This window comes from Serratia sp. CY56464 (assembly GCF_052168435.1).
GTDB classification, from domain to species: Bacteria; Pseudomonadota; Gammaproteobacteria; order Enterobacterales; family Enterobacteriaceae; genus Serratia; species Serratia marcescens.
Window position 1 is genome coordinate 2,303,168 of sequence record NZ_JBJNMV010000001.1, and the last position, 54,802, is coordinate 2,357,969.

59 protein-coding genes (2 of these 59 cut by a window edge) are annotated in these 54,802 nt (G+C 62.0%); 36 read left to right on the forward strand and 23 right to left on the reverse strand.

The window, feature by feature from the left end:
* On the forward strand, positions 1-274 hold the end of the coding sequence (gene amyA, locus ACJ8KE_RS11185) for an alpha-amylase (RefSeq protein WP_016928608.1). The gene continues 1,217 nt to the left of window position 1, outside the view; the window shows 274 of its 1,491 coding nt (coding positions 1,218-1,491); its start codon lies off the left edge, out of view; it ends in the stop codon at positions 272-274.
* A 120-nt stretch (positions 275-394) separates the two neighbouring features.
* Positions 395-1,243, forward strand: coding sequence for a PA4780 family RIO1-like protein kinase (locus ACJ8KE_RS11190; RefSeq protein ID WP_016928609.1), 849 nt, complete (start codon positions 395-397; stop codon positions 1,241-1,243).
* A 9-nt stretch (positions 1,244-1,252) separates the two neighbouring features.
* On the opposite strand, the gene ACJ8KE_RS11195 is transcribed toward ACJ8KE_RS11190, so the two are convergent.
* Positions 1,253-1,471, reverse strand: coding sequence for a DUF7661 family protein (locus tag ACJ8KE_RS11195; protein ID WP_016928610.1), 219 nt, complete (start codon positions 1,469-1,471; stop codon positions 1,253-1,255).
* A gap of 69 nt (positions 1,472-1,540) precedes the next feature.
* Here ACJ8KE_RS11195 and ACJ8KE_RS11200 point away from each other — a divergent pair, with 69 nt between their 5' ends.
* The gene (locus ACJ8KE_RS11200) at positions 1,541-2,368 is read left to right on the forward strand and encodes an AraC family transcriptional regulator (protein WP_033640996.1); all 828 of its coding nucleotides are present in this window, start codon (positions 1,541-1,543) and stop codon (positions 2,366-2,368) included.
* Here the strand turns inward: ACJ8KE_RS11200 and ACJ8KE_RS11205 are convergent.
* The 3 genes from ACJ8KE_RS11205 to lsrG form a co-directional block, all read right to left on the reverse strand.
* Positions 2,344-2,934: a LysE family translocator gene (locus ACJ8KE_RS11205; RefSeq protein ID WP_016928612.1), complete on the reverse strand. Its 591-nt coding sequence runs from the start codon at positions 2,932-2,934 to the stop codon at positions 2,344-2,346. The two genes, ACJ8KE_RS11200 and ACJ8KE_RS11205, sit on opposite strands and share 25 nt — an antisense overlap.
* Before the next feature lie 83 nt (positions 2,935-3,017).
* Positions 3,018-3,923, reverse strand: a complete 906-nt coding sequence (locus ACJ8KE_RS11210) for an O-acetylserine/cysteine exporter (protein WP_004939557.1) — start codon at positions 3,921-3,923, stop codon at positions 3,018-3,020.
* Between the two features lie 87 nt (positions 3,924-4,010).
* A complete protein-coding gene (gene lsrG, locus ACJ8KE_RS11215) occupies positions 4,011-4,304 on the reverse strand; it encodes a (4S)-4-hydroxy-5-phosphonooxypentane-2,3-dione isomerase (protein WP_004939559.1) in 294 nt (97 codons plus the stop codon).
* Between the two features lie 193 nt (positions 4,305-4,497).
* Here lsrG and lsrK point away from each other — a divergent pair, with 193 nt between their 5' ends.
* The 7 genes from lsrK (at position 4,498) to ACJ8KE_RS11250 (ending at position 10,538) form a co-directional block, all read left to right on the forward strand.
* Positions 4,498-6,063, forward strand: a complete 1,566-nt coding sequence (gene lsrK, locus ACJ8KE_RS11220) for an autoinducer-2 kinase (protein ID WP_306376669.1) — start codon at positions 4,498-4,500, stop codon at positions 6,061-6,063.
* A gap of 220 nt (positions 6,064-6,283) precedes the next feature.
* Positions 6,284-7,468, forward strand: coding sequence for an MFS transporter (locus tag ACJ8KE_RS11225; protein ID WP_016928616.1), 1,185 nt, complete (start codon positions 6,284-6,286; stop codon positions 7,466-7,468).
* A gap of 59 nt (positions 7,469-7,527) precedes the next feature.
* Entirely contained in the window at positions 7,528-8,421 is an 894-nt protein-coding gene (locus ACJ8KE_RS11230; RefSeq protein WP_016928617.1) for a LysR family transcriptional regulator, read from the forward strand.
* A 55-nt stretch (positions 8,422-8,476) separates the two neighbouring features.
* Positions 8,477-8,938, forward strand: a complete 462-nt coding sequence (locus ACJ8KE_RS11235; protein WP_033652401.1) for a GNAT family N-acetyltransferase — start codon at positions 8,477-8,479, stop codon at positions 8,936-8,938.
* A 53-nt stretch (positions 8,939-8,991) separates the two neighbouring features.
* The gene (gene yajD / locus ACJ8KE_RS11240; protein WP_016928619.1) at positions 8,992-9,333 is read left to right on the forward strand and encodes an HNH nuclease YajD; all 342 of its coding nucleotides are present in this window, start codon (positions 8,992-8,994) and stop codon (positions 9,331-9,333) included.
* A gap of 270 nt (positions 9,334-9,603) precedes the next feature.
* A complete protein-coding gene (locus ACJ8KE_RS11245; RefSeq protein WP_016928620.1) occupies positions 9,604-10,239 on the forward strand; it encodes an AAA family ATPase in 636 nt (211 codons plus the stop codon).
* Complete coding sequence (locus ACJ8KE_RS11250) at positions 10,236-10,538, forward strand: hypothetical protein (protein WP_033641003.1); 303 nt, start codon at positions 10,236-10,238, stop codon at positions 10,536-10,538. Before ACJ8KE_RS11245 ends, ACJ8KE_RS11250 begins: the two co-directional genes overlap by 4 nt.
* 41 nt (positions 10,539-10,579) lie before the next feature.
* Here the strand turns inward: ACJ8KE_RS11250 and ACJ8KE_RS11255 are convergent, their stop codons facing one another.
* Entirely contained in the window at positions 10,580-11,341 is a 762-nt protein-coding gene (locus ACJ8KE_RS11255) for a CDP-diacylglycerol diphosphatase (RefSeq protein ID WP_442517243.1), read from the reverse strand.
* A 237-nt stretch (positions 11,342-11,578) separates the two neighbouring features.
* Here ACJ8KE_RS11255 and ACJ8KE_RS11260 point away from each other — a divergent pair, with 237 nt between their 5' ends.
* A complete protein-coding gene (locus ACJ8KE_RS11260; RefSeq protein WP_442517280.1) occupies positions 11,579-12,379 on the forward strand; it encodes an alpha/beta fold hydrolase in 801 nt (266 codons plus the stop codon).
* A 71-nt stretch (positions 12,380-12,450) separates the two neighbouring features.
* Here the strand turns inward: ACJ8KE_RS11260 and ACJ8KE_RS11265 are convergent, their stop codons facing one another.
* Positions 12,451-12,843 carry a hypothetical protein gene (locus tag ACJ8KE_RS11265; RefSeq protein WP_016928624.1) on the reverse strand — a complete coding sequence of 131 codons (393 nt, stop codon included), beginning with the start codon at positions 12,841-12,843 and terminating at the stop codon, positions 12,451-12,453.
* Between the two features lie 352 nt (positions 12,844-13,195).
* Here ACJ8KE_RS11265 and ACJ8KE_RS11270 point away from each other — a divergent pair, with 352 nt between their 5' ends.
* On the forward strand, positions 13,196-14,224 hold the full coding sequence (locus ACJ8KE_RS11270; RefSeq protein ID WP_442517244.1) for a methyltransferase: 1,029 nt from the start codon (positions 13,196-13,198) through the stop codon (positions 14,222-14,224).
* Here ACJ8KE_RS11270 and ACJ8KE_RS11275 read toward each other — a convergent pair.
* The 3 genes from ACJ8KE_RS11275 to ACJ8KE_RS11285 all read right to left on the reverse strand — a co-directional run bounded on the left by ACJ8KE_RS11275 (position 14,221) and on the right by ACJ8KE_RS11285 (position 18,548).
* Positions 14,221-15,144 carry a DUF7916 family protein gene (locus tag ACJ8KE_RS11275; protein WP_048795758.1) on the reverse strand — a complete coding sequence of 308 codons (924 nt, stop codon included), beginning with the start codon at positions 15,142-15,144 and terminating at the stop codon, positions 14,221-14,223. The two genes, ACJ8KE_RS11270 and ACJ8KE_RS11275, sit on opposite strands and share 4 nt — an antisense overlap.
* A gap of 73 nt (positions 15,145-15,217) precedes the next feature.
* Positions 15,218-17,515 carry a beta-glucosidase BglX gene (bglX, locus tag ACJ8KE_RS11280; RefSeq protein ID WP_442517245.1) on the reverse strand — a complete coding sequence of 766 codons (2,298 nt, stop codon included), beginning with the start codon at positions 17,513-17,515 and terminating at the stop codon, positions 15,218-15,220.
* Between the two features lie 112 nt (positions 17,516-17,627).
* Positions 17,628-18,548, reverse strand: a complete 921-nt coding sequence (locus tag ACJ8KE_RS11285) for a LysR substrate-binding domain-containing protein (RefSeq protein ID WP_079449532.1) — start codon at positions 18,546-18,548, stop codon at positions 17,628-17,630.
* A 118-nt stretch (positions 18,549-18,666) separates the two neighbouring features.
* On the opposite strand from ACJ8KE_RS11285, the gene ACJ8KE_RS11290 reads away from it, so the two are divergent.
* A complete protein-coding gene (locus ACJ8KE_RS11290; protein WP_021503974.1) occupies positions 18,667-19,821 on the forward strand; it encodes a methionine aminotransferase in 1,155 nt (384 codons plus the stop codon).
* Positions 19,822-19,855: 34 nt separating this feature from the next.
* The gene (locus tag ACJ8KE_RS11295; RefSeq protein ID WP_033641010.1) at positions 19,856-20,635 is read left to right on the forward strand and encodes an ABC transporter substrate-binding protein; all 780 of its coding nucleotides are present in this window, start codon (positions 19,856-19,858) and stop codon (positions 20,633-20,635) included.
* Positions 20,636-20,669: 34 nt separating this feature from the next.
* Here the strand turns inward: ACJ8KE_RS11295 and ddlA are convergent, their stop codons facing one another.
* Positions 20,670-21,773: a D-alanine--D-alanine ligase gene (gene ddlA / locus ACJ8KE_RS11300; RefSeq protein WP_015377061.1), complete on the reverse strand. Its 1,104-nt coding sequence runs from the start codon at positions 21,771-21,773 to the stop codon at positions 20,670-20,672.
* A 168-nt stretch (positions 21,774-21,941) separates the two neighbouring features.
* Between ddlA and ACJ8KE_RS11305 the strand changes: the two genes are divergently transcribed.
* The 3 genes from ACJ8KE_RS11305 (at position 21,942) to dld (ending at position 24,769) form a co-directional block, all read left to right on the forward strand.
* The gene (locus ACJ8KE_RS11305; RefSeq protein ID WP_006324220.1) at positions 21,942-22,145 is read left to right on the forward strand and encodes a ParD-like family protein; all 204 of its coding nucleotides are present in this window, start codon (positions 21,942-21,944) and stop codon (positions 22,143-22,145) included.
* A complete protein-coding gene (map, locus tag ACJ8KE_RS11310) occupies positions 22,142-22,936 on the forward strand; it encodes a type I methionyl aminopeptidase (protein ID WP_016928632.1) in 795 nt (264 codons plus the stop codon). Before ACJ8KE_RS11305 ends, map begins: the two co-directional genes overlap by 4 nt.
* A 126-nt stretch (positions 22,937-23,062) precedes the next feature.
* The gene (gene dld, locus ACJ8KE_RS11315; RefSeq protein WP_016928633.1) at positions 23,063-24,769 is read left to right on the forward strand and encodes a D-lactate dehydrogenase; all 1,707 of its coding nucleotides are present in this window, start codon (positions 23,063-23,065) and stop codon (positions 24,767-24,769) included.
* 63 nt (positions 24,770-24,832) lie between these two features.
* Here dld and ACJ8KE_RS11320 read toward each other — a convergent pair whose 3' ends face one another.
* The 3 genes from ACJ8KE_RS11320 to ACJ8KE_RS11330 are packed head-to-tail and all read right to left on the reverse strand — an operon-like array spanning position 24,833 to position 27,526.
* Complete coding sequence (locus ACJ8KE_RS11320; RefSeq protein WP_162807741.1) at positions 24,833-25,840, reverse strand: FecCD family ABC transporter permease; 1,008 nt, start codon at positions 25,838-25,840, stop codon at positions 24,833-24,835.
* On the reverse strand, positions 25,837-26,793 hold the full coding sequence (locus ACJ8KE_RS11325) for an ABC transporter substrate-binding protein (protein WP_079449533.1): 957 nt from the start codon (positions 26,791-26,793) through the stop codon (positions 25,837-25,839). Before ACJ8KE_RS11325 ends, ACJ8KE_RS11320 begins: the two co-directional genes overlap by 4 nt.
* A 16-nt stretch (positions 26,794-26,809) precedes the next feature.
* Complete coding sequence (locus ACJ8KE_RS11330; RefSeq protein ID WP_239441835.1) at positions 26,810-27,526, reverse strand: ABC transporter ATP-binding protein; 717 nt, start codon at positions 27,524-27,526, stop codon at positions 26,810-26,812.
* A 567-nt stretch (positions 27,527-28,093) separates the two neighbouring features.
* Between ACJ8KE_RS11330 and ACJ8KE_RS11335 the strand changes: the two genes are divergently transcribed.
* Positions 28,094-28,945, forward strand: coding sequence for a DMT family transporter (locus ACJ8KE_RS11335; RefSeq protein ID WP_079450934.1), 852 nt, complete (start codon positions 28,094-28,096; stop codon positions 28,943-28,945).
* Positions 28,946-29,002: 57 nt separating this feature from the next.
* Here ACJ8KE_RS11335 and ACJ8KE_RS11340 read toward each other — a convergent pair whose 3' ends face one another.
* Positions 29,003-29,593, reverse strand: a complete 591-nt coding sequence (locus tag ACJ8KE_RS11340; protein ID WP_033633836.1) for a Yip1 family protein — start codon at positions 29,591-29,593, stop codon at positions 29,003-29,005.
* A 205-nt stretch (positions 29,594-29,798) separates the two neighbouring features.
* On the opposite strand from ACJ8KE_RS11340, the gene ACJ8KE_RS11345 reads away from it, so the two are divergent.
* From ACJ8KE_RS11345 to ACJ8KE_RS11370, 6 genes are all read left to right on the forward strand, one after another.
* Entirely contained in the window at positions 29,799-30,266 is a 468-nt protein-coding gene (locus ACJ8KE_RS11345; RefSeq protein WP_049299467.1) for an acyltransferase, read from the forward strand.
* A complete protein-coding gene (locus tag ACJ8KE_RS11350) occupies positions 30,266-30,808 on the forward strand; it encodes a GNAT family N-acetyltransferase (protein WP_079450932.1) in 543 nt (180 codons plus the stop codon). Before ACJ8KE_RS11345 ends, ACJ8KE_RS11350 begins: the two co-directional genes overlap by 1 nt.
* Positions 30,809-30,912: 104 nt before the next feature.
* Complete coding sequence (locus tag ACJ8KE_RS11355; RefSeq protein WP_079450931.1) at positions 30,913-31,764, forward strand: DUF1460 domain-containing protein; 852 nt, start codon at positions 30,913-30,915, stop codon at positions 31,762-31,764.
* Between the two features lie 130 nt (positions 31,765-31,894).
* On the forward strand, positions 31,895-32,707 hold the full coding sequence (locus tag ACJ8KE_RS11360) for a MetQ/NlpA family lipoprotein (protein WP_079449537.1): 813 nt from the start codon (positions 31,895-31,897) through the stop codon (positions 32,705-32,707).
* Positions 32,708-32,842: 135 nt separating this feature from the next.
* Complete coding sequence (locus ACJ8KE_RS11365) at positions 32,843-33,382, forward strand: GNAT family N-acetyltransferase (protein ID WP_028127650.1); 540 nt, start codon at positions 32,843-32,845, stop codon at positions 33,380-33,382.
* Between the two features lie 103 nt (positions 33,383-33,485).
* Positions 33,486-33,569 carry a membrane protein gene (locus ACJ8KE_RS11370; protein ID WP_016928643.1) on the forward strand — a complete coding sequence of 28 codons (84 nt, stop codon included), beginning with the start codon at positions 33,486-33,488 and terminating at the stop codon, positions 33,567-33,569.
* A gap of 42 nt (positions 33,570-33,611) precedes the next feature.
* Here ACJ8KE_RS11370 and ACJ8KE_RS11375 read toward each other — a convergent pair whose 3' ends face one another.
* The 3 genes from ACJ8KE_RS11375 to ACJ8KE_RS11385 form a co-directional block, all read right to left on the reverse strand.
* A complete protein-coding gene (locus ACJ8KE_RS11375) occupies positions 33,612-34,532 on the reverse strand; it encodes a DUF808 domain-containing protein (protein ID WP_079450930.1) in 921 nt (306 codons plus the stop codon).
* Positions 34,533-34,634: 102 nt separating this feature from the next.
* Positions 34,635-35,564 carry an alpha/beta fold hydrolase gene (locus ACJ8KE_RS11380; protein WP_282676608.1) on the reverse strand — a complete coding sequence of 310 codons (930 nt, stop codon included), beginning with the start codon at positions 35,562-35,564 and terminating at the stop codon, positions 34,635-34,637.
* Positions 35,565-35,684: 120 nt separating this feature from the next.
* Entirely contained in the window at positions 35,685-36,089 is a 405-nt protein-coding gene (locus tag ACJ8KE_RS11385) for a VOC family protein (RefSeq protein WP_060444181.1), read from the reverse strand.
* A 76-nt stretch (positions 36,090-36,165) separates the two neighbouring features.
* Here ACJ8KE_RS11385 and ACJ8KE_RS11390 point away from each other — a divergent pair, with 76 nt between their 5' ends.
* On the forward strand, positions 36,166-36,621 hold the full coding sequence (locus ACJ8KE_RS11390) for a GNAT family N-acetyltransferase (protein WP_016928647.1): 456 nt from the start codon (positions 36,166-36,168) through the stop codon (positions 36,619-36,621).
* 34 nt (positions 36,622-36,655) lie between these two features.
* Here ACJ8KE_RS11390 and pbpG read toward each other — a convergent pair whose 3' ends face one another.
* The 3 genes from pbpG to ACJ8KE_RS11405 all read right to left on the reverse strand — a co-directional run bounded on the left by pbpG (position 36,656) and on the right by ACJ8KE_RS11405 (position 39,829).
* Entirely contained in the window at positions 36,656-37,585 is a 930-nt protein-coding gene (gene pbpG, locus ACJ8KE_RS11395) for a D-alanyl-D-alanine endopeptidase (protein WP_028127653.1), read from the reverse strand.
* Between the two features lie 151 nt (positions 37,586-37,736).
* Entirely contained in the window at positions 37,737-38,840 is a 1,104-nt protein-coding gene (locus tag ACJ8KE_RS11400) for an adenosylhomocysteinase (protein ID WP_016928649.1), read from the reverse strand.
* Between the two features lie 44 nt (positions 38,841-38,884).
* Positions 38,885-39,829, reverse strand: coding sequence for a GlxA family transcriptional regulator (locus tag ACJ8KE_RS11405; protein ID WP_016928650.1), 945 nt, complete (start codon positions 39,827-39,829; stop codon positions 38,885-38,887).
* A gap of 91 nt (positions 39,830-39,920) precedes the next feature.
* Between ACJ8KE_RS11405 and ACJ8KE_RS11410 the strand changes: the two genes are divergently transcribed.
* Complete coding sequence (locus ACJ8KE_RS11410; RefSeq protein WP_305179184.1) at positions 39,921-40,598, forward strand: DJ-1/PfpI family protein; 678 nt, start codon at positions 39,921-39,923, stop codon at positions 40,596-40,598.
* A gap of 50 nt (positions 40,599-40,648) precedes the next feature.
* The gene (locus tag ACJ8KE_RS11415; RefSeq protein ID WP_025301947.1) at positions 40,649-41,212 is read left to right on the forward strand and encodes a DedA family protein; all 564 of its coding nucleotides are present in this window, start codon (positions 40,649-40,651) and stop codon (positions 41,210-41,212) included.
* 16 nt (positions 41,213-41,228) lie between these two features.
* On the opposite strand, the gene ACJ8KE_RS11420 is transcribed toward ACJ8KE_RS11415, so the two are convergent.
* Entirely contained in the window at positions 41,229-42,122 is an 894-nt protein-coding gene (locus ACJ8KE_RS11420) for a LysR family transcriptional regulator (RefSeq protein WP_016928653.1), read from the reverse strand.
* A gap of 112 nt (positions 42,123-42,234) precedes the next feature.
* Here ACJ8KE_RS11420 and ACJ8KE_RS11425 point away from each other — a divergent pair, with 112 nt between their 5' ends.
* On the forward strand, positions 42,235-42,672 hold the full coding sequence (locus ACJ8KE_RS11425; protein WP_016928654.1) for a PACE efflux transporter: 438 nt from the start codon (positions 42,235-42,237) through the stop codon (positions 42,670-42,672).
* Positions 42,673-43,104: 432 nt separating this feature from the next.
* Positions 43,105-44,571 carry an L-asparagine permease gene (ansP, locus tag ACJ8KE_RS11430; RefSeq protein WP_028127655.1) on the forward strand — a complete coding sequence of 489 codons (1,467 nt, stop codon included), beginning with the start codon at positions 43,105-43,107 and terminating at the stop codon, positions 44,569-44,571.
* Between the two features lie 37 nt (positions 44,572-44,608).
* Here ansP and ACJ8KE_RS11435 read toward each other — a convergent pair whose 3' ends face one another.
* Positions 44,609-45,388: a HalD/BesD family halogenase gene (locus ACJ8KE_RS11435; protein ID WP_049299458.1), complete on the reverse strand. Its 780-nt coding sequence runs from the start codon at positions 45,386-45,388 to the stop codon at positions 44,609-44,611.
* 117 nt (positions 45,389-45,505) lie between these two features.
* On the opposite strand from ACJ8KE_RS11435, the gene ACJ8KE_RS11440 reads away from it, so the two are divergent.
* Positions 45,506-46,402 (forward strand): LysR substrate-binding domain-containing protein, encoded by an 897-nt coding sequence (locus ACJ8KE_RS11440; RefSeq protein WP_049299457.1) that lies wholly within the window; start codon positions 45,506-45,508, stop codon positions 46,400-46,402.
* On the opposite strand, the gene ACJ8KE_RS11445 is transcribed toward ACJ8KE_RS11440, so the two are convergent.
* Positions 46,387-47,139, reverse strand: a complete 753-nt coding sequence (locus ACJ8KE_RS11445; protein ID WP_016928658.1) for an SDR family NAD(P)-dependent oxidoreductase — start codon at positions 47,137-47,139, stop codon at positions 46,387-46,389. The two genes, ACJ8KE_RS11440 and ACJ8KE_RS11445, sit on opposite strands and share 16 nt — an antisense overlap.
* A gap of 151 nt (positions 47,140-47,290) precedes the next feature.
* Here ACJ8KE_RS11445 and ACJ8KE_RS11450 point away from each other — a divergent pair, with 151 nt between their 5' ends.
* From ACJ8KE_RS11450 to ACJ8KE_RS11475, 6 genes are all read left to right on the forward strand, one after another.
* Positions 47,291-48,055 carry an arylamine N-acetyltransferase family protein gene (locus tag ACJ8KE_RS11450; RefSeq protein ID WP_197783382.1) on the forward strand — a complete coding sequence of 255 codons (765 nt, stop codon included), beginning with the start codon at positions 47,291-47,293 and terminating at the stop codon, positions 48,053-48,055.
* A 371-nt stretch (positions 48,056-48,426) separates the two neighbouring features.
* Positions 48,427-49,056 (forward strand): response regulator transcription factor, encoded by a 630-nt coding sequence (locus ACJ8KE_RS11455; protein ID WP_049299527.1) that lies wholly within the window; start codon positions 48,427-48,429, stop codon positions 49,054-49,056.
* Positions 49,056-50,597, forward strand: a complete 1,542-nt coding sequence (locus ACJ8KE_RS11460) for an MASE1 domain-containing sensor histidine kinase (RefSeq protein WP_016928665.1) — start codon at positions 49,056-49,058, stop codon at positions 50,595-50,597. The genes ACJ8KE_RS11455 and ACJ8KE_RS11460 overlap by 1 nt, the downstream gene beginning before the upstream one ends.
* Positions 50,598-50,657: 60 nt before the next feature.
* Positions 50,658-51,986: an MFS transporter family glucose-6-phosphate receptor UhpC gene (gene uhpC / locus ACJ8KE_RS11465; RefSeq protein WP_286637366.1), complete on the forward strand. Its 1,329-nt coding sequence runs from the start codon at positions 50,658-50,660 to the stop codon at positions 51,984-51,986.
* Positions 51,983-53,014: an ABC transporter substrate-binding protein gene (locus ACJ8KE_RS11470; protein WP_016928667.1), complete on the forward strand. Its 1,032-nt coding sequence runs from the start codon at positions 51,983-51,985 to the stop codon at positions 53,012-53,014. The genes uhpC and ACJ8KE_RS11470 overlap by 4 nt, the downstream gene beginning before the upstream one ends.
* Positions 53,015-53,081: 67 nt before the next feature.
* Positions 53,082-54,802: the 5' portion of an ABC transporter permease gene (locus tag ACJ8KE_RS11475; RefSeq protein WP_028127657.1), read on the forward strand. Its footprint extends 358 nt past the window's final position; only the first 1,721 of its 2,079 coding nucleotides appear in the window; it begins with the start codon at positions 53,082-53,084; its stop codon lies beyond the right edge, outside the window.

Genomic DNA, 54,802 nt, shown 5'->3' on the forward strand with positions numbered 1-54,802 from the left:
CGCCAACGGCCCGCAAACCGACTACTTCGACGACAGCCACTGCGTGGCCTTCAGCCGCGCCGGCACCGCCGAGGCCCCCGGCTGCGTGGTGGTGCTGACCAACGGCGGCGAGAGCGGCAAGACGGTCGCGCTGGGCGCCGATTTGGCGCACACCGCCTGGCGCGATTTCCTCGGTAACCGCCAGGAGGAAATCACCACCGACGACCAGGGCAGCGCCCATTTCCCGGTTAACGCCGGCAGCGTCAGCGTCTGGGTGCCGACAGGCAGCCTGTGAACGCCCGCCGCCGCGCAATGATGCCGCGGCGGCAAAACTAATGTTTGCCTTTCGGGTCTAACTTACGCTATCAACTGCGCAAGCCATTCACACCGGAGCCTAAATAGGGTACAAGGCTGCATGAAAATTCCAAAACGACTCCAGCCGCTGGTAGATGACGGGTTAATCGACGACGTCATCCGCCGGTTGAAAAGCGGCAAAGAAGCCGACGTGTTTATCGTGCGCTGCGGCGATGAGATCCGCTGCGCCAAAGTGTACAAAGAGGCCGAGAAGCGCAACTTCAAGCAGGCCGTTCACTATCAGGAAGGGCGCAAGGTGCGCAACAGCCGCGACGCGCGCGCCATGAGCAAAGGCTCCAAATTCGGCCGCCAGCAGCAGGAAGAAGCCTGGCAAAACACCGAAGTGGACGCGCTGTATCTGCTGGCCAAGGCCGGGGTGCGGGTGCCGCAGCCGGATATCTGCCTGGACGGCGTGCTGCTGATGGAGCTGATTACCGACGAAGAAGGTCTGGTGGCGCCGCGCCTGAGCGATGTCATCCTGACGCCGGAACAGGCGCGCGCCGATCACGCCCTGATGATGAATTACGCGGTGCGCATGCTGTGCGCCGGGCTGGTGCACGGTGACCTGTCGGAATTCAACGTGCTGATGGATAAAGACGGGCCGGTGATCATCGATCTGCCGCAGGTGGTGGACGCCGCTGCCAACAATCACGCCAAAAGCATGTTCGAGCGCGATATCAACAATTTGGCGGAATATTATGGCCAATTCGCGCCGGAACTGCGCGACAGCCAATACGCCAAAGAGATTTGGGCGCTGTATCAGGAAGGCAATCTGACGCCGGACAGCGCCCTCAGCGGCCGGTTCAGCGAAATCCAGAAGCGCGCCGATGTCGGCTCGGTGCTGGAAGAGATCCAGGCCGCCAGCGAGGAACACCAGCGCCGCCTCATGGCGCGCAACGCGGAAGAGTAACGCGCCGCGCTATTCGACGCGAAACACCTCCGGCCGCTGCGGCGTCGCCGCCTCGTGATAGATATCCCCCAGATAGCCGGCGATCTCCTCTTCGCGCAGATCGGCCGGCAACACGATATCGTGGCTGGGGGCATATTTGCGCTCCGGCAGCGTCACGCGGAACAGCCGCCATTCGTCCCCGATGCGCTTCACGCCCAGCAGGCGGCCGAACACGTTAAAAATCATCATCCGCCATTCCCCCTCTCGTCGCTTTCAGGCTATAACACTGTGATGCCGCCGCAGTGAAAAGGAAAGCGTATGAGTGAAAAAACGCCGCAGTTCTGGCGCGATCCGCAGTTGCCGTTCGTCGAAGCCCGCGCCATCGCGGATGGCCGCCAGGCGTGTTACAGCCTGCACAGCCACGAATTCTTTTCCATCGGCGCCATCACCGGCGGCGTCAGCACCTATGTCAACGGCGAGCGGCGCATGCAGGTTAGCGCCGGCGATCTGGTGATCATCAACCCGCAGCAGGCGCACGCCTGTAATCCGATCGCCGACCGCAATTGGTCGTACATCATGTTCTATCTCGATCTCGCCTGGATCGGCGCGCTGCAGCAGGAGCTGCTCGGCGGCGAAGGCGAGCGTTTTGTTCCGTTCAGCCAGCCGCTCAGTCGCGATCCGGCGCTGTTCCACGGCCTGAATCGCCTTTATGCGCTGCTGACGGATCCGCTGTGCAGCGCGCTGGAAAAACAGATCGCCATGGTGGAGTATTTCAGCGCCCTGCAGCTCGGGCTGGGCGATGTCCGCCAGCCGGAGACGCCGCCGCATAGCCGACTGGAAGCGGCGGCGGCGTTTATCGACGCGCACTGCACCCAGCCGCTGACGCTGGACGACATTTGCCGCGCCGCCGCGCTCTCCCCTTCTTACCTGATCCGCGCCTTCCGCCAGCGTTACGGCATGACGCCGCACGCCTATCTGATCAACCGCCGCGTGCAGCACGGCCATCGGCTATTGAAAAGTGGCCTGCCGATCGCCGCGGCCGCCAGCGAAAGCGGCTTTGCCGATCAGGCGCACTTTCAGCGCACCTTCAAACAGCTGTTGGCCGCCACGCCCGGCCAGTATCAAAAACCCTCCGCCAACAGATAACAAGCGCTGGCCGCCAGCAACGCCGCCATCGCGCGATTAAAGCGTTGTACGTTGCGCGCCTGCCTGAGCAGGCCGCGCAGCATCGCGCCGACATAGGCCCAGCAGGCTACCGAGGCATAGCAAATCACGAAGTAGAGCCCGGCGAACTGCCATAGCAACAGCATGTCGCCATCGCCGACAAAGGCGCCGAGGCTGGCCACCGACGCCAGCCATGCCTTGGGATTCAGCCATTGCATCAGCGCGCCGTACCAGCAGGAAGGCGCCTGCGCCGCGCCGTTGCCCAGCCTGCCGTCGTCAAACGCCAGCCGATAGGCCATAAACAGCAGAAAAGCCACGCCGGCCCACTGGATCAAGCGGGTCAGCCCCGGCCACAGGAGCAGCAGCTGGTGCATGCCCAATCCCAGCAGCACCAGCAACAGGGTAAACCCCAGCGTGGCGCCGAACACATGGCGTTGGGTCGCGCCAAAACCGAATTGCGCCCCGGCGCTTAATGCGACGATGTTGACCGGGCCAGGGGTGATGGAAGCCGCCAGCGCAAACGCGGCCATGGAAAGGTAGATATTCATGATGGACACCTGAGAAAATATTCACAGGCGCCAGAATGCCGACCGCCGCCGACACCGTATTGAACAGAATTACCCTGTTCGGTTCAGCGCACGGCGACGGCCCGGCGGCGCGGCAGCCCGAAGGTGTTGACCGCCATGCCGGCCAGCACCAGCAATGCGCCGCCGAACTGCGCCGGCGACAACGCTTCGTCCAGCAGCAGCCAGGCGGCGAACAGCCCGACCAGCGGCACCAGCAGCGTCAGCGGCGCAACGCGCCAGGTTTCATAGCGCCCCAGCAAGCTGCCCCACACCGAATAACCGAACAGCGTGGCGGCAAACGCCAGATAGGCAACCGCCAGCCAGGTGCCAACCTGCACATGACTCAGGCTGCTCAGCACCACCTCAGGGCCGTCGAACAGCCAGCTGCAGGCCAGGAACGGCACGACCGGGATCGGCGCGCTCCACACCACCAGCGATAAAATATTACGCTGCGGGAAACCGGCCAGGATCTTCTTGTTGGTCAGGTTACCCAGCGCCCAGGAAAACGCCGCCGCCAGCGTCAGCAGCAGGCCCGCCAGGGGGACCGCGCCGCTGCCCGGCTTATGCAGGCTGGCCTGCGCCAGCACCAGCATGCCGCCGCTGGCGATAGCGATGCCGACGAAATGGTTGACCCGCAGCTTTTCTCCCATCAGCACGACGCCCAACAGCAGGGTGAAGAACACCTGCGCCTGCAACACCAGCGAGGCCAGCCCCGCCGGCATGCCCACCTTGATGGCGACGAACAAAAACGCGAACTGCGCGAAGCTCATGGTCATGCCGTACAGCAGCAGCCATTTCCACGGGATCGTCGGGCGCGGGATAAAGAAGATCGCCGGCAACGCCACCAGCAAAAAACGCATCCCGGCCAGCAGAAACGGCGGCATGCCCTGTAAACCGAACTTGATCACGACGAAATTCACGCCCCAGATCACCACCACCAACAGCGCCAACAGCCGATCGCGCAATGTCATCCTCGCCCCGCTTATCCCATTGAAAATTCGCTTTGCCTTGCAGGTTACAACCAAACCGGGCGCATGGACACCGGCACACGCCGGCGATTATTCAGGCATCAGGCCGATAAAGGTGGTCTTCTTGCGCGGGCCGGTCATCAGCGCTTCCAGCTTCTCCACGCACTGCAGGTAGTGCGGAGTCTGCTTGTGCGCCGCCACCGCCTGCTCGTCGCGATAGGCTTCGTAGATGTAAAACCGCGTCGGGATCTGTTCATCCTGCAGCACATCGAAGCGCAGGTTGCCCGGCTCTTCGATCGCGCCCAGGTGATTGGCGCGGAAAACATCGATAAATTCGTCGATTTTGTCTTGTTTAACGTTGATCTCAACCAATGTGACGTGCATGGCAACTCCTTGTTTAAACGGCGCGCCGTAACATGGCGCTTTCCAACCATAGGTTTATTCCCGTCGATTGCCCTGCCGCAACGGCAATTTTGCCGCCTGGCTCACAAATCGCGTCGGCGACGCCCACTCCTCCCCCGGCGGGGTAAGGCGGCGGCATCTATAGTTAACACTCCTCCCCCTGAGAGCATAGGCTATGGATAACTACTTGATGGCGCTGGACGCAGGAACGGGCAGCATTCGCGCGGTGATCTTCGATCTGGCGGGTAACCAGATCGCGCACGGCCAGGCGGAGTGGCAACACCTGGCGGTGCCGGGCGTGCCCGGCTCGATGGAGTTTGACCTCAGCCGCAACTGGCAGCTGGCCTGCCAGTGCATCCGCCAGGCAATGCAACGCGCAGGCTTGAGCGCTCAGGCGATCCGCGCGGTGGCCTGCTGCTCGATGCGTGAAGGCATCGTTCTGTACGACCGCAACGGCGTGCCGATCTGGGCCTGCGCCAACGTCGACGCACGCGCCAGCCACGAAGTCAGCGAGCTGAAAGAGCTGCACAACCACGGCTTCGAACGCGAGGTGTACCAGCACTCCGGCCAGACGCTGGCACTGAGCGCCATGCCGCGCCTGCTGTGGCTGGCGCACCATCGGCCGGACATCTACCGCCAGGCGGCGACGCTGACCATGATCAGCGACTGGCTGGCCAACATGCTGAGCGGCGAACTGGCGGTCGATCCTTCCAACGCCGGCACCACCGGCATGCTGGATCTGACCAGCCGCGACTGGCGGCCGGCGTTGCTCGACTTGGCCGGCCTGCGCGCCGATATTCTGTCGCCGGTGAAAGAGACCGGCAGCGTGCTGGGGCGCGTCACCGAACAGGCGTCGCAGGAGAGCGGGCTGCTGCGCGGCACCCCGGTGGTGATGGGCGGCGGCGACGTGCAGCTCGGCAGCCTGGGGCTCGGCATCGTGCGCGCCGGGCAGACGGCGGTGCTCGGCGGCACCTTCTGGCAGCAAATCGTCAACCTGCCGGAGCCGGCCATCGATCCGGAGATGAACATCCGCATCAACCCCCACGTCATTCCCGGCATGGCGCAGGCGGAATCCATCAGCTTCTTTACCGGCCTGACCATGCGCTGGTTCCGCGACGCCTTCTGCGCGGAAGAAAAATTGCTGGCGGAGCGGCTGGGGATCGACGCCTACAGCCTGCTGGAAGAGATGGCGGCCAGAGTGCCGCCGGGCGCCTACGGCGTGATGCCGATTTTCTCCGACGCCATGCATTTCAAAACCTGGTATCACGCGGCGCCGTCGTTCATCAACATGTCGATCGACCCGGAGCGCTGCAACAAACAGACGCTGTTCCGCGCGCTGGAGGAGAATGCCGCCATCGTCTCCGCCTGCAATCTGGAACAGATCGCCGCCTTCTCCGGCGTGCAGGCCCGTTCGCTGGTGTTCGCCGGCGGCGGCGCCAAGGGCAAGCTGTGGAGCCAGATCCTCAGCGACGTCACCGGGCTGACGGTGCGGGTGCCGGTGGTGAAAGAGGCCACCGCGCTGGGCTGCGCGATCGCCGCCGGCGTCGGCGCCGAGCTGTACGAATCGCTGGCCGAAACCGGCGAGCGCCTGGTGCGCTGGGAGCGCGAGCATCAGCCGGACATGACCCACCACGCGCTGTATCAGGAACAGAAAGAAACCTGGCGGCGGGTCTACGCCGATCAGTTGACGCTGGTGGACAACGGCCTGACCACCTCGCTGTGGAAAGCGCCGGGGCTGTAAGCGCCACGCGGCATTCGGTCATAACCTTATGCCGTTTTATTCCTTTCCTCTCGGCGCGGCGCAAGCCGCGCTTTAACTCACTGCCGCGATTGTTCCTCCTCAGAAACAGTGTAACCACCGCAGATGGATTTATCCGCGACTTGCACCTGCCGTAGATTGTGACTTCGGTCACACCGTGCCCCGCGCACGGCCTGCGCATTCACCTGAGACGAGCGGCATTATGCTGAATAATAAAGATAACCCTGCATCATCCCCGTGGCCGGCGATCTTCTCGCTGACGGTCGCCTGTTTTGTCATGGTCACCACCGAGTTTCTGCCGATCGGCCTGCTGACCAACATCGCCCCCTCGCTCGGCGTCAGCACCGGCACCGCCGGGCTGATGGTCACCATGCCCGGCATCGTGGCGGCGGTGGCCGCCCCCGCATTGAGCCTGATTTCCGGCCGTCTGGATCGGCGTTTACTGATGTTGGGGCTGTCGCTGTTGCTGATGGTGTCCAACCTGGTGGCGGCGCTGGCCGTCAACTTCCCGATGATGCTGCTGGGCCGCGTGCTGCTGGGCATCTGCGTCGGCGGTTTCTGGTCGTTCGCCGCCAACTACGGCCGCCATCTGGTGCCGGAAGCCAGCCAGGGCCGCGCCACCGCGCTGATCCTCAGCGGCATCTCGGTCGGCGCGGTGTGCGGCGTGCCGGCCGGGGCGCTGATCGGCGATCTGTTCGGCTGGCGCGCCGCCTTCTTCGGCGGTGCGGCATTGGCGGTCGGCGTACTGGCGGCGCAGCTGCGTTTGCTGACCTCGGTGCCGCCTTCCCGGCCGGTCACGCCGCGCGATCTGGTGCTGCCGCTGCGCCTGCCGATGGCGCGCATCGGCCTGATCGCCATCGTGCTGCTGTTCATCGGCCACTTCGCCGCCTACACCTACCTGCGGCCGCTGCTGCAACAGGTGTTCGTGCTCAGCCCGTCGGCGATCTCGCTGCAGCTGTTGGCCTATGGCGCCATCGGCCTGCTGGGCACTTTCCTCGGCGAGCGTCTGGGGGAATACAGCCTGCGAGCCACCTTTATTCTGATCGCCGCCATGCTGGCGGGCATTTTGATCGTTTCGCCGCTGCTCAGCGGCCTCGCCGGCGCCACGCTGATGGTGCTGGTGTGGGGGCTGGCCTTTGGCGCCGTCCCGGTGTGCGCCACCAACTGGATGTTCGCCGCCGTGCCGCAGGCGCCGGAAGCCGGCCAGGCGCTGTTGGTGTGCGTCATCCAGATCGCGCTGGCCTCCGGCGCACTGCTGGGCGGTGAAGTGGTGGACTGGCAGGGCGTCAGCAGCGCGATGCTGTTCGGCGGCGCGCTGATCCTCTCCGCCACGCTGGTGTTCGGCCTCAGCTTGCGCTCCGGCGCGATTGGCGCTAAACAGTGTTAATCATTATCTATCTGCAGAAACATGCCCCGGCCACCGCCGGGGCATGGCGTTGAGAACCTATGGACCATCATTTGCTCGCTATCCGGGTATTTAACCGCGTGGTGGAAACCGGCGGCTTTACCCGCGCCGCCGATTCGCTGGGCATGCCGAAAGCGACGGTCACCAAGCTGATCCAAAATCTGGAGGATCACCTGCAGACCAAGCTGTTTCAGCGCACCACTCGCAGCGTGTCGGTCACCCGCGAAGGCGAATGCTATTACCAAAATACGGTGAAATGGCTGGCGGATTTGGAGCAGATGGAGGGCTGCCTGACCGAGTCGCAAAGTTCTCCGCAGGGCGTGCTGCGCATCGACACCGGCAGCGGCACCGCTCGCCAACTGCTGTTGCCGGCGCTGCCCGGCTTTTTAGAACGCTACCCGCAAATCCAAATCGATCTCAGCATCGGCGATCGCGTTATCGATCTGATCAGCGACAGCGCCGACTGCGTGATCCGCAGCGGCCCATTGGCCGACTCCAGCCTGATCGCCCGGCGTCTGTTCGATCTGGACTGGGTCAGCTGCGCCACCCCGGCTTATCTGGCGCGCCACGGCGCCCCGCGCCACCCGTGCGATCTGGAACAGGGTTTTCCGATGGTGCACTACCGCCATCCGGTCAACGACCGCATCCATCCGCAACGCTATGTCGAACGCGGCAAAGAGATCGCCATCCAGCAGCGCTACCCGGTCAGCATCAATGAAGGCAACGCGCTGCTGGCGGCGAGCCTGGCCGGATTAGGCATCATCCAGATTTATCGGTTTATGGCGCAGCCGCACCTCGAGCGCGGCGAACTGGTCAGCCTGCTGCACGACTGGCAGCCGCCGCCGGAGCAGATGTACGTGGTCTACCCGTCCAATCGCCACCTCAGCGGCAAGCTGCGGGCGTTCATCGACTGGGCGGTGGAGACGTTTCATTAACCGGCCGCTTAGGCAGGAGCGGCTTTTTTCCCGACTTTAAAAAAATAGGCACATCATGCATATCGAACCGCTGCTCGCCCATCGCCGGCGCATTGAGGAACTGGCCGCGTTGCTGCACCAGGAATGGGGCGCCTTTGCGCAGTGGAGCAGCCGCGATACCATCAGCCGGCGGCTGGCTGAACGCTGCGCACCCGAGAGCCAAGGCGTCGTGTTGCTGGCGCTGTCGCCGCAGCAACAGATCGTCGGCACCGCCAGTTTGACGCTATATGAATTGACGGATAAACCGGAGCGCCAATACTGGCTGAGTGAAGTCTTTACCCACCCGCAGCACCGCGGCCAAGGCATTGCCCGCAACCTGATCGCGCGCTGCATCGAGCACGGCCGAATCCAGGGCATCAGCGAACTGTATCTGTATACGCCCGACCAGCAGACGCTGTATCAGAAACTCGGCTGGCGCCCTCTGGAGCAACGCCAGGTCGCCGGTGAAACCGTCACGGTGATGAGCCGCACGTTGTAGCCGCACGCAGTGTGGTATTATTGGCGCATATTGATTTCCGACGGACGACCACCATGGCCTATATCCCCAAAAACTATGCGAAGCTGGAAACCGGCTACCGCGAAAAAGCGCTGAAACTGTTCCCCTGGGTGTGTGGGCGCTGCTCACGCGAGTTCGTCTATTCCAACCTGCGCGAACTGACGGTGCACCACATCGATCACGATCACAGCAACAACCCGGAAGACGGCAGCAACTGGGAAATGTTGTGTCTGTATTGCCACGACCACGAGCACTCGAAATACACCGAGGCCGATCAATACGGTTCGACGGTAGTGGCCGGTGAAGACGCGCAGAAAGATGTCGGCGTCGCCACCCACAATCCGTTCGCCAACCTGAAAGCGATGATGAAGAAATAATGCCGCAAACAGCTTAATAGCCAATTAACTTATTAAGCTGTTAAATTAATAAACCCACCTCCGCATCGCCACTTCCCAGAGAATTCCTACTTACCCATCCGGTCCATTCACCGCAAAATAAGCTGCGCAGTTAACAACATACTGGCTTGGCAAGCCGCCGCAGTTGGTGCATATTGTTCGCGAGTTGTTCTTGTTAACCTGTTTGATTATCAACCTAATAAGCACATTAACTTAATAAGTTACCCGCTTAATAACTTGAGAGATGGCAGCATGATTGTTCTGATTGGCTCGCAAAAAGGCGGCGTCGGCAAATCGACGAAAGCAGTGAATATCGCCGGGTATCTGATTCTTAAGCAAGGCAAGACGGCGATCATCGTCGATGCCGACGACCAGAAATCGATCATGACCTGGTACAACGACCGTCAGAACGTCGAGGGGCTGCCGCACATTCCGGTGGTGGCCGCGTCGGGTAAAATCAAGGAAACGCTGCTGGAGCTCGATCGCCATTACGACTACGTGATCGTCGATACCGCCGGCCGCGACAGCGCCGAACTGCGCTCCGGCCTGCTGGCCGCCGATCTGTTCCTCTCGCCGCTGCGCCCTTCGCAGATGGATCTCGACACCATCGGCTATCTGTCGGAGATGTTCTCCACCGCGCAGGAATATAACGAGAAGGTCAAAGGCTACATCGTGCTGAACATGTGCCCGACCAATATCTTCATTAATGAAGCCAACGAAGCGGCGCAGGTGCTGAGTGAATACCCGGAGTTCACCCTGGTGAGCAATCGCCTGTGCGACCGCAAGATTTACCGCGACGCCTGGGGTGAAGCCATCACCGTGCACGAAGCGAACAATGAAAAGGCGCAGACCGAAATTGAATGCCTGGTGAAAGAGGTGATCCTGTGAAGAAACGCACCCCCACCCACCGCATGTCGGAAGACGAATTCATCAACAGCGCCACCTCGCACACGTTGCCGGTCGCGGCGCCCGCGCCGGAAACCAAGCCGGCTGGCCGCAAGCGCACCTATAAGGCGATTTCCGTCAGCCTGACGGACAACCACATCGAAGCCATCGATGAGGTGATCGTGCAGGCGGCGCGCAACGGCATCGTGCGCATCACCCGCTCCGACATCATCAAGCTCGCCATCGACGGGCTGGCGGAGAAAAGCGAAGCGCAGCTGCTGGAACTGCTGAAGAAGCTCTGACCGCACGGCAGCCGCCGGCTGACCCAGCCGGCGGGCCGTTATCATCTTGAGTTCCCCGCCACCTCGCACCGGTAGTCCTGAATTTCGCCGGCCGAGCCCAGGTTCAGATCGGTCAACGTCAAACGGTTCGCCAACAGCAGCATCTCGCCCTGCGGGCTGACCGCCAGCGCCAGACCGTAATTGCCGATGCTGTCGCCCTGCTCGGCCACATAGTTTTGCAACAAGCGGAAAGGATCTTCCTGGGTTAAATCGGTGCCCGCCAATTTTCTGGCCAGGTAGTGGTGGCCGACCAATTTCACCGCCAGCGGTCGCCACTGTTGATCTAATTGCTCCGCCTGTTCCCCCAGCGCGTTATAGACATCCTGGCGCAAGCAGGCAACGTGAATATGCAGCTGATTCTGAGAACGGCCATATTTCGAATTGACCGCCAGAGAAAGCCACGCGTCTTTTAACGGTTTACCCAGCTCGCCGGATATATGTTCGCGGTTGTTCCAGGCCAGGGCGAAATAATGCGGCGTTCGCTCCGCTTGCAATATCGGGCTCTCGATGCCGCTGACCTTTTCGGTTGGCATCACCAGATCGTGATAGGGACCTTTGCTGTCTTTAAACAGGACATATCCCTCGGTTAAATCCACCTTTAAGCAGGGCGCAGGATCGTGGTTCTGCTGCTGATTGGGCACGCACTGCTGGCTAACGATTTGCCATAACGCATTCGGATTGCCGCGCCCGAAGAACCACCACAGCACCGCCGCCAGCAGCAAAATAACAAGCAAAATAATTAATAGTCTGAAAAGTCTTTTCATCGCGACGCCCTGTTTAGCTATTCCATCTTGAAAGGAGCGCCAGCATAAATCAAGGCTCCGGCCTCGACCAGAATATTATCCTTAATGCCACCTTTCATTGACCTCTTGTTAGCAAAGGATAATGACAAATACGTCGCCACCTGAGTAATTTAAGGTAAATTAATACCGCAGGTTGAATATGAGTATGATATAAGCAGCCGGACTCTCTTTATATAAGGAACCGATAAGATGCCAACGATGGGCAAATCCCTGCATTACCTCGACGTGGGTTCGGGCTTTCCGTTGCTGCTGGGCCACAGCTATCTGTTCGATCTGAATATGTGGGCGCCGCAGTTCGAAGCGCTGGCGAAACGCTACCGCCTGATCGTGCCGGATCTCTGGGGCCACGGCGATTCACCGGCGCTGCCGCCCGGGCGAAACAGCCTGTCGGATATCGCCGCCGATCATTTGGCGCTGATGGATCGTTTGGATATTGAAGAGTTCGGCATCGTCGGCCTGTCCGTCGGCGGCATGTGGGGCGCCGAACTGGCGGCGCTGGCGCCGGAGCGGGTGAAAGTGCTGGCGCTGCTGGACAGCTACCTGGGCGACGAAACGCCGGAGGCGCGGCAACGCTATATGGGCATGCTGGCCGCCGTGGAACAGGCCGGCGCCATCGCATCGCCGCTGCTGGAACATGTCGCGTCGCTGTTTTATTCCGATGATGTCCCCGACGCCTTATTGCAATCGCTGCTGTGCCAGCTCCAGAGCCTGCCCGCCGATCGCCTGCGCGAGAGCATCGTACCGCTGGGCCGGATGATCTTTGGCCGCCCCGACAAGCTGGCGCTGCTGGAAAACATCACCGCTGCCAGCATCGTCATCACCGGCGCGCAAGATAAGCCGCGCCCGCCGGCAGAAGGCCAGCGCATGGCGGATATTCTCGGCTGTCGGCATGTACTGATCCCTGACGCCGGGCATATCAGCAACAAGGAAAACCCGACGGCGGTCAACGAAACGCTGCTGGCGTTTCTGGCTGAAAACACTACGCCACTGTTCTGGTAAGATGCTCCGGGCCGCTGGCCCGGAGATTCCCTTCAGACGAAGCCTTAAGGAGGGGGGGCTAAATCCGGCGCTTATTGGCCGATAGACGTCAGCCCCTGGCGGATCCCTTCGTCAGCCTGCTGACACCACGCCTGCAGACCCTGCGGCGCTTCCTTCTCCAACGCAACCACGTTGCCGTCGTCGTTCAGCACATTGCCTTCACGGCCCATCGCTTCGCGCTTGTCGCCGTCGCGGGTGTCGACGCCGCCGGGGATCGCCGCCACGTAGGCCACCATTTTCTTGGCGTTGTCGATGCTGTCCGCTTTCAGGAAACCTTTATCGACACAGTAGGACATCAGCCCGGCGGTATTACGCGTGATGTCATAGACGTTTTTCAACGCGGCAGGATCCATCCCTTCGGCGTTGGCGGTGTTGAACAAGCCCAGAGTCGCGGCAATCATGCCGGTCAGAATGATCTTTTTCATTGTTATCTCGTTTTAATAATGAATTATTTAGCTTTGAATTATTCACAAAAATAATGTGAATATCGGTACGGTATAACGGCGGCCCAGATTAACACAACCCTGACGCGTTAATAACTGTGATTAAGTTAACCTCCCATAAAATAAAAATGCATGATGGAGTTATTATTCCGCCCGGCGTCAGTTTTTTACGCGCGACATTAACCGCACCCAATTCAATTTAAAATAGTCTCACAGGGAATTATTTACAACGGAAGCGTTGGTCTGCGGTCAATCGCGCCCCCGCCCTTTGCTAAAACCACAGGCGTGGCATAGCCTGTTAAGACGCGCCACGCCTTAGGGGAAGGAGAGCCGCATGAACCATTCCGTCCGGCCGCCGCAATGCGACGACAAAACCATTCTCGATATCACGATGAATTTATATCTCTATCCGGCGGCGCTTATTGCGCACCGCCTGGGCATCTTTGAGTTTATTGCTCTGCACCCCCGCAATCTGACCGATATATGCGCTCAGGCCAATGTGGAAAAACGCCCGGCGGAGACGCTGGTCATGGCGCTAGTGGCATTGAAATTGATCGCCAGAGACGGCGAAACATTCTCTCTGACGCCGGAAGCGGAAATCTTTTTGTTAAAAAACAACCCGCATTACTTCGGCTATTTTTGGGATTTGATGATTGAAAACAGCGAGATTTTCACGCTGCAAAACCTGGAAAGCGCCATCAGAAAGAATACTTCGCAGGTGTATGGCGAGCAGGAGCTGTTTGAAACGCATACGCTCGACGCCGACAGAATGCGGCGTTTTACCCACGCCATGCACAGCCTGAGCATGGGATCGGCCAGCGTTTGGCCAACGTTGCTGCCCCTCGGCGCCTGCCGCGCGGCGCTGGATATCGGCGGCGCCTCCGGCGCCCATGCCATCAGCCTGGCGGCCCACTGGCCGGCGCTCACGTGCACCGTGTTCGATCTGCCGGAGGTGTGCCCGCTCGCCGCCGACTACGCGCGCCATTACGGCCTCAGCCACCGCATCGGCACCCACAGCGGCGATATGTGGCGCGATCCCTACCCGGCGGCGGATCTGCACCTGTACTCCAATATTTTCCACGACTGGCCGATGGACAAGAACCGCTTCCTGGCGCAAAAGAGCTATGCGGCCCTCCCGCCCGGAGGCAGGATCGTGATCCACGAAGTGCTGTACAACGATGACGGCGACGGCCCGCCTGCCGCCGCGGGGTACAGCCTGATGATGATGGGATGGACGCAGGGCCGCCAATACTCCGGCAAGGAAATCGGCGGCCTGCTGCGCGACATCGGCTTCGGGCCCGCTCAGGTACTGCCGTCGCTCAGCTATTTCAGCATCGTCACGGCGCAAAAACCCCTGACTTAACGGTTCACCGATCGCGCCATGCGGCTGTAGGTGTGGCGCACGCCGCGAATCGCCACGCTGTAGGCGAAGATGTTTTCCGGCAGCGCCAACCCCAAATAGCCGGTATCGCCGATATGATGCAGATCGGCGCCGGCCATTTTGCTCATCAGCGCAATCTGCCGCACGGTCTGCACGTCGGCCCCCTCTTGCGAGGTGCCGATCGCCGTCATCGCCAGCGCGCCCTGCCGCTGGGCAAAGGCGATCAACGCCGCCACTTTCTCCTGCGACATGCCGGGAATGGTGCCCGGCGCCGGCAACAGCACGATGTCCGCGCCGTTTTCCACGAACAGCGCGATGTCCCGCTCGCCGATCAGCTGGCTGCCGCTTTCGCGCACAATGCCCGCGCCGTGCATTTTGCCGGTCACCAGCACCATCTCGTCGCCCACTTCATCGCGGATCGCTTTCAGCGCGGCGGCGATCGCCTGATTGCTGACGCCGTTGTTCGGGTTGCCGGTCAGCACCAGCATGCGCGCGCCGAGTTGATACAGTTTACGGGCATTTTCGGCGGTGGCGGCGCGGCCCGCCGTCATCTGCCAGAAGTCGTTATGTTCGGTGGCGAAAGCCGGATCGACAGCCTCCAGGTTCACCCCGATCACCCGCCCGGTCAGGCGCTGCAGCGTGCGCAGCGCCTCCTGCGGCGGCACGTCGGCGGGCAGGCCCGCGATATGCGGACGATCGACGTCAAACAGGTTCAACAGCAACAGATCGGCGCCCTGACTGGCCGCCAGTTCGGCATTGGTGACGTTATTGAGCAGCGGCTGAGTGACCGCGATGGTTTCGCTGACCAAAATGCGCCCTTCGCTGGCGCGTATGGCGTAGAGCAGATCGGCTTTGCCGATATCGGCCAGATCGCTGGCGCTGCAGTCCAGATACCGTTTCATGAGGCAAGCTCCGGTGACATTAGCGGAAAGGATGGATCCCCCTCTCCCACCGCAGTGAAAGAGGGGGAAAAGGTTACTTCAGCGTAAAGCTTTGCGCCTGCACGTTGTCGGAATCCAGGCCGACGAACACGTTGAATTTGCCCGGCTCCGCCCCCCATTTCAGGCTGGCGTTGTAGAACTTCAGATCGTCTTCGCTAATCGGCAGTTCGACCTGCTGCGACTGACCGGCCTTCAGCATCACTTTCTTGAAGTTGCGCAGCTCCTTCACCGGCCGGCTGACCGAGGCGGTCACGTCCTGCAGATACAGCTGCACCACCGTGGCGCCGTCGTACTTGCCGGTATTCTTCAGCGTGACGCTGGCGGTTAGCTTGCCGTTGCGCGCCATCGTCGGGCTGGATAATTTCAGATCCGACAGGCTGAAGGTGGTGTAGCTCAGGCCGTAACCGAACGGATACAGCGGGCCGTTCGGCGAATCGAAGTAGCGTGAGGTGTACTTGCCCGGATTCTCCTTGCCGAACGGACGGCCGGTGTTCAGGTGGTTGTAGTACATCGGGATCTGGCCGACCGAGCGCGGGAAGGTCATCGGCAGCTTGCCCGACGGGTTATAGTCGCCGAACAACACGTCCGCCACCGCGTTGCCGCCCTCGGTGCCGCTGTACCAGGTTTCCAGCATCGCGTCCGCCTGCTCGCTCTCCCAGCTCAGCGCCAGCGGCCGGCCGTTCATCAGCACCAGCACCAGCGGCTTGCCGGTGGCTTTCAGTGCGGCGATCAAATCGCGTTGGCTCTGCGGGATCGTGATGTCGGCGCGGCTGGAGGCCTCATGCGCCATGCCCTGCGATTCCCCCACCACCGCCACCACCACGTCGGCCTTGTTCGCCGCCTGTACCGCTTCGTCGATCATCTGCTGCGGCGAGCGGGTATCGTACGCCACCGCCGGCTCATACTCGTTCAGATAGTCGATGATGCCTTTATCCTGCGTGACGTTGGCGCCCTTGGCGTACAGAATGCGCGCCTTGTCGCCCACCGCCCGCTCCAGCCCTTCGCGCAGGGTGACCGACTGTTTAACCACCCCGGCGGCGGACCAACTGCCCATCACATCGCGCTGGCTGTCGGCCATCGGCCCGACCAGCGCGATGGTCGCCTGCTTGCTCAGCGGCAGCGTCTGCTTATCGTTCTTCAGCAACACCATCGTCTTGCGCGCCACCACCCGCGCTTCGGCGCGGTGCAGACGGCTTTCGGCGTTGGTGTCCTGCGGATCGGAACCCGCCGGGCCCAGATGCACGTAAGGATTGGTGAACAGCCCCATGTCGTATTTGGTGTTCAGCACGTCGCGGCAGGCGCGGTCGATATCGCTTTCAGGCACCAGCCCGTCCTTCACCAGACCCGGCAGGTACTTGTCGTAGAACTCGTCGCTCATGCTCATGTCGACGCCGGAGGTGATCGCCAGGCGCACCGCGTCGCGCGCGTCGGCGGCCACGCCGTGTTTAATCAGCTCTTTGATCGCGCCGTGGTCGCTGATGGTGATGCCTTTAAAGCCCCACTGTTCGCGCAGCAGATCTTTCAGCAGCCACGGGTTGGCGGTGGCCGGCACGCCGTTGATCGCGTTGAGCGACACCATCACCCCGCCGCTGCCGGCGTCCACCGCCGCTTTGTAAGGCGGCAGATAGTCCTGATGCATGCGCAGCGGGCTCATGTCGACAGTGTTGTAATCGCGGCCGCCTTCGACGGCGCCGTACAATGCAAAGTGCTTGACGCTGGCCATCACCGAACCGGGTTTGGCCGGATCGCCGTTCTGGAAACCGTCGACCATCACCTTGGCGATTTTCGATACCAGCCAGGTATCTTCGCCGAAGCCTTCGGACACCCGGCCCCAGCGCGGATCGCGGGTAATATCGACCATCGGCGCGAAGGTCATGTTCAGGCCATCGTCGCTGGCCTCCTGCGCCGCCACGCGGGCGCTGAGCGCAATGGCTTCCAGATCGAAGCTGGCCGCCAGCCCCAGGCTGATCGGGAACACGGTGCGCTGGCCATGCACCACGTCATAGGCGAAGAACAACGGGATTTTCAGGCGGCTGAGCTGCATCGCCTGATCCTGCATCACCCGGATATCCGGCCGGGTAACGGTATTGAAGATGGCGCCGATCTGCCCTTTGCGGATCCCCTCGCGGATCGCTTCTTTCGGGTTATCCGGCCCGACGCTGATCAGCCGCAGCTGGCCGATCTTCTCTTCCAGCGTCATCTGCTTCATCAAATTGGACACGAAGGCGTCGCGCTGCTGGGCGTGAATGCCCTGCGTTATCGGCGTTTCCTGCGCAAAAGCCGGACTGAGGGCCAGACCGGACAACATACTCACCACACAAAGCCATTTCATCTTGTTTTATCTCAGGCGTGTTTCCGCCGCCAAAGCCGCGGGGTTTAATCGGAGTGAAGAAACAGTTTGCCACACTCTGTTTCATCGCCAAGGGAATTCGCATCGCTAATGTTTACAAAGCATTACAGGTTATCGGCAGGTAATTCTGCAGCCGGGCGCGGCTGTCGGCGGCCTCCGCCGACAGAAAATCGACCAGCGCGGTTAACGTCGGCGGCGCCACCGTGCGTTCAGGATAGACCAAATAATAGGCCGCGCCGCTGCTGACGCAGAGCGGGAACGGCGTCACGACGCGCCGCGCCTGAATATCCTCCTCCAACAGGCACAGATCGCCGATGGCGATGCCAAACCCTTGCAGCGCCGCGCTCATCGCCAGATCGAGGGTATCGAAATGCTGGGCCTTGCCGGACGGCAACGCATCGGCGCCCGCCGCCTTCAGCCAGCGCAGCCAGTCGCGCCGATCGCGCGTCGGGTGCAGCAGAGTTTTGTCCGTCAAGTCCGTCAGCCGAGGCGCCGGCGGCAGAAACGTCGGCGTGCAGACCGGCGTGAGGATTTCGTCGAACAGCAGGTGCGCGGTCAGCTTTTTGCCCGGCGGCCGGCCGAATAGCACCGCGGCGTCAAACTGCTCGGCGCTGAAATCCAGGCCGTGTGACACCGAGGCGGTCAGTTCGATGTGCATGTCCGGCCGTTCATTCTGCAGGCGAATGATGCGCGGCAGCACCCAGCGCATGGCGCAGGTCGGGCATTTGATGCGCAGCGCCCCCGGCGGGGCTGCGGCCCGCGTCAGGGCTTCATCCAACTGCCCCAGCGCCTGCTGCACCGGCGCCAGCAGCTGCGCGCCCTGCGGCGTCAGCGTCAGACCGCGCGCCTGGCGGCTGAACAGCGGATACCCCAGGCGCTGTTCCAGCCCAAGGATTTGCCGGCTGACCGCCCCCTGCGTCAGGTGCAGCTGCCGGGCGGCATGGGTAAAGTTAAGGCGTTGCGCCACCACCACGAAGGTTTTCAACACGTCGAGCGACGGCAGGGGTATCGGCATAGCGAGCCTCGATTAGGTATGATCGTAGTGCATGGCAAGTATGACAAACTTTCCCTTGTCCGCCTACGCCGGCTGATGCTTAATCGCTCAACACTTCCCTGTTTGCCTGGAGCCCATCATGCAGAGCGCTTGCTCATCCCGCTCGAAGCTGCCGGACGTCGGCACCACTATCTTCACCGTCATTGGCCAACTCAGCGCCGAACATCAGGCCCTCAATCTGTCGCAGGGCGCGCCCAATTTCGCCGGCGATCCGCAGTTGATCGAGGCAACGGCGCAAGCCATGCGTGCAGGTCATAACCAATACGCGCCGATGAGCGGCGTGGCGGCGTTACGTGCTGCTCTGGCGGAAAAAGCTGAACGATTGTATGGCGCGCGCTATGACGCCGACGAAGAAATCACGGTGATCGCCAGCGCCAGCGAAGGGCTGTACTCGGCGATCAGCGCGCTGGTGCATCCCGGCGACGAGGTGATCTATTTCGAACCGGCGTTCGACAGCTATGCGCCGATCGTGCGCCTGCAGGGCGCCACGCCGGTGGCGATCAAACTGTCGCTGCAGGATTTTCGCGTCGACTGGGACGAAGTGGCCGCCGCCATCAACGGCAAAACGCGCATGATTATCGTCAACACGCCGCACAACCCGACCGGCGCGGTGTTCGACGCGCAGGATATCGACCGCCTGACCGCCCTGACCCGCGACACCGACATCGTGATCCTGTCCGACGAGGTCTACGAGCACGTGGTGTTCGACGGCGATATTCACCACAGCATGGCGCGCTATCCGCAGTTGGCGGAACGCAGCGTGATCGTGTCGTCGTTCGGCAAAACCTACCACGTCACCGGCTGGCGCGTCGGCTATTGCCTGGCGCCGGCGGCGTTGATGGACGAAATCCGCAAGGTGCACCAGTTCATGGTGTTCTCCGCCGATACGCCGATGCAGCACGCCTTCGCCGCCGCGCTCGCCAACCCGCAGAGCTACCTGGGGCTGGCGGCGTTTTACCAACAAAAGCGCGATCTGCTGGCCAGCGCCCTGCAGGATTCGCGCTTTGAGCTGCTGCCCAGCCGCGGCAGCTTCTTCATGCTGGCCCGCTTTAGCGGCTTCAGTCACGAAAGCGACAATGATTTCGCCGTGCGCTTGATCCGCGAAGCGAAGGTGGCGACGATCCCGCTGTCGGCGTTCTACAGCGACGGCACCGATACCGGCCTTATTCGGCTGAGTTTTTCCAAAGATAACGAGACCCTGCTGGAAGGCGCGCGTCGCCTGAGCCAGGTGTAATTTTTTGTCCGACCATGGGAAAGGGGCACTGCCTATGAAAGCTTTGAAAACGCTGTTCGCCGCCGGATGCCTGCTGGCCGCCGGCTCTTCTCTGGCGGCGGAAAACAGCCTGCGCTTCGGTCTGGAAGCGCTGTATCCGCCGTTCGAATCCAAATCCGCCAGCGGCAAACTGGAAGGGTTCGACATCGAGTTGGGCGACGCGGTGTGCGCCGCCGCGCAGTTGCAATGCAGCTGGGTGGAAACCTCGTTCGACAGCCTGATCCCAGCGCTGCAGGCGCGCAAGTTCGACGCCATCAACTCGGCGATGAATGTGACCGAACAGCGGCGCCAGGCGATCGCCTTTACCGACGCCATCTATCAGGTGCCGAACCGCCTGATCGCCAAAGCCGGCAGCGGCCTGCTGCCGGACGCCAACGCGCTGGCGGGCAAACACGTGGGCGTGCTGCAAGGCTCGATTCAGGAGATTTACGCCAAAACCCATTGGGCGCCGGCGGGCGTGGATGTGGTGTCTTACCAGGATCAGAATCAGGTGTATCTCGATCTGGCGGCCGGTCGGCTCGACGCCACGCTGGTGATGGCGCCCTCGGGGCAAAGCGGCTTCCTGTCACAGCCGGACGGCAAAGGCTTCGCCTTCGTCGGCGAGGCGGTGCGCGACGACAAAATCCTCGGTGAAGGCATCGCCTTCGGCCTGCGCAAAGGAGATGAGGCGCTGAAGAAGAAACTGGATGCCGCCATCGCCAAAGTGAAGCAGCAAGGCACGGTGGCGGCGCTGTCGAAGAAGTATTTCGGCGATATCGATGTGACGGTGAAGTGATGGACGGGGGCGGCACCGCCGCCCCCTGCCGCGTTTAGCGATCGAACACCGAACTGTTCAGCGCGCGATCCTGCTGGTGGCGCTCCAGCGCCAATTCGATCAGGCGCGTGATCAGCGCCTGGTAGCTGACGCCGCTGGCGGCCCACAGCTTGGGATACATGCTGATGTTGGTGAAGCCCGGCAGCGTGTTGATCTCGTTGATCACCACCTGGTTGTCCGGCGTCAGGAACACATCCACCCGCGCCAACCCGAAGCACTCCAGCGCGCGGAACGCCTTCAGCGCCACCTCGCGGATGTGGTCGCTCACTTCCGGCGCGATCGCCGCCGGCACCACCACCTGAGCGCCCTGCTCATTGATGTATTTGGTGTCGTAGGAGTAGAAGGCGTCGCTCAGCACGATCTCGCCGCACACGCTGGCCTGCGGATCATCGTTCCCCAGCACCGCGCACTCGATCTCGCGGCCGACGATCGCCGACTCCACCAGCACCTTGTGATCGAAACTGAAGGCCAGTGCCACCGCCGCGTCAAACTCGGCGCGGTTTTCCACCTTGCTGACCCCGACCGACGAGCCCTGGTTAGCCGGCTTGACGAACAGCGGCAGGCCGAGGCGCTCGCTCAGTTGCTCAAACGTGAAGCCGGCGCGGTTGGCGCGCGTCAGGGTGACGAACGGCGCCACCGCCAGCCCGGCGTCGCGCAGCAGGCGCTTGGTCACGTCTTTATCCATGCTGACCGCCGAGCCGAGCACGCCGGCGCCGACGAACGGCATATTGGCCATGCGCAGCAGCCCCTGCAGCGAGCCGTCCTCCCCCAGCGTGCCGTGCACGATCGGGAAAATGACGTCGAGCTGGCCCAGCGCGCCGGCGCTGCCCGCTTCGATCAGCTGCTGTTTTTCCTGGCCCGGGATCAGCGCCACGTTCTTGTTCGAGCGGTTCAGCGCGATCAACGCCGGATTCTCGGCGTTGAGCAGGTAATTGGAGGCGTCGTTGATGTGCCACTGCCCCTGTTTGTCGATCCCCAGCAGCGTGACGTCAAACTTCTCTTTGTCGATTGCATCCACAATGTTTTTGGCCGACTGCAGCGACACCTCATGCTCCGCCGATTTACCGCCAAAAATCACCCCAACACGTAGTTTAGTCACGCCTTAAATCCTTCTGAAAAATCATGGCAAAAAAGTCGTTCATCACAATAAACGCATTGCCTGGCGGCGGCAATCGTTGTTGCCAGAATCTTCTTACGCCACAGAATGCCACATCGCGACCATCCCAAACGTATACACTTCGTATATTGTTCATTTATGGAGACGCCGATGGGCATCGTAAAAATTTCGGACGCGCTGCATGACGATCTGCGCCTCGCCAGCCTGACCATGACGCGTTCGATCAATGCGCAGGCCGAGTACTGGATCAAGATCGGCATGCTGGCGGAGTTCCATCCGGAACTGACCTATCCGCAGCTGGTAAAAAAAATGATGAAAGATAACGCGCTGACGCTGAAGGAGATTGTCGGGTGAAACAGATTGTGATTAAAACGCCGGAAGAGATTGCCAAAATGCGCCATTCCGGCGCTCTGCTGGCCAAAGTGTTTGCTATGCTCGATGAGGTCATCGTCGAAGGCATCTCCACCATGGAGATCAACGACCGCGCCGAGGCGTTTATCGTCGAAGAACTGAAGTCGCGCCCGGCCAGCAAGGGGCAGTATGATTTCCCCTATGTGCTCAATACCTCCGTGGACGATGTGGTGTGCCACGGCGTGCCGTCGGCCAGCAAGATCCTGCGTTCCGGCATGATCGTCAACGTGGATATCACGCTGGAAAACGGCGGCTATATCGCCGACTCCAGCAAGATGTACTGCATCGGCCAGGTGACGCCGCTGGCCAAACGGTTGGTGAACAACGTCTATGAATCGATGTGGCAGGGGATTCGCGCGGTCAAACCGGGCGCCACTCTGGGGGATATCGGCCACGCCATCCAGCGGCACGCCGAACAGGCCGGCTACAGCATCGTGCGGGAATATTGCGGCCACGGCATCGGCCGCGACATGCACGAAGAGCCGGCGGTGCTGCACTACGGTCAAGCCGGCAGCGGCATGGCGTTGCAGGAAGGCATGGTGTTCACCATCGAGCCGATGATCAACCAGGGCGACCGCCGCATCAAACAGAAGAAGGACGGTTGGACGGTGGTGACGCGCGACAAAAAACTGTCGGCGCAGTGGGAACACACCGTGGCGGTCACCGCCGACGGCGTGGAGATCCTGACGCTGCGCGACGAAGAGCGCCGAGCCGGTTACGCCGAGCGCTACTAAACCCGCAAGCCATTAGCCCACCAAGCTGATAGCTTAATAAGTTATTTAATTAATAACCTCTTAGCTTGTTGCGCGGCATCCCGGCGCCGCGGTTAAGGCGACGGGGATGACAGGGAGACAGGCAGCATGCAGTCAGGCAATCAGACGTTTATCAATCAGCTCAAGGACATCGTCGGCGGCCCGCAGCTGTTGACCGGCGATCGCAACACCGAGCGTTATCGCAAGGGCTTCCGCTCCGGCGAAGGCCAGGCGCTGGCGGTGGTATTCCCTACCAGCCTGCTGCAGCTGTGGCGCATTCTGCAGGCCTGCGTGGCCGCCGACAAAATCGTCATCATGCAAGCCGCCAACACCGGCCTGACCGAGGGCTCAACCCCCAGCGGCAACGACTATGATCGCGATATCGTCATCGTCAGCACCCTGCGCCTCGATCATATTCAGGTGCTGGACAACGGCAAGCAGGTGGTCGGCTTCCCCGGCAGCACCCTGCACCACCTCGAGAAATTGCTCAAACCCTACGGCCGCGAACCGCATTCGGTGATCGGCTCCTCCTGCATCGGCGCCTCGGTGATCGGCGGCGTATGCAACAACTCCGGCGGCTCGCTGGTGAAACGCGGCCCGGCCTATACCGAAATGGCGCTGTACGCCCAGTTAGGGGAAGACGGCCAGCTGCGCCTGGTGAACCATCTGGGCATCCGCCTCGGCGACACGCCGGAAGAGATCCTCACCCGGCTGGAAAAAGGCGACTATCGCCCGGAGGACGTCGAATACGGTGAGCTGCGCGCCTCGGATAACGAATACGCCAGCCGGGTGCGCGACGTCGATGCCGACACCCCTTCTCGCTTCAACGCCGACAAACGCCGCCTGTACGAAGCCTCCGGCTGCGCCGGCAAACTGGCGGTGTTCGCGGTGCGGCTCGACACCTTCGAGAAAGAGGGCAAAGAGCAGGTGTTCTATATCGGCACCAACGACACCGCGGTGCTGACCGAACTGCGCCGCCACATGCTGAGCAAATTCGAAAACCTGCCGGTGGCCGGTGAATACATGCACCGCGATATCTTCGACATCGCCGAGGTGTACGGCAAAGACACCTTCATGATGATCGACAAGCTCGGCACCGATCAGATGCCGCGCTTCTTCACTCTGAAGGGCCGCATGGACGCCAGCCTCAACAAGCTGCCGCTGCTGCCGCACAACCTGACCGATCGGCTGATGCAGGGCCTGAGCCATCTGGCGCCGAGCCACCTGCCGAAACGCATGAAGGAATACCGCGAACGTTTCGAACACCATCTGCTGCTGAAGATGGCCGGCCCCGGCGTGGAAGAGGCCCAGCGCTACCTGACCGACTATTTCGCCCAGGCCGAAGGCGCCTTCTTCGCCTGCACGCCTGACGAGGGCAAAAAGGCTTTCCTGCACCGCTTCGCCGCCGCCGGCGCCGCCGTGCGCTACCACGCGGTGCACGCCGACAAGGTGGAGGATATTCTGGCGCTGGACATCGCCCTGCGCCGCAACGACACCGACTGGTTCGAAACGCTGCCGCCGGAAATCGACAGTCAGTTGGTGCATAAGCTGTATTACGGCCACTTTATGTGCCACGTCTTCCACCAGGACTACGTGGTGAAAAAAGGCGTGGACAGCCATGCGCTGAAAGAAAAGATGCTCGAGATCCTCAACCGGCGCGGCGCCGAGTACCCGGCGGAGCATAACGTCGGCCACCTGTACCACGCCAAACCGGATCTGCAAGCGTTCTACCGCACCGCCGATCCGACCAACAGCTTCAACCCCGGCATCGGCAAAACCAGCAAACGCAAAGGCTGGGCCGAAGACCTCCGCTAAGACCGCCCGACCGGCCCGCCGACGCGGGCCGCCTCACCTTCCCGTTGGCCTTCAATGGCCCATTCAGCGTTCCGCGCGCAGCAGCAAGGAGACGATGAACGCGCCCCCCAGTCCGGCCGTAATGATGCCGATGGGCAGCTCCTGATTGGGGATCAGGCTGCGGCTGAGCATGTCGCCGCCGGTCAGCAGCATCGCCCCCAGCAGGCCGCACATCGGCACGGCCAAACGGTGGCGCACGCCCACCAGGCGCCGGGCCAGATAGGGCACCATCAGCCCGACAAACCCTATGACGCCCGTCAGCGACACGAGAAACGCCGTAGACAATGCGCAGCACAGAAAGGTCTCGGTGCGCAGGCGCGCCACGTTGACCCCCATCGAATGGGCGGTGTGCTCGCCCGCCAGCAGCGCGTCCAGCGCCCGCCAACGCAGCGCCGTAAACCCGGCCAGCAGCGCGAAACTCACCAACGGAATGAACAGATTATCCCAACGCGCCAGCCCCAACCCGCCCAGCGACCAGAACAACACCGAACCGGCCGCCCGCTGATCGCCGGAAAACACCAGGTAGCTGGTGAGCGCGCTGAACAAAAACGAGACCGCCAGGCCGCAGACGACCAGTTGCTCGGCGCGCCTGACCCGGCTGACGCGAAACAGGATCATCACCGCCATCGCGGACAAAATGCCGCCGGCGAAAGCGGACAGCGGCAGCGTCAGCGCGCCCAGCGCATCGCCGAAGCGCGTGATGACCAGCACCGCGCCGGCGGAGGCGCCGGAGGAGAGCCCAAACAAAAAAGGATCGGCCAGCTCATTGCGGGTGGTGGTCTGCAGCAGCGCGCCAGTCATCGCCAGCCCGGCGCCGGTCAAGGCCGCCAATAAGGCTCTGGGCACCCGCAGTTGCACGACGATGGTATCCAGCATGCCGGATAGGGGCGCCGATGAAAGCCCCAATGCCGCCATCGTCTGCCGCCATGACAGCGCGACGCTGCCAAGCTGCAGGCTCCAGATCATTAGCCCGCACAACACTGACAGCGCCAGCGGCGCGAGCAGCATAAACCGCCGGATCGGCGAGTTCATTCAGCCTCCGGCGCGTACAGCGCCCGCGCCAGCTTTTCCACCGCGCCGATGTTGGCCGGCCCCGGCGTCAGCTCCGCATACTGCAGTTTCAGATAACGATGGTGCCGTACCGCGGGCGTCAACTTCATCAACGGGTGAGACTCGAGGAAGCGCCGCAGCGCATCGGCGCCTGACCCGGTCTGGTAATCCAGCAGAATAATGAAGTCGGGCTCGGCCGCCGCCACCGCCTCCCAGGACGCCGTCGTCCAGCTCGCCGGCAAACCGTCCATCACGTTGCGGCCGCCCGCCGCTTCGATGATCGCCGTCGGCATGGCGTATTTGCCGCTGGTGAAAGGCTTCTCCTCCCCCGAGTCATAGACGAACACTTTAAGCGGCGGCTGGCCCGCCGGCCTGGCGGGAAGCGCAGCCAACCGGCGCCGCCAGCCCTCAACCAGCGCGGCGGCCTCTTGCGGCTTGCCGAAAATCTTGCCGAGCTTCAGCTCATCGTCATACAGCAGGTTCATATCGGCCTTCTGCGACCGCCCGCCGGCCTGTACGCAGCTCTCGCTCAGCACCAGCGTTTTGATGCCGAACGGGGCGAGTTTCTCCGGCGTGACGTCGCCGCCGATCTTCATGCCGTAATTCCAGCCGGCGAAGAAGAAGTCCGGCTGTGCCGCCAGCAGCGTTTCCAGAGCGGGATATTTCGGCGCCAGTTCGGGAATGGCGCCCATCGCGGCCTTGAAATCGGGCGTCAGTTTGTACCAGCCGGTGATGCCGGTCAGCCCGACAATGCGATCCTGCAGATGGAGCGCAAAGGCCATCTCGGCCATGTTGATGTCGTTGATGACGGCGCGTTGCGGCGCCTGGTTGAAGGTGACCGGCGTACCGCAGCTTTCTACGGTGACGGGAAATTTTTCGGCCGCCGCCGCCCCGCCGGCCAGCAGCAGGAGCAGGGGGAATACGCGTGTGTTCATGTTTCTCTCTGGTTTATCAAGCGCAATGGGGAACGTCAAAAATACGCAGCGTTTTCCCGCTGACGGGGTGCGCCACCTTGAAGCTGTTCATGCCGAACACCGGCAAAATCACCGGGGTCTGCAACACCGCCTCGGGCGTGCCACAGGCCACCTGGCGGCTTTCGTTGAGCACCAGGATCCGATCGGCAAACGCCTCCGCCACGGGCAGATCGTGCAGCACCGCAATCACGGCGATATCTTTATTCTTCACTAGCGACAGCAGCGCCGAGCGCCCGGGCGGATCGAGGTGATTGGTCGGTTCATCCAGCAACAACAGGTCGGGAGACTGCGCCAACGCCCGAGCCAGCGCGGCGCGCTGACGCTGGCCGCCCGAGAGCCGCCCCAACGGATGGTGTCTGAGCGGCGCCAGCCCGGTTTCCCCGATGGCCTCGTCAACGATGCGCTTTCCCGTCGCAGAGCGTTCGCCATGCGGTAAACGGCCCAACGCCACGTAATCCTCGACCGACAGCCGCAAATCCGGCAGATCGTTTTGCGCCAGAAAGGCGATGCTTCTGGCGCGCTCCGCCGCCGGCCACGCGGACAAGGCACGCCCCCGCCAGTAAATGCCGCCGCTGTCCGGCCGCGTTTCGCCGATCAGGGTGCGCAACAGGCTGGACTTGCCGCTGCCGTTGGGGCCGATCACCGCCAGCTTCTCACCGGCGCGGAGCGCGAAATGGATGGTGTCGAGTATCAATGCCCCGCCGTGGCCGGTCAGGCTAACTCCATCAACATGGAGAATGTCGTGAACTGAATTCATCATGCATTAATTGTTATATTATAACATACCAATATTTTTACCACGATTGCTCGCCTTCTGCAAAAGCGAATCGCAACGTCTTCTGCCGCACGCGCTGCGTCAACACTGCGCGGCAAAAGCAACATAGCACACCTTTTAATTAATGATAATGATTTTCATTATCATTTAATCCATTGTGATTTCCGATTGCACGCCCCGCTGAACTTGGCTATGTTTGAAGCGATTCGTCTCATTCCCGGTTTGCAGGAACCCATATGACTCCGTTGGCGCACAGCACAGATCCGACAAACGCGACCGTTCCGGCCGTCGTTTTGCTGTGTGCTTCCTCCGCTCCACCCGCCGTTTTCTCTGTCGTTTCCGCGGTTGCCGCTTACCCGCCACGCATTGTGGTCGTGCGCTAAGCCACACCGACTTTTTACCTCCGGCTTATGTTGATTTGTTGCGTTCAGGCGTGGACCGCCGCGCGCGCCGGAGCCTGTAATTTTCACGACAGGTGAAATTGATATGCGATTCCCTTCTCTCTGGGCCAATGCCGGCCTGGCTACGCTGTTCGTCCTGCTCTGGAGCAGCGGCGCGATCTTCTCCCGTTGGGGGTTGGAGCACGCCTCCGCCTTCGCTTTTCTGTTCTTCCGCTGCGCCATCGCGCTGGCGGTGCTGTTGGCCATCGGCCTGTGGCGGCGCCAGTGCCTGCCCGCTCCCGGCACCCGCCGGCGCGTCGCGTTGATCGGCGTGCTGATGATCGGCAGCTATCAGATCTGCTATCTGCTGGCGTTGGAACAGGGCATTACGCCCGGCGTGCTGGCCACGTTGCTCGGCGTACAGCCGATCCTCACCCAGTTCATCACCGAGCGGCGCTGCGCCGGGCTGCGCGCATTCGGGCTGGCGCTGGCGATGGCCGGGCTGACGCTGGTGGTGTACCAAAGCCTGATGGTGGCTCATTTCTCGCCGAGCGGCATGCTGTTCGCCTTTATCGCATTGGGGAGCATGACTGCCGGCACCCTGCTGCAAAAGGGCATGACGCAGCCGCCGCTGGCGGTCTTGCCGCTGCAGTATGCCATCGGGCTGTTGATGTGTACGCTGGCGCTGCCGTTTGAGCCGCTGCGGGTCGACTGGCGGCCTGAGTTCGTGCTGCCGCTGCTGTGGATGGCGGTGGTGATCTCGGTGCTGGCGACCTTCTTGCTGTATCGCCTGATCCAGCGCGGCAACCTGGTGCAGGTGACCAGCCTGTTCTACCTGATCCCGGCGGTGACCGCCCTGCTGGATTACCTGCTGCTCGGCCACGCGCTGGCCGCGCTGAGCCTGTTGGGGATGGCGGGCATCGTGCTCGGCGTGATGCTGGTTTTCCGCCGCGCATAAAAGCAAAAGCCCCCGCGCCGTTCCACCGGCGCGGGGGCGACAACAACAACCGTTAACTCAGAACAACCAGGAACCGTACCCCCACAGCAGCACCGTCACCCCAAGCAGCAGCTCGAGCAACAGAATGCCGATGGCGAAGGTCGAGCTGGAGAAGATGAACCCTTCCTTACTGTCGATATTCAGGAAGTGCGGGATCCCCAGATTCAGCAGATAGCCCGAATAGCACAGGCCGATAATGCCGACAAACAGACACAGCCAGACGACCGGATAGAGCGCCACTACCCCGCTGAGGAACATCGGGGTCGCCACATAGCCGGCGAACACCATGCAGCGGTGCAGGCTGGGGCGCGATTCATAACGCCGCGCCATCCAGTGAATGACTTTCCCCATGGCCGCTACGCCCGCCAGCATCAGCAGGTAGAACGCCACGGCGGTATAAAGCGCGGTAAACATGTCGAGCCTGATGGCATGTCCCTCGCCGGAGAGCCAGCCCAACTGGGTGGTGCCGATAAAGGCGCAGACCACCGGGATAGCTGCCAAGAGCAACACGTGATGGGTGTATAGGTGCGAGACGCTTTCATTCTCGCTTTTGATCTGTTCGAACTCGGCGCTGGGATGCGCCAGAAGTCCCCAAACATGACTGACCATGAGACACCTCCTATCTCGCCGTAGGCCGCGATCGGCGAACGAATTTCACACCTCCGACGGACTGCTACCCGTGCGAGGATTGCGGCCACGGGGCTCTCTCCCCTGTACTAATTATAGTCTTTCGGCGAAAAAACGTGCGGAAAGCGCAACGCCGCAGCGCTTTGTCTTATACTCCCACCATAAAAACCAGGCTGCGAGGAAGGTCATGTCATCCGCTATCACCACCCGCCAGGCGGGGATCGTCGACGTCGACGCCGGGCGCAACGTCACCGTAATCGAGCCCTGCAATCTGTACGGCTGCCGGCTCGGCGACGATGTCTTCGTCGGCCCGTTCGTGGAGATCCAGCGCCACGTCAGCATCGGCGCGCGCAGTAAAATTCAGTCGCACAGCTTTATCTGCGAATACGTCACCCTCGGCGAAGCGTGCTTTATCGGCCACGGCGTCACCTTCGCCAACGATCTGTTCAAAGATGGCGCGCCCAACGCCGATCCGGCCAGTTGGGGGCGCACCTGCATCGGCGATCGGGTGTCCATCGGCTCCGGCGCCACGATCCTGGCGGTGAAGATCTGCAGCGACGCGGTGATCGGCGCCGGGGCGGTGGTGACCCGTGACATCACCCGCAAGGGGATTTATGCCGGCAATCCGGCGCGCCTGCTGCGGGAGCTGCCGTAATGACCCCGGCCATCCGCATCGCGGCCATTGAGGCGCTGCCCGATGATTATCTGACGCGCGGCGATTTCAGCTTCACCATCGCCTGTTACGCTCTGCCGCAGTTTGACAGCCCGGTCGACAGCTGGCCAACCCGCCCGGTGGCGCCGTTTCGCAAGCGGTATCCGCTGGCGCCGTTCGCCAACGAAGACAGCGTGACCTTCCTGGCGTATCGCCAGAACGACGCCGTTGGCCACATCACGCTGAGCAAAAACTGGAACGGCTACACCCTGATCGACGAGATCGCCGTCAGCGCTGACGCGCGCCGCCAAGGCATCGCCGGGGCGCTGCTGGACTGCGCCAAACAGTGGGCGCGGCAACAGGAAACCTCAGGTATGATGCTCGAAACGCAGAACAACAATCTGGCGGCCTGCCGCTGCTACCAGCATTATGGGTTTATTCTCGGCGGCATCGATCGTTTGCTGTACCGCGCCGAGCCGGAGATCGCCGATCACGAAATCGCGCTGTTCTGGTATTTGCCGTTCAATAGCGAAATCGGTTACTGATTTATCGAACGTCATTGAGGCTATGTTTACTTTTTAACCCCTACCATCGGATGAGAACTGTTATCACTTACTCTGATAAGCCAGCGACACCCAGGGAGGGCCGTATGAACCAGAACAAGGCTGTTTTACTGATGTTAGCTATCGCCATGAGCGGATGCGCCGAGCGCCCCGCCGCCGTCGCCCCCGCAACGCCGCCGACCAGCGTCACCGTTGCGCCGCCGGGCGTGCAGCCGGAGATGGACGCCCGCACCCGCAGCAAGCTGCGTGAGATCCTCGCGCTGCGCGCCGGTTGGCCCGCCGCGCAGCCGCATGGCCGCAGCGTCGATTTGATTTCGCGTGAATTCCTCGGCACGCCCTACCTCGCCAACCGCCTGATCGGTGCGCAGAGCACGCCCGAGCGGCTGGTGATCGACTTCCGCGGGCTGGATTGCTTCACCTACATCGATTATGTGGAAGCGCTCAGCACCGCCCGCAGCGAGGCCGAGTTCGTTCAGCGTCTGGTGGACATTCGCTACGTCGACGGCAAGATAGCCTTCCCGCAGCGCAAACACTTCTTCACCGACTGGGCGCAGCGGCCGCACAAGGTGGCCGAAGACATCACCGCGCAGCTCAGCCCGCACGCCGTCACCCTCGTGAAAACCCTCAATCAAAAGGCGGACGGCGGCAGCTACCTGCCCGGTTTGCCCAACGTACAACGCAGCGTGACCTATATCCCCAGCGACAACGTCGACGACACGGTGCTGGCCCAGCTGCGTACCGGCGATTACATCGGCATTTACACCAACCTCGCCGGGCTGGACGTGACCCATACCGGCATCTTCGTGATGACCGACAACGGCCCGGTGCTGCGCAACGCCTCATCGCGCAAAGCCAACATGCGGGTGGTCGATTCGCCCTTTATGGATTACGTGATGGCTACGCCGGGCATCGTAGTGCTGCGTTCGCTCAGCCGATAACTCCCCGCCGCATAACGGCTATAAGCTATAGCCGTTTATGCTGAGCGAGCGTTTGACTTCATCGGCGGTTCAGGCTTAGCTGTAAGAACAAAAAACAACTGATTTTATTGTTCTTTTCAGGGAGACTTCGATGACCTTACGCTGGCGTATCACCCCTCTGGCGGCGGCCTTCGCCGCCGTATTGGCGCTGCAGGGCTGCGATCAAAAAACCGACCAAAACCATATCAAAGTCGGCGTCATCAACGGCGCGGAACAGGACGTGGCGGAAATCGCCAGGCAGGTGGCGAAAGAGAAATATGGGCTGGAGGTCGAGCTGGTCGGCTTCAGCGGCTCGCTGTTGCCGAACGACGCCACCGACAAGGGTGAACTGGACGCCAACGTGTTCCAACACCGCCCGTTCCTCGAACAGCAAAACAAAGATCACGGCTATAAGCTGGTGGCGGTCGGCAATACCTTCGTCTTCCCGATGGCCGGCTACTCCAAAAAGATAAAATCGCTGAAAGAGCTGCCGGACGGCGCGGTGATCGCCATCCCGCTCGATCCGACCAACCTGGGGCGCGCCCTGCTGCTGCTGGAAAAAACCGGGCTGATTAGCCTGAAGCCTGGCAAAGGGTTGCTGCCTACCGCCCTGGACATCAGCGCCAACCCGCATCGTTATCAGATCATGGAGCTGGAAGGCGCGCAGCTGCCGCACGTGCTGGACGATCCGAAAGTCACCGTCGCCGTCATCAGCACCACCTACATCAACCAGACCGGCCTGTCACCGACCAAAGACGGCATCTTCATCGAAGATAAAGACTCGCCGTACACCAACATCATCGTCACGCGCGAAGACAACAAGGACGCGCCAAACGTGCAGAACTTCATCAAGGCCTATGAGTCGGACGAAGTGGCCAAGGCCGCCGAGAAAATCTTCAACGGCGGCGCGGTGAAAGGCTGGTAATCACAGGCAAAGAGCCCCTTCCCGCTCATCATCGGGTTTTCTTATCTCACCATAAGAAAACCCGATTTACCCCGGCGGCGAGCGGCGCGCATAATGGCGTTTATCCGCTGATTTCCAAGGTAAACAGGCATTACCATGACGCTCTCCGCTCCCGTACTTAGCCTCCTTGACGCCACACCGGACGATATGGCCGCCGTGCTGCGCATTTACACCCACCACGTGCTGTACGGCGCGGCCTCGTTTGAAGAACAGCCGCCGACGCTGACGGAAATGCAGTTGCGCCTGAGCAAAGTGCGGGAAGCCGGGCTGCCCTGGCTGGTGGCGAAAAGCGAAGGCCGTATTGTCGGCTACTGCTATGCCACGCCGTATCGCCCCCGGCCGGCCTATCGCTTTACCGTGGAAGACTCGGTATATATCGCCGAAGGGCAACAGGGCAAAGGCGTCGGCAAGGCGCTGCTGAGCGCGCTGATCGCCCGCTGCGAGCAAGGTCCCTGGCGCCAGATGCTGGCGATCGTCGGCGATTCCGCCGCCAACCGCGGCTCGCTGGCGCTGCACCAGTCACTCGGCTTCACCAGCGCAGGGACGTTAAAAGCGGTAGGGTTCAAGCTGGGGGAATGGCGCGACACGCAGATTATGCAGCGCGCGCTGGGCGCGGGCGACAATCGGCATCCTTGAAGGCATGGCGACGCACGATAGGGAGTTAGCATCTATAGTGAAGAGTGATTTCATTGAGTTAGCGCCAACCGCGCGCCACCTGTAACCGGTAAGGGAGAATCAAATGAAAATTATTCTGTGGATAGTCGCCATCATCTTTATCGTGGGTTTGTTGACGATTACCGGCGTTCTCAAACTGATCTTTTAATCCATCTCATACGTCCCGCCCCTTCCGGGGCGAGACTTTTCATCATGCCTTGAAACGCGCGCGTATCGCGCCCAGCGCCGACACCGCCGCCAGCACCACGCCGCCGGCCACCAGCCCGAACGCCACGTTCAGCAGAGCCGGAACCACACCCTGCAAAAGATGGCCAAACGTCGGCACCACGGTGGTGTACGAGGCCCAGTCTTCGAACAGGTGATGCACCGGCGGCAAACCGTGGGTCAGAATACCGCCGCCGACCATAAACATGGCGACAGTGCCGACGATCGACAGCGTTTTCATCAGATAAGGCGCGGCGCGCACGATGCCGCTGCCGATGGCGCGCGCCAACGCGCTGCCTTTGCGGCTCAGATACAGCCCCAGATCGTCCAACCTGACGATGCCGGCGACAATGCCGTACACGCCGAGCGTCATCACGACGGCGATGCCGCACAAGACGATCACCTGCTGGCTGAAGGTGGCGCCGGCGACCGTGCCCAGCGTGATGGCGATAATCTCGGCGGAGAGCACGAAATCGGTGCGTATCGCCCCTTTCACCTTGCGCTTCTCATAGGCCGCGGCGTCCTCATTGGCGCCGGGCCCGTCCGATTTTTCCTCCTGCGCCGCCTTGCCGTGGCTCAGGCTGTGAAACACCTTTTCGAACCCTTCGTAACACAGGTAGGCGCCGCCCACCATCAGCAGCGGCGTAATCGCCCAGGGCGCGAAGGCGCTGATCAGCAGCGCCAGCGGCACCAGGATCGCCTTGTTGATCAGCGAGCCTTTGGCGACGCTCCACACCACCGGCAGTTCGCGATCGGCTTTAACGCCGGTGACCTGCTGCGCGTTAAGCGCCAGATCGTCCCCCAGCACCCCGGCGGTTTTTTTTGCCGCCATCTTGCTCATTAAAGAGACGTCGTCCAGCAACGAGGCGATGTCGTCGATGAGGGTAAGTAAACTACTTCCTGCCAAAATGATTCATCCTTTTCATATTCACGGGCCATTCTATGTTTAGCATAGCGGTAAAGCGTCATAAAAGGATATGGGAGGATCTCGGAAAATGCGGGGCGGGCGTTAAGCCCCCTCGCCCGCCAGCCCCTCATCGGATTCGGTAGCGGCCGCACGCGAGATATGTTGAAGGACAAAACGATGGGCCGCAAAGACGCACGATAAATGCGTACTGCCCTCAAGCAAGCCAAAGGCGGTTTGGGCGTTGCCATGCTGTTCGACGAAGCGCTGCAAGGATTGCGCGCTGAATAACTCGTCCTGCGCTGCCGCCAGCAGCAAGGTCGGCAATCGCAGCGCCGCCAGTTGCTTGGCCGGGGTGCGCGGCGTCAACGCATGAGCCATATTGACGCTGTATTGGCAGACAAAATCGGGGGCGGCGGCCAGCACCGCCGGGGGAAAATTCAGACTGACCGCCCGGGCTTGCCCAAACCACCGCCCGCCGCTGAGCGCATTGGCGACAAACGGCCATTGACGCACCTGCGCAAAACGGGCCGTCGCCGCCAGATCGCGGGCCATCCCGGAAAATGGCCCCAGCTCGGGCGCCAGCAGGACCAGGCTGTCCGCCTGCTGCTCGCCAGGATAGCGGGTCAAGTAGTTGAGCAACATCCCGGCGCCGCTGGAATGGCCCAGCAGGTGTCTGCGCGCCAACGGGAAACGGCGGTGCATTTCCGCCAGGATGACATCGACATCGCGCCAAATACGCTCTGGGCGCTCAACCGTTCCCCTCTCTCCCGCGGAATCGCCGTGCCCGCGGATATCCACCAGGCACACCGCGAGCGTTGGCACGGCGGCCAACTGGCGCGCAAGAATGTCATACCCGGCGGCGCTGTTAACCCCGCCGCCATGATAGACCAGGATCACGTCTTCACTCTCGGCAGTGTGCCGATACAGACGATAGCTCAACCCCTCGACGCGACCGGACGACATGTCCACATGCCCGCCCGGCCACTCACCGTAAGACTTCGCTTGCTCAACATAGCGGTCAAAATCAATCAAAGCGCACCTTTCCATGACGTTGTCGGTATTTCCTACGGCAAAATTCCCCGCCCTCACGATGATAAGCATATGAAATAACAGCAGGAACTACCATGCCTTTTACACGCAGGGCCCTTAGTATCAGGGCAGATCGCCCGCCGGTACATTGAGCTGCCAGGAAAGGCCGAAACGATCGTTGAGCCAACCGAAACGGGCGCTGAAGCCGTAGTCATCGAGCGGCATCAGCACCTTGCCGCCCTCCGCCAGCCGGTGGAACGCCCGCTCCAACGCTTCTTCGTTAGGCAGATTGATGAACAGCGACACCGCCGGGGTAAAGCTGAAGTCATGGCTGATCGGGCTATCGGTAAACACCAGGTTCTGCCGATCAAAATCGATGGACGCATGCTTGATCAACCGCCGGCCGTCCGGCGTCGGGTCGTAATGCTGCACCTGCATGAGCCGAAAACGCTCGAACACCTGGCTGTAGAGATCGATCGCCTGCTGCGCCTCTCCCTGGAACATGACAAAGGTCGAAACCTGACTCATAACATCCCCTCCGGCAAACGTTGTGGTATTAATGGAGGATAGCGGATTACCGTTGAAGCGGCGGAAAGGAGCAACCATGAGCATCATTCATCGCCTGGCGCAGCCGGACGATCTCAACGGCCTGTTAGCCTTGTATCGCGAGCTGCGCCCGCAGGACGCGCCGCTGCGCGCCGACGACGCGCGCCGCACCCTGCAACGCCTGCTGGACGATCCGGCGATCCGCCTGGTGGTGGCGGCGGACGAGGAACAGCCGATCGCCACCTGCATGCTGGCGCTGATCCCGGGGCTGGCGCATCAGGCGCAACCGTTCGGCGTCATCGAACACGTGGTGACGGCGGAGCCCTACCGCGGCCACGGCGTAGCGCTCGCCATGATCGAATACGCGCTGCAGCTGGCCTGGCGCAAGGGCTGTTACAAGGTGATGCTGCTGTCGGGGCAGCAACGCACCGGCGCGCACCAGCTTTATCTCAAAGCGGGTTTCGACGGCGATCGCGAGCGGGGATTTGTCATCAGGCGGCCCGAGGGCCGATAGCGGCCTGCTGCAAATGAGCAGGCCGTCAGGTGGGTTATTCGCTGTCGTTTTTCGCCAGACGGGCGTCTTTTTGGCGGCGATAGTCACGGGCGGCGGCCGGGATCGGCGTCACCTTGCCGGTTTCAATCCAGCTGCGCAGCCGGTTGGCGTCGGCGAAGTGGGTATATTTGCCGAAGGCGTCCAGCACCACCAGCGACACCGAGCGGTTACCGATCACGGTGCGCATCGCCAGGCAGTGGCCCGCCTGGTTGGTGAAGCCGGTCTTGGTCAGCTGAATGTTCCACTTCGGGTTGTACACCAGGTGGTTGGTGTTGCGGAACGGCAGCGTGTAGTTCGGATCCTTGAAGCTGGCCATGCGCTCGGTGGTGGTGCTGAGCTGGCCGATCAACGGGTATTGCTTGGTGGCGATCAGCAGCTTGGTCAGATCGCGCGCCGTCGATACGTTATGAATAGAGAGCCCGGTCGGTTCCACGTAATGGGTGTTGGTCATGCCAAGCGCCCTGGCCTTGGCGTTCATCGCTTTGATGAAGGCGTTGTAGCCCCCCGGATAGTGGTGCGCCAGGCTGGCGGCCGCGCGGTTTTCCGACGACATCAGCGCCAGCAGCAGCATATCCTTGCGGCTGATTTCGCTGTTCAGCCGCACCCGCGAATACACCCCTTTCATCTCCGGCGTCTGGCGGATGTCCACCGCCAGCATCTCGTCGAGCGGCAGGTGCGCGTCCAACGTGACCATGGCAGTCATCAGCTTGGTGATCGAGGCGATCGGCACCACTTCATCTGGGTTGCGCGCATACATCACCTTATGGGTTTGCATATCGACGACCATCGCGCTGCCGGAGGCCAGCTCAGGCTGGGTGGCGTGCACGGCGGCGGCGTTGTCGCTGGCCAGCGCGCGCGGCGCAAAGCCTGCGCCCGCCTGCAAAGCGAGCAGGGTCAGAACCAAAACACGTATTTTCACAGGCATTACTCTGAAATGGGGGCTTGAACTCAGCGAATTATATGTGAGGGTTCAGCGCTTGGCACTGGGATTGTATGGCGGATTTGTGACAAATTCTGTCGGCCGAAAAACGACGCAGCCCGCGGGCGCTCTGGGATGAACGCCCGCGTAGAAAAAGTTACAGCGCCGGCTGCCAGGCCGACTGCGGCAGCAGATACAGCCCCGGCGTTTGCCGCGCTCCCGCGCCGACGATATGGCCGATGCCGGCCGCCATCACCGCCAGCGTGACGTCGAAGGCGTTGAGGCTGTCGCCGTAGCCGGCGGTCAGGTTGAACATCGACCCGTTGGCCAGCAAATAGACCGTCTTTTCATTCAGTTGGTAAGCATTCACATAAGGCATCGGCTCGTGGTGCGGCAAGCCCTTGAGGAAGCCGACGTCGATCTCTTCCGCCACGTGGCCGACGTTGAGGATAAACACGCCGTCCTGCGCCTGTTGCAGATGCTGCGCCGAAAGCACGTTTTTCGCGCCGGTCGCGGTGGCGATCACGTCCGCCTGCGCGACCCCGCTCGCCAGATCCACCACCTGCCAGCCGTCATAACGCGCCTGCAGCGCGCGCGCCGGATCGATTTCCGCCACCATCACCTGGCCGCCGTAGGCTCTGGCCGCGGCCGCCGTCCCCTGCCCGACGAGGCCGTAACCGATCACCAGCACGCGCTTTTCATGCAGCGTCAAGTGGGTGGTCTGGAAGAAAGTGTGCCAGGCGGTCAGCCCAACCATATGCCGATTGTGCAGCCCCTCTTTCACCGGCAGATCGTCCCAGTTGAAGATCGGGTAGCGCGGCGCCACGCCGTTCAACCGGTTGATGCCCGAGCCGGTGGCCTCCAGCCCGGCGACGATCTGCGGGCCGTTCGGCGATTGGTGCAAACGGGTGGTCAAATCCGCTCCCATTTCGCACAAATGAGTCGGCCGCCAGGCCAGCGCGCGGTCGAAGGATTCCGACCATTCGCCGGCGCTCATGTCACGCCAGGCATAGGCCTGCGCGCCTCGCCGCTCCAGCCAGCTCACCACATCGTCCTGCACCGTAGTGGGATTGCAGGTGGTCAGGAAGATCGCCGCGCCCTTGTCCAGCAGGCCGGCCACCAGCGGCGCCATTTTCAGATCCAGGTGCATGTTGCACGCCAGCCGCACCCCGTGCAGGTCCGGCAACGCCGCCACCGCGGCTCGGGTGCGCGGCATATGGCGCATCGCCCAGCTCAATTCGCTCTCAAAATCCTGATACATCCGTTGCTCCTCTGGTGTGCCCCGCCGCCAGGCGTGGCAAAAAATTATCCCGCGCGGCCGAGCCGGCGGATCGCCTGCGGCGACAGGCCAAAGACGCGGATAAACGCCCGCCTCATGCGCTCCGGATCGCTGAATCCCACCGAACGGGCGATCGCCTCCAGCGGCTCGGCGCTCTCTTCAATGCGTACCCTGGCCGCCTCCACCCGCAGCTGTTCGATCACCTTGGCCGGCGTCTGCCCGGTTTCGGCGCGGAACAGCCGGCCGAACTGACGCTCGCTCAGGCAGGCGGCGTCGGCCAGATCCGCCACCGACAGCGGCAGGTGCAAATGTTCGCGCGCGTACGACAGCGCGGCGCGCATGCGATCCGACGACGGGTTCAACGCCAGCAACAGCGAATACTGCGACTGCCCGCCGGGACGACGGTGATAGACCACCAGCTGCCGCGCCACGGCCGCCGCCAGGGTGGCGCCCAGATCGTCCTCGATCAGCGCCAACGCCAGATCGATGCCGGCGCTGATGCCGGCCGACGTCCAGATATCGCCATCGCGAATGAAAATGCGGTTGCTGTCGACGCGAATGCGCGGATAACTCTGCTGCAGCCGCGCCGCATGATACCAGTGGGTGGTGGCGCGTTTGCCGTCCAGCAGTCCGCAGGCCGCCAGAATAAACGCCCCGGTGCACACGCTGGCGATACGCCGCGCTCGCCGGCTTTGGTTGGCCAGGAACGCCGCCAGCGCCGGTGACTGCGCCGCCATCACGTTGCCGCTGCCGCCGGCCACCACCAACGTATCGAAACGCTCGTCGCCGCACGGTTGCGTGGCGATTTCCACCCCGGCCGAGCTGGCGACCATGCCGCCCTGCGGCGAGATCGCCACGCAGCGGTAGGCCGGCGGATCGGTAAACTGACTGACGTTATCGAACGCCGCCAGCGGGCCGGCAAAGTCCAGCAGGTTGAAACCGGGAAAAACCACAAAACCGATCGTTTTCATGATGGCGCTTTTTGAGGGTTATCTGTCATATCAGCCAAACACAGGGCGGCTATTATGGCCCAGGTCCAACGATAAAAATGAGGCGAATGTCATGTCTGAACCACTCGTGATTGTATTTCCCATCTATCAAGGTGTCACCCAACTCGACTTCACTGGCCCCTTGCAGTTCCTGCGCCGCATGCCGGGCGCGGAAATCATCGTCGCCTCGGTAGACGGCGCGGATGTCGAGTCGGAAGGCTTGCACTTCACCCAGTTGCGCCCGCTGCCGGAGATCCCGCGCTGCGACGTGCTGTGCGTGCCGGGCGGCAGCGGCTGCGCCCAGGCGCTGCAGGATAAAGCGTTCATGCAGCAAATCCGGCGGCTGGGGGCCGATGCCCGCTACCTGACCTCGGTATGCACCGGTTCGCTGATCCTGGCCGCCGCCGGTCTGCTGGCGGGCAAACGCGCCGCCTGCCACTGGTCGATGCGCGACAGCCTGAAGCTGTTCGGCGCCATACCCAGCGCTGCTCGCGTAGAACGCGACGGCAATGTGATCAGCGGCGGCGGCGTCACCGCCGGCATCGACTTTGCGCTGGCGCTGATCGCCGAACTGCACGGCGAAGACACCGCCCAAATGATCCAGCTTTATCTGGAATACGCCCCGGCGCCGCCGTTCGAGGGCGGCACGCCGGAACTGGCCCCGCCGCACATTTACGCCAGGGTACAGGCACAAATGGCGGAAAGCCTGGCGCGGCGCAGAGCGTTGGTGGCCCAAATCGCCCAAGGCTAGCGATCGGGCGTATACTTGCCCTTATGCGTCAGCCACATAAGGAGCAAGGAATGACCGATTTGGCCCACTACATTACGGACTACGGTTACTGGGCGTTGTTTATCGGCTGCCTGGCGGAAGGGGAAACCATCACGCTGCTGGGCGGCATCGCCGCCCATGAAGGCTTGCTGCACTGGCCGTGGGTGATCGCGGTGGTGGCGCTGGGCGGCATGATGGGAGACCAGCTGCTGTACTTCGCCGGCCGCCGGTTCGAAGGCCGCGTCATCTCGCGGCTCAAGGGGCAGGAAAAGCGCATCGCGCGCGCCAGAAGGCTGATCGCCCGCCACCCGATGCTGTTCGTTATCGGGGTGCGTTTCATGTACGGTTTCCGCATCATCGGCCCGGTGCTGATCGGCGCCAGCCGCCTGCCGCCGTCGCGCTTCGTGCCGCTCAATATCCTCGGCGCCATTCTCTGGGCGACGATCTTCGTCATGCTCGGCTATTTTGGCGGCCAGGCGATCGAACGCTTCGTTACCGGCTTCGACAAAAAGCTCTCCGGCCTGCTGTTTGTCGCGCTGGCGATCGCCGCCATCCTGCTGGTGCGTTTCTGGTGGCGTAAACGCCACCCGGAGTAAGCAAACGCAGCGGGCGTCAGCTTTCCTGCGGCGCCGCGCGCATCAGCTCGACCAGCTCGCGCGCCGCCTTGTCCAGCGGGCGGTTCTTCAGCCAGATCAAATGCATCGGCAAGCGCAGCTCGTTCTTGGTGTTTTTGAATTTCAGCCGCACCAGCCTCCCCTGCGCCAGCAGCGGCTCGGCCAGCGACAGCGGGAAGTTGCCCCAGCCCAGGCCCGCCTCCACCATGTTCAGCGCCATCGGCAGGCTGTCGGTGCGCCAATACGCCTCCGCCACCTGCGGGCGCAGATCGCCGATCGGCAGATCGCGGCTGGCCACCATGATCTGCCGCACGTTGACCAGATCCTCGAGAAACAGCTCGCCCGCCGCGCCGTCCAGCGCCGGGTGCTGCGGCGACAGCATCGCCACCAGCGACTCCGCGCCGACGAAGTGGAACTGTTCTGCGCTGTTGATGTTCAGCCCGCCAAACGCCAGACAAACGCCGACGCGCTCCTGATGCAGCATATGCAGCACGTCGTCCTGCGGCGCGCTGAGCACTTCGATGTTCAGCAGCGGATAACGCTGCGACAGCGTTTTCACCGCCGCCAGCAGGCCGGCGCCGTTGATATCCGACGCCACGCCGATCGAGAGCCGGCTCTCCAGCCCCTGAGACAGTTCGATGGCGTGCACCTGCAGTTGCTTGAGCTGCCCGGCGATCAGGCGGGCGTGCGGCGCCAGAGCCAGCGCCAGCGCGGTCGGCGTCGGTTCGCGGTGAGAACGGTCGAACAAGGCAAAACCGAGCTCCGCCTCCATGTTGGCGATAGCCATGCTGACGGCGGACGGCACGCGCCGCAGCGCGCGGGCGGCCGCGGAAAACGAGCCGCGATCGAGCACCGCCAAAAACAGTTCGATATTGTCGCTGGAGAAATTCATTGTTTAACTTGTCAATAAAACTGACAGCTCCTGACTTTTTCTATCAATGTGATTGACGTTATCTTAGCCGCCGTCACCACAGAGGCAACTAAAAACAGATCGGGAGAAAACGATGCAAGGCGTCAAACGCAAACTGGTGTATGTCACCGCTTATGAAATCATCGGCATGGCGATCTCGGCGCTGGGGCTGGCGCTGCTGTCAGGCCATGCGCCAAGCAGCACCGGGCCGCTGGCGGTGGTGATCACCACCATTGCGGTCAGCTGGAACTTTATTTACAACTATTTATTCGAGTGGTGGGAAAGCCGCCAGGCGTCGCGCACCCGCACGCTCAAACGCCGCATTTTGCACGCCGTCGGCTTTCAGCTGACGCTGGTGGTGTATCTGATCCCGCTGATCGCCTGGTGGATGGGCATCACGCTGTGGCAGGCGCTGCTGCTGGATATGGCGTTGATCGTCATCATTCCTTGCTACACCTTCCTGTTTAACTGGGCGTTCGACAAGCTGTTCGGCCTGCCCGCATCGGCCCTGCCGGCCGGTGAATCGGCCTAAGACTCGCTACGCACCCACCGACCCGCTGCTGATCCCATTTTCTGCGCGGGTCGCCATTTCCTTCCCCCTTAATTCTCACCGCGAAATATAAGAACAACACCCTGTAATTTGCACGGTAATTATTATTTTGTGATTTTAATCACTTTTTATTCTTCGATATTTCCGTCTTGATAAAACATCACATCTTTTTGAATAATATATCCTTTTATATTTGGATTAAAAAATAAACACAATTGTTCACGTTTTATGCGCAGTATTTTTTGCCACCATTACGGAGAAAAGGTAGCATGCTTCGCCGTTATTTTAATGATGGCTGTATACACAATAAACAGCGGAATGATGCCACGACCTCATTCTCATGACGATTGGTCATAGCAATCGTTTGCTCTCGTTAAGAGCAGGGTTAACATAGACAGGTAAACAGGACGGATAATGCACTCACAAAAAAAGTCGGCGGATGACAAACACGCCGCCAGAAGACGCTGGCTAGACTCTCATGAATCCGGTTATCACAAAAGCATGGGCAACCGGCAAATCCAAATGATCGCCATCGGCGGCTCCATCGGTACCGGCTTGTTCCTCGGTACCGGCGGCCGTCTCGAGTTGGCCGGGCCGGCGCTGGCGCTGGTCTACCTGGTGTGCGGGATCTTCTCTTTCTTCATCCTGCGCGCGCTGGGCGAACTGGTGCTGCATCGCCCTTCCAGCGGCAGCTTCGTTTCTTACGCCCGCGAATTCCTCGGTGAGAAAGCCTCTTACGTCGCCGGCTGGATGTATTTCCTCAACTGGGCGATGACCGGCATCGTCGACATCACTGCCGTGGCGCTGTACATGCACTACTGGGGCACCTTCGCCGACGTGCCGCAGTGGCTGTTTGCCCTCGGCGCGCTCGGCATCGTCGCCACCATGAACATGATCGGCGTGAAGTGGTTCGCCGAAATGGAGTTCTGGTTCGCGCTGATCAAGGTCGTCGCCATCGCGCTGTTCCTGATTGTCGGCGTCGTCTTCCTCGGCACCGGCACCCCGGTCGCCGGCCACACCACCGGCATGCACCTGATCACCGAAAACGGCGGCATGTTCCCGCACGGCCTGCTGCCGGCGCTGGTGCTGGTGCAAGGGGTGATCTTCGCCTTCGCCGGCATCGAGCTTATCGGCACCGCCGCCGGCGAGTGTAAAGATCCGGCTAAAATGATGCCCAAAGCGATCAACAGCGTGATCTGGCGCATCGGTCTGTTCTACGTCGGCTCCGTGGTGCTGCTGGTGCTGCTGCTGCCGTGGAACGCCTATCAGGCCGGCCAAAGCCCGTTTGTCACCTTCTTCAGCAAGCTGGGCGTGCCTTACATCGGCACCATCATGAACATCGTGGTGTTGACCGCCGCGCTGTCCAGCCTCAACTCCGGCCTCTATTCCACCGGCCGCATCCTGCGTTCGCTGGCGATGGGCGGCTCCGCGCCGAAGCTGATGGCTAAAATGAGCAGCCAGCAGGTGCCTTACGCCGGCATCCTGGTTACCTGCGGCATCTACGTGATCGGCGTGGTGCTCAACTACCTGGTGCCGTCGCGGGTATTCGAGATCGTGCTGAACATCGCCTCACTGGGCATCATCGCCTCCTGGGCGTTTATCATCGTTTGCCAGATGCGCCTGCGCAAAGCCGTGCGCGAAGGCCGTGCGCAGCCGGTATCGTTCAGAATGCCGGGCGCGCCGTTCACCTCCTGGCTGACGCTGGCGTTCCTGCTGATCGTGGTGGTGATGATGGCGTTCGACTACCCGAACGGCACCTGGACCATCGCCACCATTCCGGTGCTGGCGGTGCTGCTGACGCTGGGCTGGTTCGGCCTGCGCAAGCGCGCGCAGGAAGTGAAGCTGGAGCAGCAGGCTCACGAAGAGCAGAACCCGCGCTGAATCGACAAACCGCCCTCCGGGGCGGTTTTTTTATCCGCTATAACCGGCCGTAAAAGGTCATTCTGGCGCTTTCCGACAGCATGACATCCGGCTGCGCATTGTAGGCCAGCACCACCAGCATGCGCGTGGTGTCGCCTTCGGTCGGCGTCACCCGGTGCATGGCGTTGCGCCCGCGAAACAGCACCAGATCCCCCTCCTCGATCGCCAACTGTTTGACCGCCCGCTCGCCGTCCAGCACCTGCGTGACCCCGGCATAGTTCATCTCGCCGCGATCGGCGTCGCGCAGGTTCTCAACGTATTCAAAACGGCCGCCCGCCTGCGGTTTCTGGATCAGCAGCGTGATGGCAAACGAGGAGTTGTCAAAATGCCAGCCCAGCTCCTGACCGGCGTGGGCGTAATGCAGGTTGATCGACGACAGCCGATCGGCGTAGGGATACAGCTGCGCCTCATCCAACACCGCGCAGAGAAACTCGCGAAACGCCGGGGCGTCGTACAGCGCGCGCAGCGGCGACTGCAGCGGAATATCCTCGTCGGTAATGCAGCCCTTGGACGACGACACCAGCCGGTTGCGCGCGTGATCGGCCGGCAGCGCGTCGTCCTGCGGGCGCAGATACACGTTGTGTTGGCTGGTGGCATAAAACGCCGCATGGTGCTGTTCGGCGCCCTCCAACCTTACCGTTGCCAGCGCGGCGGCGCGCAGAAATCCCGGCAGCACCAGCGCACCGGCGCGCGCCAGCGTTTGCTGGCAACGGGCGCGGAACGCGGCGTCGTCGATGGGATGGGCGGACAGATCGATAATATCGGCAAGTGACGGCATGACGTTCCCCTCGTGTGCGAAAGCCGGATGCCTCTCACTGTAGCGAATGCCGCATTGCCGCCATAACAAAAATACGTTATGGATAAGCTAACGAATTCTTAGCGATAAGCCCTTCTCATGCACTCACCGTCCCGTGCGCGCTTGCCCAAGCTGAGCGCCATTCTGGCGTTCGAAACCGCCGCTCGCACCGGCAGCCTGGCTCGCGCGGCGGATGCGCTGGCGCTGACCGCCGCCGCCGTCAGCCAGCAGATCCGCCAGCTCGAACAACATCTGGGCATCACGCTGTTCATTCGCGCCAAAAGCGGCGTCACGCTGACCGAGCAGGGCGCGGACTACCTGGCCTACGTGCAGGAGGCGTTTGAAACGCTGCGCGTGGCGCAGCAGCACGTGGAACGCCAGCGCGGCAAGCAGACGCTGACGGTGTTCACCCTGCCGGCATTGGCCTCCAAATGGCTGAACCCGGCGCTGGGCGACTGGCTGGCGCAGTGCCCCGACGGCGATCTGCGGCTGCACGCGACCCATGCGGCGGTCGATTTCGCCCATTCGGCGGCGGATTTCGCCCTGTGCTTCGGCGATCAGGATTACCCGCTGCTGGAAAAGGCGCGGCTGTTTCAGGATCGGGTGCAGCCGGTATGCAGCCCGGCGCTGCGCGATCGCGGCGACTGGACGCAGCTGCCGCTGATCCACGTCGACTGGGGCAAGGAGAGCCAGTTTTTGCCGGGCTGGCACGAGTGGTTCACCGCCGCCGATCGGTCGCCGCCGCCGCGGCGCGGGCTGACCTATAACCTGACCTCGCTGGCCATCGACGCCGCCGTGCAAGGGCACGGGGTGCTGCTCGGCCAGCGGCGGCTGATCGCCCGTGAACTGGCTGAGGGCCAACTGGTCACGCTGGCCGAACCGGCGCTGCCGCTCAGCAAACCCTACTACGTGGTTTACCCGCCGCGCACGCTGGAAAAACCCGGCGCAGCGGCGTTTCTCCGTTGGTTGCAGGCGCTGGCTCAGCGCGCGGTATAACCGCCGTCGATGCTGTAAAACGCGCCGGTGGTGAAACTGCTGTCGTCCGAAAGCAGGAAAGCCACCGTTTTCGCCACCTCTTCCCGCGTCGCCATCCTCCCCATCGGGTGCGAAGCGGCCATCTGCGCCCGCGCCGACGCCGGCAGTTCCCCCATCGCCGGCGTATCCACATAGCCCGGCCCGACGGCATTGACGCGCACGCCGCGCGTGGCGAATTCCAGCGCCGCCGAGCGCGTCAGGCCCAGCACGCCATGCTTGGCGGCGGTATAAGGTGCGATCCCAGCAATGCCCACCACGCCGTTGGCGGAAGAGAGGTTCACCACCGCCCCGCCGCCGCCGGCAACGATCGCCGGCAGGCCATACTTCATACCGAAAAACGTGCCGCTCAGGCAAGTGGCGATCACCTCATGCCACTCGTCGACCGCGTACCGATCGATATCCACCTCGTGCGGGCCGGTGATCCCGGCGTTGTTGACCAGCAGATGCAGCGCGCCGCTGCGCCGCACGGTCTCTTCAATACCCTGCTGTACCGACTGCGCATCGCGCACGTCCATCCGCAACGTCATCACCCGCCGGCCGTCAGGATCGAGCCGCGCGGCGGCGGCGGTGAGAGACGCTGCGTGGCGGCCGGTCATCACCACCGTGGCTCCGCGCCGAAACAGCTCGGCGGCGATCGCTTCGCCAATGCCGGTGGACGCGCCGGTCACCAGCGCCACCCGATGTTTGAAATCTTGCATAGCCGTTCTCCTGCAACGTTGAACTCAGGGGAACAGGCTAGCGCCGGCAAGTGACAGTTTGCGGCAGCAGCGACAGCGCAGCACGTAATGCGCTCACAAACGCCGCAAAGCCCGCTATTTTATGCCTACTTTTTCTCATGCGAGACACCCTGTGGATACCCAACGCTACCTGCAGCATATCGGCTTTGCCGGCGCCGCCCGCCCTGATCTCCCCACGTTGCAACAGCTGCACCATCGCCACATGCTGAGCGTACCGTTCGAGAACCTGAGCATTATTTATCATCAGGGCATTCAGTTGGCGCCCGAAGCGCTGTTCAGCAAGGTGGTGGAGCGTAACCGCGGCGGTTTCTGTTATGAGCTGAACACGCTGTTCGCCCTGCTGCTGCGGGAGATCGGTTTCAAGGTGAGCTTCATCTCCGGCGAGATCCGCGCGCGCGACGGCCATTTCGGCCCGCCCTACGACCATCTGGCGCTGCGGGTGGATCTGGCGGAGCAGGCCTGGCTGGTGGACGTCGGTTTCGGCGATTCCTTCCTGACGCCGCTGAAGATCGTCGCCGCCGAGCCGCAACCGCAGGCCAGCGGCACCTTCCACCTGGAGCGGGAAGGCGAGTATTACCTGCTGGAGCGCCGCAACGGCGACCAACGCTCGCATGCCAAAACGCTGTATCGCTTTACCGTTCAGCCGCGCGAGTTGCACGAGTTCGACGAGATGTGCCGGTTCCACAGCACCTCGTCGCAGTCGCATTTCACCCAACGCCTGGTGTGTTCACGGCCGACGGAACACGGCCGGGTGACCCTCAGCGACATGAAGCTGATCGTGACCGAAGATCACCAGCGCCACGAAACGACGCTGCATTCGGAAGAGGAACGCCGCGCCGCGCTGTGGCAGCATTTCGCCATCGATTTGGATCGTTGACGGCGCCGGCGGCGTAATACTGGTCAGTTAGCGTTTTTCTGAACGTATTTGTGCAGTTTTCGGTCGATAAAGATGAAATGCGCCATGAGGCTCCCACACCTCGACCGAGCCAGGGGCCGAAGGCGCGGCCTCTCCAATTGCCGTTCATTGTAGTAACAGAGAAATTCTGGGCATTTACGGCAATTCATCCTGCACGCCACGTACAGAGACTGGATAAAAAAATGCCAGTCAGGCTTAAGTGACCAGCATTACGCACAACGGTATCCTTTTATTACGATTCTGTTACATCGATTGCATAACCGCGCTTGGCTGATTGCCAGCACCGCGGCGGCAGGCATCATAGGGTCATGATTCGGCAACAGAGTGCGAAAATGATCCGTGTGATACTGGTGGATGACCATGTGGTGGTGCGCTCCGGCTTTGCGCAATTGCTCAGCCTCGAAGACGATCTCAACGTGGTGGGGCAATACAGCAGCGCGGCGGCAGCCTGGCCGGCATTGCTGCGCGACGACGTCAGCGTCGCGGTGATGGACATCGCCATGCCGGATGAAAACGGCCTGAGCCTGTTGAAACGCCTGCGGGCGCAGAAGCCGCAGTTCCGCGCGATCATCCTCAGTATCTATGACTCCCCGACCTTCGTGCAGAGCGCGCTGGATGCCGGCGCCAGCGGCTATCTGACCAAACGCTGCGGGCCGGAAGAACTGGTGCAGGCGGTGCGCTCCGTCGATATGGGCGGCCATTACCTGTGCGCCGACGCGCTGCGGGCGCTGCGCGGCGGCGAGCAGCCGGCCACGGCGCTGGAAGCGTTGACCCCGCGCGAGCGCGAGATCTTCGATCTGCTGGTCAAAGGCGACAGCGTAAAGGAGATCGCGTTCAAGCTCGATCTCAGCCATAAAACGGTGCACGTGCATCGCGCCAACGTCCTGGGCAAGCTGCAGTGCAACAGCACCATCGAGCTGGTGCATTTCGCCCTCGACCATCAGCTGCTGGCGGGGCATTGATGTCACCTCGCTTCCGGCCCTGGGTTATCTCGCTGTTTATCCTGTTGGCCTGGGGCAGCGGCTGGCTGATGCTGTGGACGCTCGGTTTCTATCTGACCCACAACGGCAATCAGGCGGCGCTGTTTCTGCCTCACGGCGTCTATCTCGCGCTGCTGATCCTGCTGGCGCGCCGCTATTGGCCCGCCCTGATGATACCGCCGGTGCTGCTGCTGTTCTGGCTGCACGGCGAACGCCTGCTGAGCGGCTACAGCCTGCTGGCCGCGCCGTTCATCACCCTGCTCCCGGCCGCGCTCGCGCAGCGGTTCTGGCGCCGTTTTCCGCTCTACTGGCAGCGGCTGACGCTGCTGCTGGCCGCCGTGACCGCCGCCTCGTTGCTCAATACCGCCCTGCTTGCGCCTTTCGCGCACAGCCCGGCGATGCTGCTCGGCCTGGCGTCGTTTACCGGCGGCGTCTTGCTGACCCCGTTCGTCTACCTGATCTTTGAATTTCTGCGCCAGCAGCACCGTTACCACCTGCTGGGGCTGGACACCACCAACCCGCCGCTGCGCGCCTCCTTAATCATCTGGTGCAGCCTGTTTTTCGTTATCGGCATCGGCACCCAGATGGTGCTGTCGCCGGAAATCGAACGCCTGCTGCTGATCGTGGTGTTTCTGCCGAACGTGGTGATGGCGTGGAAGTTCGGTTGGCAGGGCGGCGTGCTGTCCGGCCTGCTCGGCAGCATGATGATCACCCTCGCCCGGCAGGTCGGCGTGGGGTTCGGCAATCTGGTCGAGCTGGAAATCTTTCTGGCGACGCAGGCGCTGCTCGGCATCGGTTTGGGCATCGCCATCAGCCGCCAGCAACACCTGGCGCAAAACCTGCACCATTATCGCCGACGGCTGGAAGAAGAGCTGGCGGCGCGGCGGGCGCTGACCGAAAAACTGATCCACACCGAAGAAGACACGCGGAAAAACCTGGCGCGCGAGTTGCACGATGAAATCGGCCAGAACATCACCGCGATTCAAATTCAGTCGCAGCTGGTCAAGCGGGCGCGCGATCCGGCGCAAACCCAGGCCGCCGCGAACCAGATAGCCGATCTCGCCCGGCGCATTCATCACTCCACGCGCCAGCTGCTGCGCCAGCTTCGCCCGCCCGCACTGGACGAGCTGGCGTTCAAAGACGCGCTTCACCACCTGCTGAATGAATTCGCCTTCAGCGAACGAGGCATCCGTTGCCGTTTCGACTACCGACTCATCGACACGCCCGCCGGCGAGACGGTGCGCTTCACCCTCTACCGGCTGCTGCAAGAGCTGCTCAACAACGTGTGCAAACACGCCGAAGCCAGCGAAGTCGCCATCGTCTTGCATCAACAGGGTGAGCTTTTGCACCTCGAGGTGCGGGACAACGGCATCGGCATCCGTGCGGACAAGGTGCCCGGCTTCGGCATTCAGGGGATGCGCGAACGGGTCAGCGCGCTCGGCGGCGAACTGACGCTGGAAACGCAGCGCGGCACCCGAGTAATTGTTAACCTGCCCACAAATTTGCAACAAACCGCCGACTAACTAGGAAAAAGTCTTAGCCACTCCGGACTTTCTCTCATCCCCTTTCCCTTTCACCTTCTTATAGTCAGCACCAGGGAGGCGGCTATGCAAGCACGCTCGGCATCTGAAATCGATCATCGTTACCGCGCGCTGCGCCCGCGCCTGCTGCTGTATATGGTCATCGGGTACGCCGCCTTTTACCTGACGCGCAAAAGCGTGAATTACGTGCTGCCGGCGCTGCAAACGGATTTGGGGCTGGATAAAGGGGACATCGGCCTGCTCGGCTCGCTGTTTTATCTGAGCTACGGCCTGTCGAAATTCGCCGCCGGGTTGTGGCACGACGGCCATGGGCAGCGCGGGTTTATGGGGATCGGCCTGTTCGCCACCGGAGTGCTGAACGTGGCGTTCGCCTTCGGCGAATCGCTGACGCTGCTGCTGGCGGTCTGGGCGCTGAACGGCTTCTTTCAGGGCTGGGGCTGGCCGCCCTGCGCGCGGCTGCTGACCCACTGGTATTCGCGCAACGAGCGCGGCTTCTGGTGGGGCTGCTGGAATATGTCGATCAACCTCGGCGGCGCGATCGTGCCGCTGATCAGCGCCTTCGCCGCCCAGCGCTGGGGCTGGCAGGCGGCGATGTTGATCCCGGGGGCCGTCAGCATGGTGCTGGGCCTCTGGCTGACGCGGCGGCTGACAGGCACGCCGCAGGAAGAAGGCCTGCCGTCGGTCGGCCGGTGGCGCCACGATCCGCTGGAGCTGCGCCAGGAACAGCAAAGCCCGCCGATGGGGCTGTGGCGGATGTTGCGCACCACGATGCTGAAGAACCCGATGATCTGGCTGCTGGGCGTCTCTTACGTGCTGGTCTACCTGATCCGCATTGCGTTGAACGATTGGGGCAGCCTGTGGCTGACGGAAAGTCACGGCGTCAACCTGCTCAGCGCCAACGCGACGGTGATGCTGTTCGAGATAGGCGGCCTGCTCGGCGCGCTGTTCGCCGGCTGGGGCTCGGATGTGCTGTTCGGCGGGCAGCGCGCACCGATGATTTTGCTGTTCACGCTTGGGCTGATGGTGTCCGTCGCCGCGCTGTGGCTGGCGCCGGTGCATCACTACGCGCTGCTGGCGGGCTGTTTCTTTGCGGTGGGCTTCTTTGTTTTCGGCCCACAGATGCTGATTGGCCTCGCCGCCGTGGAATGCGGGCACAAAGGCGCCGCGGGCTCCATCACCGGCTTTCTCGGCCTGTTCGCCTATCTGGGGGCGGCGCTGGCGGGCTGGCCGCTGTCGCGGGTCATCGAAGGCTATGGCTGGTCAGGCATGTTCAGTTTGCTGTCGATCGCCGCCGTTCTTATGGGTTTATTGCTGATGCCGCTGCTGATGGCGAGCGTTACCACCTCTACCGAGAGAAGGATAAAACAATGAAAAAAACGTGGGTCACTACCCTGATAGCGTCCGGCATCGCGCTGGCGACGCTGAGCGGCGCCGCGCACGCCAAGGGCCGCCTGGTGGTTTACTGCAGCGCCACCAATGAAATGTGCGAAGCGGAAACCAAAGCCTTCGGCGAGAAATATGACGTGAAAACCTCGTTCATCCGCAACGGTTCCGGCAGCACGCTGGCAAAAGTGGACGCCGAGAAAAAGAACCCGCAGGCAGACGTCTGGTATGGCGGCACGCTCGATCCGCAATCCCAGGCCGGTGAAATGGGGCTGCTGCAGCCGTACAAATCGCCGAACCTCGAACAGGTGATGACGCAATTCCGCGATCCGGCCAAGCTGAAAGGCAACTACTCCTCGGCGGTCTACGTCGGCATTCTCGGCTTTGGCGTCAATACCCAGCGCCTGAAAGAGAAAAACCTGCCGGTGCCCAAGTGCTGGAAAGACCTGACCAAGCCGGAATACAAGGGCGAGATTCAAATCGCCGATCCGCAAAGTTCCGGCACCGCCTACACCGCGCTGGCGACCTTCGCCCAGCTGTGGGGAGACGATCAGGCGTTCGATTACCTCAAGCAGCTGAACGCCAACGTTTCGCAGTACACCAAGTCCGGCATTGCCCCGGCGCGCAACGCCGCCCGCGGTGAAACGGCGATCGGCATCGGTTTCCTGCATGACTACTCGCTCGAAAAGGAACAGGGCGCGCCGCTTGAGCTGATCTCGCCGTGTGAAGGCACCGGCTACGAAATCGGCGGCGTCAGCATCCTCAAAGGCGCGCGCAACCTCGACAACGCCAAGCTGTTCGTGGATTGGGTGTTGTCGAAAGAGGCGCAGGAGCTGGCGTGGAAGAAAGGCAAGTCCTATCAGATCCTGACCAATACCACCGCCGACACCTCGCCGAACTCGCTGAAGCTCGACGACCTGAAGCTGATCAACTACGACATGGACAAGTACGGCTCGACCGAGGTCCGCAAGGCGCTGATCAACAAATGGGTCAGCGAAGTCAAGATGGGTAAATAAGCCCACATTCTGCGCCTGTTGCCGGGTAAGCCTCACGCCTTACCCGGCCAGAACATCCGGGAAACTTATGTCACATACACATGCACTCCATCTCGTGAAAAAACGAGATGCGATATTCCTTTGGGTTTTGCTTGGCTGGCTGGCGTTCGCCCTGCTGCCGAGCTGGAGCCTGGATTACGGCCTGCTGGAGTCCACCGGCGATGAAATCCTCGCGGCCTACGGCTGGTCACACCGCAATATCAGCTGGCTTTGGTGCCTGTTGCCGAGTCTGCTGCTGCTTCGCCCCTACGCCGCGGCGGGCGGTGAACGGCGGCGGCGGCACGCGTTCGACGCCGGCTGGGCGCTGCTGTGCATGGCCTTTATCGTCGTCAGCGCCACGGTGGCGGGACGCGGCTTAGGCTACGCCACCCTGGTGCAATTGACCGCGCTGGGCGCCATCATGACGCTGGCGCTGACCCGCCTCGAATGGCTGGGCGGCGACCGTTTCGTTATCGGCGCACTGGTCACCATCGTGGCGCTGATCGGCGTCTTCATCGTCTGGCCGAGCATCGCGATTTTCATTCCGATGTTTACCGACCAGACGGGCGCGTTCGCGCCGCTGGCCTTTATGAACGTGCTGTCGCAGGCGCATATCGTTCAGGTGATCCTCAACTCCATCGCCCTGTCGATCGCGGTCGGCGCCGGCTGCACCTTCTTCGGCCTGGTGCTGGCGATTTACACCACCCGCATCGCCAAACGCAGCGCCATTATCGGCCGCATCTTCTCCATCCTGCCCATCGTCACGCCGCCGTTCGTCGTCGGCCTGGGCGTCACGCTGATGATGGGGCGCTCCGGCTACGTCACCGAGTGGATGGTGACCTGGTTCGGCCTGACCAACACCAACTGGCTGTATGGTTTTACCGGCATCTGGCTGGCGCAGGTGCTGGCGTTCACGCCGATGGCGTTCATGATCCTCGACGGCGCGATCAAGACTATTCATCCTTCGCTGGAAGAGGCCTCCTACACCCTGCGCGCCAGCCGTTGGCAAACCTTTAACGGCGTGTTCGTGCCGCTGCTGAAACCGGCGCTGGCCAACGCGTTTCTGATCGTGGTGGTGCAATCGCTGGCCGACTTCAGCAACCCGCTGGTGCTCGGCGGCAACTTCGACGTGCTGGCGACGCAAATCTATTTCTACATCACCGGCTCGCAGCTCGACTATCAGGCCGCCAGCACCCTCGGCGCCTTCCTGCTGCTGTTCTCGCTGCTGGTGTTCTGCATCCAGTACCTGTGGATCGGCAAGCGTTCCTACGTCACCGTGTCCGGCAAATCCTACCGCGGCGACGTGCAGCCGCTGCCGGTCACGCTGGTGTGGAGCGTGATCGCGCTGCTGGCGGTGTGGATCGCCTTTAACGCCCTGCTCTACGGCAGCATTTTCTACGGCAGCTTCACCGTCAACTGGGGGGTGGATTACACGCTGACGCTGGATAACTTCATCAAGCTGTTCGGCCAGGGCATGAGCGACGGCGCGTGGCCTTCGCTGCTCGACACGCTGCTGTACGCCGGGATCGCCGCGCCGATCACCGCCGCGTTCGGTCTGCTGATCGCCTGGATCGTGGTGCGCCAGCAGTTCAAGGGCAAAAAGACCATCGAGTTCACCACCATGCTGTGCTTTGCGGTGCCGGGCACCGTGGCGGGCGTCTCTTACATTCTCGCCTTCAACAGCGCGCCGGTGTACCTCACCGGGACGGCCGCCATCGTGATTATCTCGATGGTGATGCGCAACGTGCCGGTGGGCATTCGCGCCGGGAT

Bases quoted from the DNA above. Each gene is read 5' to 3' on its own strand.
- ACJ8KE_RS11190 (WP_016928609.1), top strand. From the start codon at position 395: ATGAAAATTCCAAAACGACTCCAGCCGCTGGTAGATGACGGGTTAATC.
- ACJ8KE_RS11195 (WP_016928610.1), bottom strand. From the start codon at position 1,471: ATGATGATTTTTAACGTGTTCGGCCGCCTGCTGGGCGTGAAGCGCATC.
- ACJ8KE_RS11200 (WP_033640996.1), top strand. From the start codon at position 1,541: ATGAGTGAAAAAACGCCGCAGTTCTGGCGCGATCCGCAGTTGCCGTTC.
- ACJ8KE_RS11205 (WP_016928612.1), bottom strand. From the start codon at position 2,934: ATGAATATCTACCTTTCCATGGCCGCGTTTGCGCTGGCGGCTTCCATC.
- ACJ8KE_RS11210 (WP_004939557.1), bottom strand. From the start codon at position 3,923: ATGACATTGCGCGATCGGCTGTTGGCGCTGTTGGTGGTGGTGATCTGG.
- lsrG (WP_004939559.1), bottom strand. From the start codon at position 4,304: ATGCACGTCACATTGGTTGAGATCAACGTTAAACAAGACAAAATCGAC.
- lsrK (WP_306376669.1), top strand. From the start codon at position 4,498: ATGGATAACTACTTGATGGCGCTGGACGCAGGAACGGGCAGCATTCGC.
- ACJ8KE_RS11225 (WP_016928616.1), top strand. From the start codon at position 6,284: ATGCTGAATAATAAAGATAACCCTGCATCATCCCCGTGGCCGGCGATC.
- ACJ8KE_RS11230 (WP_016928617.1), top strand. From the start codon at position 7,528: ATGGACCATCATTTGCTCGCTATCCGGGTATTTAACCGCGTGGTGGAA.
- ACJ8KE_RS11235 (WP_033652401.1), top strand. From the start codon at position 8,477: ATGCATATCGAACCGCTGCTCGCCCATCGCCGGCGCATTGAGGAACTG.
- yajD (WP_016928619.1), top strand. From the start codon at position 8,992: ATGGCCTATATCCCCAAAAACTATGCGAAGCTGGAAACCGGCTACCGC.
- ACJ8KE_RS11245 (WP_016928620.1), top strand. From the start codon at position 9,604: ATGATTGTTCTGATTGGCTCGCAAAAAGGCGGCGTCGGCAAATCGACG.
- ACJ8KE_RS11255 (WP_442517243.1), bottom strand. From the start codon at position 11,341: ATGAAAAGACTTTTCAGACTATTAATTATTTTGCTTGTTATTTTGCTG.
- ACJ8KE_RS11260 (WP_442517280.1), top strand. From the start codon at position 11,579: ATGGGCAAATCCCTGCATTACCTCGACGTGGGTTCGGGCTTTCCGTTG.
- ACJ8KE_RS11265 (WP_016928624.1), bottom strand. From the start codon at position 12,843: ATGAAAAAGATCATTCTGACCGGCATGATTGCCGCGACTCTGGGCTTG.
- ACJ8KE_RS11270 (WP_442517244.1), top strand. From the start codon at position 13,196: ATGAACCATTCCGTCCGGCCGCCGCAATGCGACGACAAAACCATTCTC.
- ACJ8KE_RS11275 (WP_048795758.1), bottom strand. From the start codon at position 15,144: ATGAAACGGTATCTGGACTGCAGCGCCAGCGATCTGGCCGATATCGGC.
- bglX (WP_442517245.1), bottom strand. From the start codon at position 17,515: ATGAAATGGCTTTGTGTGGTGAGTATGTTGTCCGGTCTGGCCCTCAGT.
- ACJ8KE_RS11285 (WP_079449532.1), bottom strand. From the start codon at position 18,548: ATGCCGATACCCCTGCCGTCGCTCGACGTGTTGAAAACCTTCGTGGTG.
- ACJ8KE_RS11290 (WP_021503974.1), top strand. From the start codon at position 18,667: ATGCAGAGCGCTTGCTCATCCCGCTCGAAGCTGCCGGACGTCGGCACC.
- ACJ8KE_RS11295 (WP_033641010.1), top strand. From the start codon at position 19,856: ATGAAAGCTTTGAAAACGCTGTTCGCCGCCGGATGCCTGCTGGCCGCC.
- ACJ8KE_RS11305 (WP_006324220.1), top strand. From the start codon at position 21,942: ATGGGCATCGTAAAAATTTCGGACGCGCTGCATGACGATCTGCGCCTC.
- dld (WP_016928633.1), top strand. From the start codon at position 23,063: ATGCAGTCAGGCAATCAGACGTTTATCAATCAGCTCAAGGACATCGTC.
- ACJ8KE_RS11320 (WP_162807741.1), bottom strand. From the start codon at position 25,840: ATGAACTCGCCGATCCGGCGGTTTATGCTGCTCGCGCCGCTGGCGCTG.
- ACJ8KE_RS11325 (WP_079449533.1), bottom strand. From the start codon at position 26,793: ATGAACACACGCGTATTCCCCCTGCTCCTGCTGCTGGCCGGCGGGGCG.
- ACJ8KE_RS11335 (WP_079450934.1), top strand. From the start codon at position 28,094: ATGCGATTCCCTTCTCTCTGGGCCAATGCCGGCCTGGCTACGCTGTTC.
- ACJ8KE_RS11340 (WP_033633836.1), bottom strand. From the start codon at position 29,593: ATGGTCAGTCATGTTTGGGGACTTCTGGCGCATCCCAGCGCCGAGTTC.
- ACJ8KE_RS11345 (WP_049299467.1), top strand. From the start codon at position 29,799: ATGTCATCCGCTATCACCACCCGCCAGGCGGGGATCGTCGACGTCGAC.
- ACJ8KE_RS11350 (WP_079450932.1), top strand. From the start codon at position 30,266: ATGACCCCGGCCATCCGCATCGCGGCCATTGAGGCGCTGCCCGATGAT.
- ACJ8KE_RS11355 (WP_079450931.1), top strand. From the start codon at position 30,913: ATGAACCAGAACAAGGCTGTTTTACTGATGTTAGCTATCGCCATGAGC.
- ACJ8KE_RS11360 (WP_079449537.1), top strand. From the start codon at position 31,895: ATGACCTTACGCTGGCGTATCACCCCTCTGGCGGCGGCCTTCGCCGCC.
- ACJ8KE_RS11365 (WP_028127650.1), top strand. From the start codon at position 32,843: ATGACGCTCTCCGCTCCCGTACTTAGCCTCCTTGACGCCACACCGGAC.
- ACJ8KE_RS11370 (WP_016928643.1), top strand. From the start codon at position 33,486: ATGAAAATTATTCTGTGGATAGTCGCCATCATCTTTATCGTGGGTTTG.
- ACJ8KE_RS11385 (WP_060444181.1), bottom strand. From the start codon at position 36,089: ATGAGTCAGGTTTCGACCTTTGTCATGTTCCAGGGAGAGGCGCAGCAG.
- ACJ8KE_RS11390 (WP_016928647.1), top strand. From the start codon at position 36,166: ATGAGCATCATTCATCGCCTGGCGCAGCCGGACGATCTCAACGGCCTG.
- pbpG (WP_028127653.1), bottom strand. From the start codon at position 37,585: ATGCCTGTGAAAATACGTGTTTTGGTTCTGACCCTGCTCGCTTTGCAG.
- ACJ8KE_RS11400 (WP_016928649.1), bottom strand. From the start codon at position 38,840: ATGTATCAGGATTTTGAGAGCGAATTGAGCTGGGCGATGCGCCATATG.
- ACJ8KE_RS11405 (WP_016928650.1), bottom strand. From the start codon at position 39,829: ATGAAAACGATCGGTTTTGTGGTTTTTCCCGGTTTCAACCTGCTGGAC.
- ACJ8KE_RS11410 (WP_305179184.1), top strand. From the start codon at position 39,921: ATGTCTGAACCACTCGTGATTGTATTTCCCATCTATCAAGGTGTCACC.
- ACJ8KE_RS11415 (WP_025301947.1), top strand. From the start codon at position 40,649: ATGACCGATTTGGCCCACTACATTACGGACTACGGTTACTGGGCGTTG.
- ACJ8KE_RS11420 (WP_016928653.1), bottom strand. From the start codon at position 42,122: ATGAATTTCTCCAGCGACAATATCGAACTGTTTTTGGCGGTGCTCGAT.
- ACJ8KE_RS11425 (WP_016928654.1), top strand. From the start codon at position 42,235: ATGCAAGGCGTCAAACGCAAACTGGTGTATGTCACCGCTTATGAAATC.
- ansP (WP_028127655.1), top strand. From the start codon at position 43,105: ATGCACTCACAAAAAAAGTCGGCGGATGACAAACACGCCGCCAGAAGA.
- ACJ8KE_RS11435 (WP_049299458.1), bottom strand. From the start codon at position 45,388: ATGCCGTCACTTGCCGATATTATCGATCTGTCCGCCCATCCCATCGAC.
- ACJ8KE_RS11440 (WP_049299457.1), top strand. From the start codon at position 45,506: ATGCACTCACCGTCCCGTGCGCGCTTGCCCAAGCTGAGCGCCATTCTG.
- ACJ8KE_RS11445 (WP_016928658.1), bottom strand. From the start codon at position 47,139: ATGCAAGATTTCAAACATCGGGTGGCGCTGGTGACCGGCGCGTCCACC.
- ACJ8KE_RS11455 (WP_049299527.1), top strand. From the start codon at position 48,427: ATGATCCGTGTGATACTGGTGGATGACCATGTGGTGGTGCGCTCCGGC.
- ACJ8KE_RS11460 (WP_016928665.1), top strand. From the start codon at position 49,056: ATGTCACCTCGCTTCCGGCCCTGGGTTATCTCGCTGTTTATCCTGTTG.
- ACJ8KE_RS11470 (WP_016928667.1), top strand. From the start codon at position 51,983: ATGAAAAAAACGTGGGTCACTACCCTGATAGCGTCCGGCATCGCGCTG.